This is a genomic window from Agrobacterium vitis (assembly GCF_014926405.1).
Lineage (GTDB): Bacteria > Pseudomonadota > Alphaproteobacteria > Rhizobiales > Rhizobiaceae > Allorhizobium > Allorhizobium vitis_H.
Window position 1 is genome coordinate 2,695,659 of the sequence record NZ_JACXXJ020000005.1, and the last position, 57,671, is coordinate 2,753,329.

Here is a 57,671-nt window from a genome sequence, read left to right on the forward strand (position 1 = left end):
CCGGAAACGTGAAGTGAGGAATGCCGACAGAAACATTAAAACGAGGCATAAATCCTCTGAGTAATGTGGCCACCCGATCCCACTCCAAAATACCGCACTATCAAAAGGAACCCCTTTCGGTAAAAGCAGTCGAAAGAATATGATCAAAATCTTCGATAAGTCTTGAACGGCTTACCTTCTTTATCCCATCTTTCCATCCGGTTTTTTATTTAATAAAAATCGAAAATTAAAATATAAATCCTCAAAATACATCCAAAAATTCATAATAATATTTTACACAATTCCAAATTGTAGAAGACGTCATAGATATTCTTCATCTTCACACGAAATCGTGACTTTTCTCGGTCGCAACTGACATTGCAAATGTCGGTAAAAGCAAACATTGTGACACTATGAGTTGATGGGGCACATCGTAAAACTCATTTCCAGACTTTATAATATACATGAAGGATGAATAGTTTTCATCCTTTTCTTCGCCTATATTTCTGTTCAATTATAAATGAGCGTTTTACGACACTCGTGGGAGGAGTATTGTGAATGTACACAGCACGCCGTTAGATTCCACTACAGAACAAGTCTCTTCTGATGAACACCGAATTGAACAATTCGGCGACGAGAATAGCTCGTTGTCAGATGATCGCGAAAATGACGCCGTTGAACTGATGTCGCCAATCAAAAACAGGCAGAACATTATTTGGATCGCGTCCTATCCAAAATCCGGAAATACCTGGGTTCGTGTTTTCGTCCATAATCTGCTGAGGGAGTTGCGCGGCGAAACCCAGGGCTCACAAGATATCAATGACCTGGGTCGCTATGCCATTTGGGAGCACAGCTATCCTCATTATACTCAAATCCTCGGCAAGGCGCCAACGCGTGCGACAACCGAAGAGATGGCCAAGGCGAGACCTGCGGCGCAGGCTTTGATTTCTAGGCAACAGCAGGGTCTTTCGCTGACCAAAACGCACCTCTGTTTTGGAACTGATTACGGTGCTCCAACCATCAATCTGGATGTCACTCTGGCTGCCATCTATATCGTCCGCAATCCACTGGATGTGGCTATTTCCTATGCGCATCACTGCTCCCGTTCCATAGACGCTATTATCGCGGACATGGCTCAGCCCGGTTTTCGAACACTTCCCACCGAAAAACACGTTGGTGAGATACTCGGGAGTTGGAGCCAGAATGTCGCCAGTTGGATGGGGGTCGCATCTCGGCCCGTTCATATAATGCGCTACGAAGACATGTTGGCCAATCCCCACCGCGTGTTTGGCGGGTTAGCTGTTTTTCTCGGGTTGCATCCGACTGAAAAGCAGCTTCGAGATGCTGTAGAGAAGTCTTCCTTTGCTGAATTGGCCAAGCAAGAAACCGAACAAGGATTTAAAGAAAAGCCACAGCATTCAGAGCGCTTCTTCAGGGAGGGCCGAGCCGGGCAATGGCGGGAGACTTTATCAACTGCGCAGGTTCGTAAGGTGCTAGTAGACCATGAGCCGATTATGCAGCGGATGAATTATCTGGCACCGAATGCCGGCATACAATCGAAAAGACTATGAAGAGATTCCTCAGTATATTTCGAAATTCATTGAAATTTCGTTGGCGGCAGAAAATTAATAAAGGGAACCACAATGTGTTCTGATATCTCTATTGAAAAATTGTCGCTTTTCAGAGGTCTTTCCATTTTTTATCCAAGCGATGAATTTATCAAAATATTTAGAGAAAAATGGAAATTGAAAACAGAATTTCTCTCGAATGATGAAAAAATAGTTTGGATCGGGTCTCCCGATTTTCGCTTTAGTTTGATTTCCTTTGGTCCTGGGGTGATCCATTTTTACTTTGCAACATGCGTAATATTGGCGCTATACCTAAATATATTTAAGGATATTAAAGAAATTTTAATTATTAATTTAGTATTTTTATTGATATTTTTCCTTTTAATTTCTACGATAATATCGATTGCACGAAGATTTTTTGGGGTAGTTTACTGCCTTACTGACAAAAGACTTTGTATTTTGTATTGTTATGGCATTAAAGATATATTTGGGTTTGAATTTAAAAATAGTATAAATATGAAGTTTGATGGATATGTATATTTTGATTTAAAAACGCTTACTGATGTAACTTGCACTAAATTAATAAATTACGACTTTGGTTCCGTATTTTTTGGGGGTTCTATACAAGAATTTCCGGCCGGAAAATTGAAAATAAGCAAAAACTCGATAGGAAAAATTAAAAACATTAGCTTTAGCGTAAATATAATACTTCAAAAATTTTATTTTGGTTATAGTACCATCACAAAATTGGTCGCAATACGTAAATTTTCGAAATTTATATCTATATTTGATGAGCTTCGGCAATTGAGGTCGCAGTCCGACGAAGAGATTTTACTAAGAACGGTTGAAGCCAACTGAAGATTTAATTGAAATCGTCCCAAGTGGAGATAAATGTGGCCAAAGTAGAAGTTTCCGACATAGTAGGCGCGGTTGAAGGCTTCGCAGAGGGCGAGGCTGTAGCTCACCACTCTTTCGCGGCTAGCGTTGCAAGTACGGTTATAAGTACTTCTTTCACAATAGCTGGCGCGGGTCTTGCGGCTGCGGAGACATTTGGGGTTGGAACCGTCATAGGAGCGACAGTTGGTGGTGCTGTCGGCGGTGCCGTGGGCAACTACGTGGCAAACCTAATTGATGGGGAACCCTCGACGGTAAAAAATACTGTGACCGCTTCGGCTGTAGGCGCTGTGGGAGGACTGGGAGGCGGTCTTTTGGGGATAGGCATCGGGTCTGCTGCCGCAGACTTGGCCGGCACTGAAACTTTCGAGGCAATGGGTACTGGATTCGGGTACGGCTCAGGCATTGGCACTGCCGGGACAACTGCACTCATTGACAGCCGCCCGGAGACAACTCCGTATCAAGGTTTAGGCACGGATCCCTATAATACCCCGGCTGAAATGGGCCCCGGCCCTGGTGTTCAGGTCAGCGGTGCAAGTGATCCTTTCTCGTTTTCCGGCTGGGTGGATGGGACACCGGCGGTGGGTCAAACGAATGCTTTTGGCGCAACGTCCCCTAATGCAGGTATGTCGGGCGGGGTGGGATATGGTGCCGGTCTAGGTAGCTCTAACATTTATGGTGGAGGCTCCTCGGCAGCTGGAAACTCTGGAACTTCATCCTACGGTAATTATGGCGGCGGATCCTATACAGGCGGATCTTACGATGGAAGCACAGCTGGCAGCACCGGCGGTGAAACTGGTAGCACAGGCGGCGGTGGAACCGGCAGTACAGGCGGCGGCGGGACCGGCAGCACGGGCGGCGGCGGGACCGGTGGCACAGGTGGCGGCGGGACCGGCAGCACGGGCGGCGGCGGGACCGGTGGCACAGGTGGCGGCGGGACCGGTAGCACGGGCGGTGGCGGGACCGGTAGCTCAGGCGGTGGCGGGACTGGTAGCACAGGCGGTGGCGGGAGCGGTAGCACGGGCGGCGGCGGGACTGGTAGCACAGGCGGTGGCGGGACCGGTAGCTCAGGGGGCGGCTCGGGCAGTTCCGGAGGATCTGGCGGCGGTGGTTCCGGCGGCGGGTCGGGTGGTTCACCTATTGTGCTGGATCTGAACGGCAATGGCATCCAGATCACAGCATTGAATGCGTCGGACAAGTATTTCGACATGGCGGGCGATGGCAAACAGCACAAGACCGCTTGGGCTGGAGCGGGCGATGGCGTGCTGGTCCTAGACCTCAACGGGTCGGGCAAGATTACCCAGCAAGATCAGGTACAGTTCACAGCCTGGGACCCCACTGCGACGTCAGACATGCAGGCTCTCAGGGATGTCTTCGATACAAACCACAACGGGAAGCTCGACGCCGGGGATGCCGATTGGAACGACTTCAAGGTGATGGTCACCAATGCCGACGGTTCGACCACCTTGAAGACGCTGGCACAGCTCGGCATTACATCGATTGATCTTACGAGCAATCACCAGGACATAGTCATGCCAGACGGCTCGGCGATATCTGGCGAAACCACATTCACGAAGAGCGGTGGCTCGACGGGCACTGCTGCCGACGCGGTTTTCTCCTATGATCCTGATGGTTATCTGGTCAAGCAGACCCGGACAAAGAATGCTGACGGCACATCGACCCTTGACAGCAAATCCTTCAATGCAAATGGCACGCTGGCCAGCGAAACGCTGTCTACCTACGGTGCCGATGGGAATACGGTAACCCGGAAATTCGACGATAATGGCGACGGCGTTTTCAATCGCACCCAGACGGATACGAAAACCACCAATTCCGATGGGTCACTGACGGAAACCATCCGCAACTATGATAGCAGCGGCACCAGGTTGACGAGTGAGCTTCAGCTCATAACCGCATCCGATGGCAAGACGCGCACAATTTTGCGCGACACGAATGGATGGGGCTTCTTCGACGAGGTGGAAACCGTCACGTTCGGCTCGGATGGCTCTGAGACGACGACCGCCAGTGACATGAATGCCGATGGTTCGCTTCGGGACCGCACCATTGTCACCACCAGTGCCGATGGCCTGAGCAAGACAGCTCAACTGGAAAAGACTGGTAACGGGCAGATCGATTCCACCCAGACCGATGTTATCACTGTCGCCTCGGATGGGACGCGAACAGAAACCGTCATTCAGTACGCTGGTCCTGGCACGACGCAAACAAACACAATCGGGACGTCCACGACTGTCACCAGCGCCAATGGTGACAGCAAGACCACCAGCACAGATCTTGATGGCAACGGTTCTACCGATCTCGTTTCCACGAGTTCGATTGTCTTCAATGCTGATGGCAGCACAACGACGACCCAGAGCGAATTGAATGGCGACGGCACTCTTCGCGATCGCACGGAGACGGACCTCAGTGCCAATGGCATCAATAAGACCACCAAGGTCGATATCGATGGCGACGGTGTCTTCGATACGATCACGACAGAGACCGTTGTGCAGAATAGTGATGGGTCAGGGTCCGATACGACGGCAACAAGCAACGCCAACGGCAGCTTACGTCAGGAACAAGTGTCATCCTGGAGCGCCGATGGTAAGACGAAGACGGCAGAAACCGATCGGGATGGCGACGGTCATTTCGACCGGATTGATGTGACAACGATTGGGAGCGATGGCAGTTCGACCGAGACGGTCTCGAATTACAGTCCCAATGGATCGGTTCTCGTTTCGAAGACACTCACGGTCACGAGCGCTGATGGCCTGACCAAAACCAGCCAGATCGATATCAACGGAGACGGCAGCTTCGACTCAGCGCAATCGACTGCGACCGTGCATAACAGTGATGGTTCCTCGACAGTAACGGTTATCGCCAAAAGTGGTGCCAATGCTGTGGAAACGGGCAGAACGGTCACGACGACCAGCGCCAATGGCCATTCCGTTACCATACAAAAGTTTCTCGATGGTCAGTCAACAGCCGATTATGCAACAACGGATGTGAAGGCGACAAACGCCGATGGATCCTCCACGGAGACTGTGACGACGTTGATCGGCACAAGCCAGGTTCAGGTCAGTCGTACTGTCACCGTCGTCAGCGAGGACAAGCGGACGACGACGGTTTCGACCACCACCGACAACAACCAGTCACCGACGGCCGTGACTGAGACAGACATCCATGCCGATGGCTCCGAAACTCAGACGGCCTCGAATTACAGCCCTGACGGCTCTGTGCTTCTATCGCGTACTGTGACGACGACCAGTGCTGACGGCCTGAGCGTCACAACCACACGCGATGCCAATGGCGACGGTATTATCGATGCGACCTCCGTTTCGCAGACTGTGCTCGAAACCGACGGTTCTACGGTGACAACCGTAACCCGTGATTACGGCTCCGGCACGGCTGCCGCAAATGAGGTGGGTAAGACGCAGACCACAAGCAGTGCCAATGGTTTGTCGGTAATCACCCGAACCGATTATGATGGTAATGGTAGCTTCGACAGCGAAAACGTGGATTCAAAGACGCTCAATGCAGATGGCTCCTCGACAGAAACCCTTTCCACCTACAACGGAGATGGTTCGCGTCTTCTGACCCGCACACAAACTGTAACCAGCGCTAATGGCTTAAACGTTACCACCAGCAGTGACGTCGATGGAGATGGGACGTTTGATGCCATAACCACAGACGTAACCGTTCTCAACGCAGATGGTTCTAAAACGGAAACCAAGACTGTTTCCGACGCAAATCATACCCTGGTCTCAAAATCCGTTTCTACGACAAATTCTGCTGGGACCGCAGGTTCATCCAGCACGTATCTGAATGGCAGTTCCACTGCATATCAAAGCCAGACGCTCAGCGTTAATGCCGATGGCTCAAGCACATCTGTAACGTCGACCTACGACGCAAATGGCGTTGCCGCGTCTTCTTTCAGCAAAACCATCAGCGCCGATGGGCTAACTCAATCGAGCACGCTGACCGTTAGCGGTGATCAAACAGCCGGCCGCTCGACCTCGTCGGTCGAAATCCTGAATGCTGACGGCTCTAAAGCGCAGTCTTTTTCCGATTTCGGATCAGGAGGAGCACTTGTCGACAAAACGAGCGATCAGACCAGCGCCGACGGCCTTGCAACCGCCACTCAGTGGGACGACAACGGTGATGGCGTCGTCGATTACTCTCTATCCAAAACCACTGTCCTCAATGCGGATGGCTCCACGACTGTTACGAGCAGCAGCTACAATGGTGATGACTCGCTGCACAACCGGACGGTTACGGTCACAAGCGCCGATAAGAACAGCGTGACGACGACACGTGATGTCAACGGCGATGGCGCCGTAGATCAAACCGTTCAAAGTCTCAGGAATGGAAGCGGATCTACAACGGTCGCAGCGATGGATGGCACGGTTGAGACAGCCTCAGGCCGGGCATTCGGGTCGCAGGATGGCCGTTATGAAACAGATAGCGCGGACGGGCTGACAAGAACTGTGCTATACGATGCAAATGGCGATGGATTGGCGGAGACCGGTCAAGTCTCGACTACCACCGTCAATTCCGACGGCAGTCACATAACGACGATACTGGATGAAACGTTCTCAGGCGGTGATGCCAGTTCGGCAAATCCAAGCTACAACGCCACCATCAGCGATCGGACCCAGATAAACTCCAGCGCCAATGGCTTGGATAGCATGACAAAGTGGGATCTCGATGGTTCGGGAGATTATGCCGAGAGCAAAGCCGATGTGAAGAGCATTGGCAGTGATGGCTCGACAACCGAAACCATCAGCATGGTCCGCCAAGGGGCTCTGACCAGCCGGAAATCAACCACCGTCAGCGGCAATGGCCTGACCACCACGACCTCCTGGGATGCAACCGGCTCTGGAACCGCTGCGCAGCAATCCACCTCAAGCAAGGAGGTCGAAGCCGATGGCTCGACGGTGCTGACGACGAATTCCGTGGCTCTGCCCGGACTGGACCTGTCGGCATCCATCGTCACCACCCAGGCGGATGGTCTCAGTGTCATCACTGATATCGATGAGGATGGCGATGGTGTCTTTGAGAAGATCATGAACCGGACGGTAACGATGCTTGCGGACGGCTCAAGCTCTGTCGTGGTGTCCGACAGCAATTCCGCAGGCGCTCTTCTTGACAAGACGACGACCCAGACCAGCCTGAACGGGCGGCATATGGTCATCAGCACCGATGCCGATGGCAATGGTTCGGTCGATCAGGTGGTCTATAGCCTGCAGGCCGTAGACGGCGGCACACAGACGGTGAAGACCAACTACAATGCCGATGGTTCCACGGGCAGTCGGGTCGTCTCCACGACGACAGCCGATGGACTGGTGATGACGACCAGCCAGGATCTGGACGGCGACGGGCTGGCGGATCGGAAGATCGTCGACACCACGGCCAGCAATGCCGATGGCTCAAGCAGGCTGCTGGAGCAGACCTATGCAACGAGCGGCACGACGGCATCGGGTGCCACATCGGCGATCACGCCCGTGCTGATCAAGACCGTTCAGCGCAGCGAGAGCGCGGACGGAAGGACAACGGTCACCACGACCGACGTCAATGGTGATGGCAGTGTCGACAAGGTTGTGACGGACGTGACGCATGCCGACGGGTCGAAGACCACGACCACCACGGCCAATGCAGTGGCGCAACGCTATCAAAGCCATCTCGGCACTGTGCTCTGGCATTCCGCCTTTGCCGCTCAAGACGAGAAGGTCGCTGCCAGTAGCATACAGACCACGGACTCCACGGGCATGAGCAGCACTGTGTTGTCGGACTATGACGGCGATGGCATCAACGATCATCAGGAAAGCTGGACGAGGAACATCGACGGATCGCAGATTGCTACGATCAGCGACATGGATGCCGATGGCGGTATCGCTGCGCGCGGCCTGGAAACCATCACTGCCGATGGTCTGACGACGATCCTCTATGAGGATAGCAGCAATAGCGGCATGGTCGACCACATCGACAAGGCCGTCATGCGGGCGGATGGTAGCGAAGTCGAAACCATTAGCGATCTCAATGACGATGGTTCCGTGGCGGGATCGACCACCACCACCATCAGCGCCACCGGCCAGACCAGCACCAGCCGGTCCACGTTTCAGTCAGCGACCACGCAAACCGTGTCGGACGACAACAGCAGCCGCGGCTTTTCCGGAAGCGACGATGCCATCGACGTCGAAGGTCAGTCCAACCAGATCATCCTTGGCAATGGCATCAATCAGGTGGCCCTCGTCGGGGACGATAATACCGTTCATGAAACCGGAAATACGGTCGCCACCATTGCAGCCTATGGGGCCAATGAACGCCTGGAGGTCAGCGGGCGCAACAATATCGCCACGGTTTCCAATGCGTCCGTTGTCGTCGATAATGGTGGCGGGCTGATCCTTTCGGGAGGCAACGACAGCGTTGTCCTGCACGGCAACAGCCAGGTGCGGATCTGGAGCGGCGATAGCAATACGGTGGAAATCTCCGGCTACGGCACGGGACTCGACGCTTTCGGTACGACAATCTCCATCGACGATGGGGCAACAGTCCTCGTTAGCGGTGATGACGATCAGGTCGCTGCCCATAACGGTTCGGTTCTTGTTGATACCGACCGAACGGTGAGTGGCGATGAGCTCGATGTTATCGGCCAGGGGGTCAATGCGGCGATTTCCGGCTGGACCATTTCCGTGGGCGAGAATGCGTCCGGAACGGTGACGGGAGATGATAACGCCATCGCTCTCTATGGAAACGCCGTGTTCTCCATTGCCAGCGGCGCCGATAATACTGTCACAGCCTTCGGTACAAACAATACGGTGATGGCCTCGAATGCCAGCGTTGTCGTGGAAACCGACAGCAGCCTGACACTGACCGGTAATGGTTTGACGATCGATGAATATACCGATGCAAGCCTGACCCTTTCGGGCAGCGGCAGCACCATCTCCATCGACGGACGGGGCACGACCGCCACGGCCTCGAATGCGACGATCATCATGACGGGTTCGGCGGATGCCGTTGTCACCGGGGGTGGCGATACGCTGAATGTCTCTGGCAATAGCAACAATGCCACGCTTTCGGGCGGAACCGTTCATGTAGGGACGGCAACGCAAGCAGCCAGCCTATCCCTGGCGGGAGATGGCGATGACATCACGCTTGCCGGGAATGGTTCCTCGCTCGATGCCAGCGGTTCTGGCGGCAGGCTGGATATTCAGGGAGATGCGACAGTCGCCTCGATCTCGACGGCTACAATTCAGATCGATGGTGATTTTTCCACCATCTACGGTGAGAATAATACGATCACGATCAACCGCGCTGATGCGTCCGTCGCGGTGTGGGGCGATCACAACCGCATCAACGGCAATGCGAGCGGTGACACCGTGACCATTGTGGGGACGGATGAAACAGCCGCATTGTCCCATGCAAGCGTCACCATCAGCACGGACTCCACCGTCACGATGACGGGCGACGATCTGACCGTCGAGGCAGACATTCGGGCAAGTCTGACCGTTTCGGGCAACGACAACGTGATCTCAATCGGAGGGCGCGGCACCAGCATCACCACCTCGAATGCAACGCTGGTCATGAGCGGCTCTGCCGATGTCACGGTTACAGGAAGCGACGACGTTCTAAATGTGAGCGGCAGCAGCAACAATGCCGTTCTATCGGTCGGAACCATCAATATCGCCGAGGGCGCGGAGGTGATGGTCGACGGCAATAACAACAGCGTGGTTCTGAATTCCGGTAGCGATATGGACACCGCCGATGGCAGCGGGCTGCACGACACTGTCGAGGTCAAGGGCGCCGGTGCCTTGACAGCGGTGGATCAATCGAGCGTGACGCTAGATGCCGGAGCATCGCTCTCCCTGACCGGTGAGCAGGATACGATCAACATGGGCCAGGATACGGCGCTCGAAATCTTCGGGGCCAATGATAACTTCATCTTCCATGCAGGCTTCGGCCAGGATGTAATATCGGGTTATCAGGCCTCAGGCAGCAGCGCCGATATGATTGCTTTTGATCACACGACCTTCTCGGATTGGACAGATCTTCTCTCCAACGCACAGCAGTCCGGACAAGATGTGGTCATTACCTCTCACAACAATGACACACTGACGCTAACGAATACGTCCCTTTCAAACCTTCAGCAGAGCAAGTTCAGCTTCTCCTGAGCCGGAACTGATTCAAAACAAAGTGCTGGGCCGGATGTCCGTCAAATTGGATTTGACCGAAGCCGGCTCAGCAGTTCTTGGTGGGAGGCACCCTTGAACGTTGATGTTTTTCCGGAAGCCGTGGATTCCGGTCTGTCTGCTCTTTGCGGAATAGCCGCCTTCTTCAGGATCGCGGCGGATCCAAGGCATTTGCAAAAGGAACTCGCTCTGACAGGGCGGACTGCCGATGAAGACGATCTAGTACGCGCAGCTGCCATGATTGGTCTTAAAGCTCGCACCGTTACTGGGTTGACCGAAAAGCGCCTGAACACCGTTCCGGTCCCAACCATCGCCTGCATGAGCAATGGTGGCTTTCAGGTCTATGCGGGCAAGACGACGAGCGGTGGCTATCGTGTCGTTGACCCAATCACCAAGATCGCCCGCGAATTGACAATCGATGCTCTGATGGCCGAACTCGGACGGAAACTCGTCCTGGTCGGCCTGCGCGTCGGAGGACAAGGTACCGACCCCAGAAAATTCGGCCTGAGTTGGTTTCTGCCATCTATCTGGCGCTATCGCAAGCCGATCATCCACGTCCTGCTCGCTTCTTTCTTCGTTCAGATCTTCGCGCTGGTCTCGCCGCTCTTTTTTCAAGTCGTGGTAGACAAAGTTCTGACGCACAAGGGCTATTCGACACTCATTGTTCTGGTCGTTGGCCTGGTCATTGTGGGCCTATTCGATGTTGTGCTGAAGTATCTGCGCAGTTATGCCCTGTCGCACACCACCAATCGTATCGACATCGAACTCGGTCAGCGTCTCTTCCGCCATCTGTTACATCTGCCGCTCGGCTATTTCGAAACGCGGCCGGCCGGACATACCGTCGCAAGAGTGCGTGAGCTTGAAACCATCCGCAATTTCTTGACCGGGCAGGCTTTGTTCTCAGTCATCGACCTGTTCTTTACCATTGTCGCGATTGGCGTCTTGTCGGTTTACTCCGTTTGGCTGACGTTGATCGTCGTCGCTTCAATTCCCCTTTACGTGTTGATCGCCCTGCTCGTGCGTCCGGCACTGCGCAGCAAGATCAACGAAAAATTCAACCGAGGCGCCATAAGTCAGCAGTTCTTGGTTGAGGCTGTCGTCGGCATTCACACGGTCAAAGCCGGCGCTGTGGAGCCTGTTATGCAGGCGCAATGGGCCGAACGATTGGCGGCCTATGTTCGAACCAGCTTCGACGTGACGATGCTGAGTGCCGGCGGACAGAACGCAATTCAATATGTCAGTAAAATCTCAACCGCTCTTATCCTTTTGTTCGGCGCCAAGGCGGTTATCGATAATGATCTGACCGTGGGCGGTCTAATCGCCTTCAATATGATTGCGGGACAGGTCGCCCAGCCGATCCTGCGGCTGTCGCAAGTCTGGCAGGATTTTCAGCAGGTGCAGATCTCCATGGACAGGCTCGGGGATATCCTGAACTTTCCCACGGAATATGCGCCGAAAACAGCACTAACGCTTGCCAGGCCCCGAGGTGGCATCGACATCCATGACGTGACCTTCCGTTATCGTCCAGGTGGGCCAGAAATCCTAAAATCCGTCAGTCTCAGTGTCCGCCCAGGAGAAATCATAGGTATCGTCGGCTCGTCTGGCTCCGGAAAGTCCACACTGACAAAACTGGTTCAACGTCTTTATAGCCCTGAGCAGGGCCAAGTTCTTATGGATGGCACGGATATTTCCCAACTCGACCCCGCGTGGCTGAGGGGGCAGATTGGCGTTGTTCTACAGGAAAACCTGCTGTTCAACCGGACCATTCACGAAAATATCGCCTTTGCCAATCCGGCTCTGCCGCGCGCCACGGTGATTGCCATTGCCAACTTGGCAGGCGCCGATGAGTTCATCTCGAAGCTGCCACAGGGCTATGACACACAGATTGAGGAACGGGGAGCCAATCTATCTGGTGGGCAACGGCAGCGAATTGCAATTGCAAGAGCGCTCGCCACGAACCCACCGATCCTTATTTTCGATGAAGCCACCTCTGCGTTGGACTACGAAAGTGAGCGGGTGATTCAAAACAATATGAGCAAAATATCGCAAGGCAGAACAGTGCTGATCATCGCCCACCGGCTGGCGGCGGTGCGACCATGCCACCGCATCGTTGGGATGAGGGACGGCAAGATTGCCGAAGTAGGCAGTCATTCTGAGCTGCTCGCAAAACCTGAAGGAATCTATGCCAGGCTTTGGGCACTGCAAAACGATCCAGCAGGTGTGTCATGAATGTTTCGCTGAAGCGATCTCAAGGAGCAGTCACGCTGCTGCGCAGAACCGATAAACCAGTCAGGACGGACCAGGAATTTCTTGCACCGGCTCTCGAGATCTTGGAGACCCCGCCCTCGCCTGTGAGAATGGCGCTTATCGTGATCATCACTGCTTTGTTTGCGGTCGCCATCACTTGGGCAGCGGTTGGTAAAATCGATATTGTCGCAACGGCGCAAGGCAAAATCGAGCCAACGCTTAAGGTAAAGATCGTTCAACCTCTGGCCACCGGTAAAGTGTCCGACGTTCTGGTGCAAAATGGCGACCACGTCTCCAAGGACCAAGTTCTCGTGCGTCTAGATGACTCGTCGGCTGCATCTCAGTATGACGATTTGTCGGAGCAATTGGCCGCCAGCAAAGCCGAAGTCGCTCGACGTAGTGCCGCTATTGAGACTATTTCGTCACGAAATTGGCCGCTTGGCGGAACGACACATATCACTGTTGGTTGGCCCGACGGCATATCGGTTGCGTTGCAACACCGGGAACAAAGTGTCCTTGACAGCGACATGGAACAACTCGCCGCGCAACTATCCCTCATTGATAGTCAAATTGATCAGAAAACGATCGACTCCAATGCGTTCGCTGCAACGGTTGCCGCCCAAGAGAGCCTCGTGTCAACACTAAAGAAGCTGACATTTATGCGCGAGACGCTGTCTCAGAACAACGCCATGTCGACTGCGGATTGGCTGAACGCTTTGCAAGAAGAAGAGAAGGAACAGGTTTCCTTGCAAAGCGACATCAATGAAAAGCTTGATGCCGACGCAAACATCGCAGTCCTCAAGCGACAAGCCGTATCGACGACCCAATCGTTCATTGCCGATTATGCCCAGAAACTGGAGGCGGCGGACGAACAGGTCCAGGAACTGACACAACAGGTTCGTGAAGCCAAGGCCCAACTCGATGATATGACGTTGCGTAGCCCGGTCGATGGTACGATTGAAGCATCGACACTCACATCGATCGGGCAGGTGCTGACCAGCGGATCAGAGGTGTTGCGCGTTGTTCCCGAGGGAAGCCATCTCGATATTCAGGCATACATCACCAATGATGAGATCGGGTTCGTTCAGGTCGGACAAGCAGCTACCATCAAGGTCACTGCGTTCCCTTATACGCAGTACGGCACGATCAGTGGAACTGTCCTTCAGGTTGGCAAGGATGCCGTATCGGCCTCTCAAGCCCAAGCGGATCTCGCAGATTCCTCCTATACAATGACCACGACGGCATCAGGGAGCACGTCTCAATCCGCGGATACGCTTGTATTTCCCGTCATCGTCCAGTTGGACAAGAATTTCATCGGAACCGCAGAGCGCAGCGCCTACGTGTCGCCTGGCATGTCGGTGTCAGTCGACATCAATACAGGTGACAGGACTATTCTCGATTATCTTTTCGCGCCCCTTGTCGATGTCACAAGCTCGGCCCTGCATGAACGCTGATAGAAAGCCTTACAATGGGAAAGAAAATGCTTACGCTTATCCTGCTATTCAGCTGGATTTCGTTCATTGAAGTTTCACAAGCCACGGCCGGCGAGCGGATTGTCGTCCCGATCCACGCGTTAGAGCGTCACAACATCGTGCGCTATTGGATACCTGTAAAAATCGGAGCAAAAACAGTCGAGGCAATCTTGGACACCGGTTCGACTGGACTTCACGTCATCGGCGAAACGGTCTCTAATCAAGATTATTCCCCAACGGGCCAGCAGATGCGATATTCCTATTCAAACGGCCAGACGATACTTGGCGATGTCGCGACAGCCCAGGTATCTTTTGCGGATACCGCTGAGACGAAGACGATCCCGATTGACATTATCAGAGACCTCACGTGCAACCAGACCGTCAAGCGATGCCTGATGCCGCTCGATAAACGGCTTGAGGACCCAGGCCAACTTCTTGGCAAGGAAAACTATCAGGCAATTATCGGCGCAAGCATGCCCTCCCCCGCATTCAAGGTAGCCGCTCCAAATCCGCTGGTCAGCTTCGGGGACGCTTGGATTATCAGGTTGCCACGGTCTGGCGAGAACGAAGGTGAACTGATTATCAATCCGACATCAGATGAAGTCGCTGGATTCGTACGATTTCCTGCGGGACAGGGCCCCAACCAAGGCGGCGGACGGGATAATCCTATCCCAGGCTGCCTGACCATTGAAAGTTCGCGCAAACAGTATTGCGGACCGATCGTTCTCGACACTGGAAACCCGCAAATCTTGGTCATCGCCCCGGAACAGTTTCATGCCTGGCGCCCAGGCACCAAGGTAGCAATGTCTTTTGACGACGGCAGCAACCCTTCGCTGAAAGCCAGCTTCAGCGTTGGCAACGGTATGACAGACTCCACCCGACTAGCTGTTGGACCTTTCCCCAATTTCCATCAGCCACCCACCAGAGTTCTGGTCGGAGTGGAGGTCTACAAACACTTTTCCGTACTCTATGATTATAAAAATGGTCAGATTGGCTTAAAGCGTCTCTAAAGTGGCGTGCCTCTTATCAATACGCGGAGGCGGCTACTTGCCCACGCCAATAATGAGCTTCAAAAGATCAATTCTTCGCCGTAAACCGGAGGCAAGACCAAGAACTACCGCCTTAATAGTTATTTCCGCATCTCACTTCCCCATGCTGGATGACATTTCTTTTAATAGCAGTTCTGCTTGAGCGAGGACCATCTGCACCGCCTCCTGCTCCAACCAAATCTGGCGGATAGCCGAAACGGGCACTGTAAACTTATCGCCTTGAACGCACCATCTTGGCGTGAGGAATTAGTTCATGCGGCGTGAAGGCGCGCGATTTGGTGCCATGCTTGCATGGCAGCTGTTCGCAGTTCGCGATGGTGGACGGATGGAATATCGTGGCGGGGAATGTGAAAAAGGTTGGTGATCGGGTCATGGATGGAAACGAAACGCTGAAGATGTCGTGTTGACTTGAAGCGCTTCATGATCCTCTCCCGTCGTCGGACGGGCTGATGCGAGTTTTCTGCCCGATTGTTCAATCCTTTGTGAGAACGATGCTCAATGCCGTGCATGACCTCCCGCTTTGCTGCACCATAGGATCGTAGTTTGTCGGTAATCATCACACGCGGCGCACGGCCTTGGGCTTTCAGGAGCTTGCGCATCAAACGTTTGGCCGCTTTGGCATTGCGGCGGCTTTGCACCAACACGTCGAGAACAAAGCCGTCCTGATCAACGGCGCGCCAAAGCCAGTGTTTCTTGCCACCGATCGTGATGACAACCTCATCAAGATGCCATTTATCCCCGAGCCTGCCGGCAGATCGCTTCCGGATATCGTTGGCAAAGTGTCTGCCGAATTTCTCAGCCCAGAGCCGCACGGTTTGATGAGAGACGATGACGCCACGCGCTGCCAGCAGATCCTCGACCATCCGCAGGCTAAGCGGAAACCGGAAATAGAGCCAAACAAGCATGGGCAATCACATCGGCTGGAAATCGGTGGCGACGATAAAGTGGATCACGGCTACATCTGGTCATGCAGCCAGATTCCTCATTTTAATCGATGTCCGGTTAACGTTATGATGCCTCGCATTGGCATTCATGGCGATGACGTAGAAAGCGCGGTACTGGTCAGAGGTGAACCGGTAGAATTTGGCACCGGATTCTCATCCGCGCTGCATTGAGTGATTCAAGAAGGTCAGCAAAGCCTGCATCGTTTTCACCGCGACCATTTCGTGCGGTCCGTCACTGGACAACACCGTCACGTCGGCCAAAGCGTAAGTTGGGTAACGGTCATCTATCAATTGGCGGAGAGTACCTTCGGGATTAGGAGTTTGCAGAAGCGGTCGGTTGGAGCAGCGACGCAGACGACGGACCAAAATGTCAAAATCGGCCTTCAGCCATACTGAGACCGCATGTTCCGCGATCCGTGCGCGGGTATCCGAATTCATAAAGGCACCGCCGCCGATCGCCACTACTTTCGCCCCTTCGTGCAAGAGACGCGCCAGTACCCTTTGCTTGCCTTCACGAAAATAGGACTCGCCATGCTGGGCAAAAATTTCCGGTATCGTCATACGGTGCGCCGCTTCAATCTCGACGTCGGTGTCAGCAAAATCAAGCCCTAGCCGCGCCGCGAGTAGTCGGCCGACCGACGTCTTGCCCGAGCCCATCATGCCGATGAGCACAACGCAGCGCCCGTTGAGAGCGGCGAGGAGAGCCTTTTCCGGCTGAGAATTGAAAGACAAGTTTAAAATACTCCGTTACGAAATTCTAATAGTATATAAAATCTATTGATTTGATTTGTAAAAATTATATTCCCGTATAAAGGGAAACATGATCAAACGGAGGTCGCCGTGCGGCAAGGCTTGAGAAGTCTTGTGATGGGGCTGCCCGGTGCGGGTAAAACCACGTTCTCCCGAGAACTTGCACCTCGGCATCGTCAACTTAACGGAATGTGGAATTCGATGTGCGAATGACGGGCCATGACAGATCGTGATCCAGTTTATCGCCGCCATCGATTTCCAGCCGAGGTGATTGCCCATGCCGCTTGGCTCTATTTTTCCGGTTTCCGCTGAGCCTGCGTATGGTCGAGGATCTGCTGGCAGCGCGTGGGGTCATCGTCTCTCATCAAACCGTGAGGCTCTGGGCGGAGAAGTTCGGGGTTGCGTCGCAAATTTTCTGTTCACCTGATGGCGTCATAGGTGTCATCTGATTTCCAGATTACAGACCGAGCTTTGCGGGTATGATCAGTTTCAAAGGCATCGTAACGTTAATCGGACATCGATCAAAATATGGGATCTGGCTGCATGACCAGATCCAGCCATGATCCCCTTTATCGTCGCCACCGATTTCCCGCCGAGGTGATTGCCCATGCAGTTTGGCTGTATTTCCGGTTTCCGCTGAGCCTGCGGATGGTCGAGGATCTGCTGGCAGCGCGTGGCATCATCGTCTCTCATCAAACCGTGCGGCTCTGGGCGGAGAAATTCGGTAGACATTTTGCCAACGATATCCGCAAGCGATCTGCCGGCAGGCTCGGGGACAAATGGCATCTCGATGAGGTTGTCATCACCATCGGTGGAAGGAAACACTGGCTTTGGCGCGCCGTTGATCAGGATGGCTTTGTTCTCGACGTGCTGGTGCAAAGCCGCCGCAATACCAAGGCGGTAAAACGTTTGATGCGCAAGCTCCTGAAAGCCCAAGGCCGCGCCCCGCGTGTGATGATTACCGACAAGCTTCGGTCCTACGGTGCGGCAAAGCGGAAGGTCATGCCCGGCGTTGAGCATCGTTCTCACAAGGGATTGAACAATCGGGCGGAAAACTCGCATCAGCCCGTCCGACGACGCGAGAAGATCATGAAGCGCTTCAAGTCAGCACGACATCTTCAGCGTTTCGTTTCCATCCATGACCCCATCGCCAACCTCTTTAACGTTCCCCGACACGATATCCCATCCGCCCACCATCGCGAACTGCGAACCGAAGCCATGCAAGCATGGCACCAAATCGCGCGCCTTCACGCCGCATGAACTAATTCCTCATGCCCAGATGTTGCGTTCAAGGCGATAAGTTTACAGTGCCCTCCAAATCGCACCGCAGCAACACGAACAGTCATACCGTCACTCAACGCTGCTGCAATACGCATGCGCAAATCAAGAGAAAGTGGATGCACCATCATTGCTGGCCTCCAATCCAGCAATGAGTTTGAATCGTAAATTCAATCAAAAAGGAATCCGAATACAATTCAAATTAGCGCTGACAGACTGTAGGTCCGGCGTTTATAATTGTTCGGGCGTCAGGCAAGAACCCCTAGTCCGTGCTTTTGGACAACGGAGAGCAGCTTGAGCGCCATGCCGCTCGGTCGTTTGGCACCGGTTTCCCACTTCTCGACCGTGCTTTCGCTTGTGTTGAGGTAGCGGGCGAACACCGGTTGACTGACGTTGTTCGCCTCGCGGAGCTGCTTGATCTGAGCCGGCTCAATCTCGCTCAGCATGACCAGGTGACGCGCGTCGAAGTCGCGCATCGTCGCCTTGTCGAGCGCCCCGACCTTGTGCAGCATCGCCGCAGACGAATGGATCGCCTCAGAAATATCGCTCTTGAACCTACGTTTTGTCGCCATGACATATCTCCATCAGGTCTTTGTCCTCCAAAAGCTGGGCGACCTGCTTTTCGCTCAGTACCGCGTAGCTTTTGGCGAGGGCTCGGAAGTCCTCTAATTCATGGTCTTCGATATTGGCCCTGTCTTTCTTTGCAAACAGGTATTCGTAAATCCAATATCGACCGCCCTTCGCTAGAATTATGCTCCGGTGCATATTCTTATTCAGTCGTTTCTTGAAAACTCCGCCACCCAGATCATCAGCTTAGCCTTTGACGACTTCCTGAATCGTTTCGCATAGGTCTTTATCTTTGATGCGAGCTTTGCGTGCCGCCTTGGCAAACCAAGCGGTTTTGAAAGCCCGCACAGTTTCCTCGACATCGGCCATACCGCTATGTAGCACTGGGTGCTATTCAAATCAAGATGTCGGATGGTTCTTAAGCTTCTCGGCCGTTCGCCAGTTTACGGGGCCTACTGCCGAGAACTGGCACCTCAAGCGGCCGCCACGTTGAGTCGAATACTGTGGCAAAAACTGCTTTTAATGTAATTTATTTGTCGTATCGTAGCGGATTATGATGTTTCATTGATTGTGGCAGATTCGCTGCGTCGATCACTGAACGTACCTGTCCTGTGGTCCGGCCAAGTTAATGGCCAAGGTTTTCGATGTAGCCGGGACGTGTGATGACGATGGTGAGAGAAGCTGCAAATTTCCAGCCAGTAGGCTATCGATGGAGACTGAACGATGTTGTCACGTTAAGTTGCCCCGTTCGAGAAAGGCCGACGGCTCGAAATTTTAAGCGATGCAGGCAGCAATTTTCCATGCATCAAACGCTTCGAGGCGATGGTAGCGAATTGTTTGTGCGGCGCGGCGGCGGGAGGGAACAAAAAAGCAATTGCGGGTGGCTGAGTGCATGGCAACGAACCGTTGCAACGCTCCTGGCGATCGGTGGCCCTGCATGGTTCGTTCTCGTTTTCGAAACGGCAGATGGCTGTTCTCGGCCCGATTGTTGAGCCCCTTGTGCGACCAACGGTTAAGGCCGGGAGCCACATCCGCCTTTGCCGTACCGTAGGAGCGCAGCTTATCAGTGATGATCCGCTTGGGAACAAAGCCATAGCGCTTCATCGACGCCACGAGCAGGCGCTTGGCCGCCCTTTTGTCACGCCGCTTCTGTACTATTTCTTCGAGAACGGTGCCATGCTGATCGACTGCGCGCCAGAGCCAGAACTTCTCTCCAGCGCACTTCACAACAACCTCGTCCAGATGCCAAACATCGCCGGGGCGGGCCTGCCGTCTGAGCAAGTTGCGGGCGATATGGGGTCCGAACTTGGCGATCCAACGGCGGATCGGCTCATATGAAAGATCTATCCCACGCTCGAGTAGCATTTCCTCAACTTCACGAAGGCTCAGGTTGAACCGCATGTAAAGCCAAACCGCGTGAGAAACGATCTGCGGCGCAAAACGGTGACGCTTGAAACTGATATCGGGTGTCTGCATCGCCGAAATTTACGCCAACCCAAAACGTAGGCAACTGCAAGCCAGTTAACGTGACAACACCCTGCCAGGCCATGCGGCCCCTGGCCTCGATTTCGGTGATATGATGGTCTCGCGCCGATGGATCAAGCGTCGATTGCGGGCTAGCAACGGCAGTCTTGGGAGGAGGAATAATGACCTCGATAACCTCACCAAGGCGTGTCGATAGAAGGTGGCGGGTTGGCGATCCGTCATAGGCAGCATCAGCGATAAACCTGGCAACCGGGCTGCCAATCTGGTCAAGAAGACCAGCCAAGGCTGTGGGATCACCGACATCATCTGTGGTCAGTTCGGAGCAGATGATCTCGCCACTGACAAGATCAAGCCCAATGTGGAGCTTTCGCCATCTTCTGCATTTGCCTTTGATTTTGTACTTGTTTTCCAGCCATTCGCCCTCACCGAAAATCTTCAGTCCGGTGCTGTCCACCACCAGATGAACCGGCCCCGATGGCCTGGTTGTGGGCATTCTTGAGGGCAATACTAGCCCCTTGCCTCGGCGTGACAAGGTGGAGAAATCTGGCACGGCAATGTCAACGCCCATCAGTTTCACGATACTGCGCATCATGTCTTGGGTTTGACGTAAAGGCTGATCGTAAACCACATGTAAGCTCAGGCACATCGTAATCGCCAGATCTGAATATTTCGGCTGGCCGCCTCGAGATGTCCGGCGCGGCGCTGACCATTGAGATTGCGCATCAACGCTTATCCAGACCGTCAAATCACCGCGCTGACGAAGGCTTTCATTATAAACCGCCCAGTTTGTAACCTTAAACTTCTGCTTGGGTATCTTGTGCCGACGGTCTTCATTGTGCTTATGCGGCATCAGAAATATCCTGAGACCCAAAATGGTCGCCTGATATCAGTAACCTAGGAACTGATGTAACAACGCCGAGATGGGGGATCGAGAACTTCTTTGCCAAGCTCAAACAGTGGCGGCGCATCGTCACGCGATATGACAAACTCGCCGCCAACTTTCTCGGGTTCATTAAGCTCGCCAGCATAATGCTATTGATTAAATGATTAATTTGTCACTACAGCCTAGATTCTTTTGTTTTCGTTTGTCTGATCAGAAAAACCGGGCTCCACTTTTCCCTGACAAACTCTAAATAATAAAGCTTCGAATGACGCTCCCATTTTTCGGACTGACGCTATCAATGAGATCAGATTAAAAAAAGGATGTCGTCATCAAGCCAAGACTTATTCAGCAGCAGCCACGTGCGGCAGGGCTGGGCGCAGCGAGTGTGGTGGGCCTTCCACCTCCGCTGTGCGAACAACCGAGTCGATTTGAGAAACGCGGGTGGAAAAGGCCTGAAGGTTTGGCCAGACACTCAGATCAAATCCAAGCCGACGAGCCCAGGTTGTCATCACATACAGGTATGCATCCGGCGCGGATAGGTTGTCTCCAAGCAGGAAGCGGCGTCCCTCAAGCCACTGATCAACATAGGCAAGGCGTGGTGAGACAAACACCCGTGTATCGGCCTGTCCTTCCTCTGTCTTGGAAAGGAAGTTCGCGGCAACGCCGCCGTGGCGCTCACGGGTAATAAAATTCTTGTGAATTTCAGCTGCAATGAAATTCAGCCATTCCATCTGCCTTTCGCGCTGTCTTTCACCGGGCCGCGCCAGCAAACCCTTTTCGGGAACCTGGTCGGCGATGTGGGTGAGAATGACATTGCCCTCTGTCAGAATATCACCATCGTCCAAGCGCATGGCGGGAACGTAGGATTTTGGATTGATCAGGTTGTAATCTCCTCCTGACCATTGCTTTGTCATGAGATCCACCCTTTCTGCTTTAAAGGGCAATCCAGATTCGTGAAGCAGGATATGGGCAGCCATTGAACTGGCACCGGCGGCATAAAACAAGGTCAACATAGTGATCACTCCAATCGCGGTCTGGTCATATCAATTCTGTTCTATTTTTGCCTCTGCAGGCGGTTTTAGAAATTGAGTGAATCGGCAAGCGAAACGTGCAAGAATGCACCAATGTTGGATTGGCAAGACCTTCGATATTTCCTCGCTGTCGCGCAGCACGGTTCTCTGACGGCCGCTGCCCGGGTGTTGGGTGTTGACCATGCCACGGCTGGCAGACGCATCGCGCATCTTGAAGCAACCACGGGGCTGAAGCTGATTGACCGTTTGCCACGTGCGACGCGTCTGACCGTGCATGGTCAATCTCTGGCTGAGGCCGCTAAGGCGATGGAGCGCGGCGCAGAGGGGGTTCATCGCCATTTGCGCGGCAAAAGCACGGGTCTGTCGGGAAGTGTGGTGGTCAGTGCGCTGCCAGTGATCAGCGCCTTTGTGATCGCACCCAGCCTGTCACAGCTGCGATTAAACCATCCCGATCTTCAAGTCGTCCTCTTGGCAAGCTCATCGGTTGCCTCCCTCGAAAAGGGGGAGGCTGATTTGTCTCTCGGCTTTGTCAGGCCACGGGCTGAAGGCCGTATCGTGCGCGAGATGGGACTTTTGCCGCTCGCTCTTTATGCGGCAAGCTCTCTTGCTGATATGGCCATCGAGAACCAAAGTTTTATTGGCTTTGAACAGAGCTTTGGCCATATTGAGCAGCAACGTTGGCTTGAAGACGTTGCCGGGTCGCGGCCTTTTGCGCTGCGAACAAACGACGTCGTGACGCAGCATCAGGCAGCCCGTGCGGGTCTGGGCCTGGCACTTCTGCCATGTTTGTTGGGAGATGCAGATGAGGGACTTGTCAGAGTGGCGGTGGGTCGAGCAACACCCTCTCGCCAGCTCTGGTTGTCCGTGCACGCAGATATCCGAAAATCACCGGCGGTGCGTGCCGTAATGGATCATTTGATCGAAACTTTCAAATAGAGTTTGTCAGGGAAGAGTGGAATCCGGTTTTCCCGAAAAGACAAACGAAAACAAGACTAGAGCATGTCGCGCAAAAGTGTGCAGCGGTTTTGCGGTAACGACATGCGTAAAAACAAAAACTTAAAGCGTGTTGCTTGAGGTTGATAAGCCGCAACACGCTTTAGCTAGAGTCTGTCTGGTTCAATCAGAACCTGACAGACTCTAGAAGTGGAAGAGGCCCCGTGTAAAAACCGTGCGGGGCTAATTTGGTTTCTGTACCACGAACTCCTGGGAAATTTTCTCGATAAGTCGTTCCAGGATTGGGCGCCCTTTGGGTTGTGGGCAGACGAACTCGACCTGAAATGTGGAGAAATGCCCGCTGAGTGGATGGATAAGGACCTGTTTCTCATGCGCGGAGCCCAGCACTGCTGACAGTGGTACGAGCGCAATCCCCATACCGCGCACCACGCTGGACATCAGGATGCTGAAAGATCCGCATTCTGAAATACGGGCTGGCTGGAAGCCCCCCTCCATGAAAAGCATGGCGAGATGCCGAGTACAGGCGCTTTCCTTTTTGCAGACGAGAAAAATCTCGTTGGCGATCTGGTTGACGAGATCAATCCGCGGATAGTTTAACGATGAAATCAACACCATTGCCTCTCCATAAAGCGGGATACGTATGCACTCAGGCGGGGCAAACCCGGCGCCGACAATGGCGGCATGAATGCGCCCTTCGCGAAGACTTTCCACAAGTGAAAGAGCACCATCTACATAAACATCCACACCCATGCCGTCGAAGCCGGACAGCAATCTGACCAGCGAGTCGATGCAATCGGGCGAAATTGTTTCGATCGTTCCAAGCCGAACAATTTCGCCTGTATTTGGTGACATCACTTCGCCTTTGGCTTCCTGGGCAAGAGCCAGAATTCGCGTGGCGTAATCATAGAGTATCTGGCCTCTTGCTGTCGTTCGTACGCCGCCTCTGTCCCTGCTCAACAATTCGACGCCAAGCTCTGTCTCCAATTGCTTGATACGCAGTGAGACACTCGATTGAACACGCCCAAGCTGGAAGGCGGCTTGAGTGATACTGCCGGTTTGTACTGCAAAAACAAAAGCCTTCAACTCTAAAAGATCCATAGTTGGTTCTCCATAATCGAGCTTAGTGGTCAGCGACGACAGCACAGTCCTTGCACAAAGGACACTGTGCGCCAATCAAGGCATAAAGGCTCACCTGAACTCAGTGCAAAGCGTCGGCAAACCTGCTGCTGCAATACTTGAGAGCCAGGATCAATGAAGCCATCGGTGCTGCCGATGATGCCATCGGAATTAATCATTAGCGCAACATCGCAGTGCAGCATAGACTGTATTTCAATCAAAACGCGATTTTCACGATCACGAAATTGATAGTTATTGCCACGTTAATTTTATTTTAATTTTTAAATAAAAATAAAATTATAAAATAATACAATAAATCAAAATATAAAAAATGGAGAGAGCGATGATCACAGAATATTTCGATACATCCATTACCATAGATGCGCTTGACATATCAAAAGTTGATAAATTATTGACGAGATTTGAATCTGAACTTCATAGCGATAGAAGTTCATCGCCGATTGCCGCTTATGCAAGAACGTTACGCGGACTTCGAAAGGAGGTTCAGTCTGTTCAGACCAACAAGGACGAAATTGAGTTTGGACATACCTTTAAAGAGAGATTGTTGTCTTTGGCCAAGGAGCTGCAGCTGCCAGATGATCATTTCTCTATCGACGTTTCCGGTGAGCCACTTTTGGTGCGCGAAGAGCGCGGTGAGCACCTGATCTCACCGACGCATTTCGAGAATGGCGCTTACTTCAGCCATCCGCATGCCGATCACCAACTCGATTGGCGGGCGGATGAATTGCCTCGCATAAAAATTGGCCAATATGTTCGATTTGGTCGCAATGCCTCGGTGAATGCCGGTGGGGACGTGACCATCGGGAATGGAGCCTGGTTGTCGCCTGGCAGCCAGTTGCTGCGTCAGGATCATGACCCGTATGGCCGTCCGTCCGTTGGCTCAAGAACCGTTGCCATGACCAAGCTGCCGCCGATTACGCTGGAAGAATATGCCTGGGTTGGGCGCGAAACACTGATTGGCTGGGGAGCAGATTATCTTGGCAAAGCCAGCGTCTGCGCCACGCGCGCCTTTGTCAACACATGGGTAGGCGATTATTCTATCACTGGTGACCGTGGGCGCATCATCCAATATATGCCTTTCAAGGCGTATGCACTTGAGTACAGTGACACGTCATTGCGCGATGTTTTGCGTATCACGGATTGGTCAGCCATCAACACGGCCTGGCTCGAAACATATCGCTCTTCACCAGCAGATGCTCAGACTGTGGCAGAACTTCCCGCCGATATTCTGCGCAAAGGCGCAAGCGTTCTGGTGATCGCTCCGAGCGGGCTCAATGTTGTCTCGGCTTTCAAACACCAGAAAATCGATATTATTGATGGCAGCCGTAAAATGAGCCCTTATATTCTGCAATGGGCGCAGGATAACGGTAAATATGACGTGAGGTTCAGGGCTGACCTTAATACCAGGACACTGCCATTCCCAACAGGTGGCGACGTGCATTATCGCCGGACGATTGGCTATGACACGGTTGTTTGCTGCCTTGGCATCGATGAATTGTCCGTCGGCTTCCTGAATGAAATCAAGCGGGTGCTTCGGACATCCGGCAAGTTGATTGCTCCGACCTCTTTGGTGGATCATATTTCTCAAGCCGGCGCCGATGAGCATGGTTTTTCTCTGACGCCCGATAGCGATCTGACCTTGGCGGGTGAGGCCTATACGATTTTTGCCAGAACTAAATCGTAAAATCGCCTTGTCTCACGACGTGCTGCCGGTTGGCCGTCATCTCGGCAGGCTCTCTCGTATTCGCTGAAAATATTTAACGAACCAGTCTCAGCGTGTCAGACATGGCACGCTCAGGCTGCCGTTCAGTTGGGGAAAAACCATGGCAACGCTGAGTGATTTTAATAGGGACGGTAAACGATATGTGGCCCTGAATGGCGTGGGCGATGATCAAGACCAGAGCATTCTGTTTGATCATGTCAGCAGCTATGATCTGATCCGTAGCTTTGTCGATGCGAATTGTAACTGGAGCCGTGTGCTCGAAAGTCGAAAAAACCAGTGGAAGCCATCGATTTTGCCTGAGGCCGATGGACTGGTTTACAATCCGCCCGGAAAGCCAGAGGACATCCGAAATTGTACCGTCAGTGCCTTTGGCAATACCCATAAAACCATCAATAATTCACTATCCTCTCAAAAAGACGTGGACTGGTTCTACAAGGGAAATGGAACAACAGTGATTGGCACAGACCATCCGCTGATCTCCAACCTTAACTCGTATGGGTGTGGAATCGAAATTGAATATGCAGCCGTCTTCATGATCAACGCAGCGGGCGATCCGATTTATATCGGCTACACGATCGCCAATGATTTCTCCGACGCCGAGATGCGGCGGCGAATGCCCAGCCTGGCCAATCTTTCCAAGCTCGCGGCCACCTCTTTCGGGCGTTTTTTGTTTCTTGCCCCGATCCCGACAAAGACCGAGATTGCCTGCACCATTTTGCGTGATGGCAAGCCTGCATGGCGTGTCAATGGCCAACTCGGTTCTGAGGCCATGAAATACAGCTTCTCCTATCTGAATGAGCTGCTTTTTCAAAATCAGAGCATTAAAGGGGATGCCTATACCATTCACTACATGCTTTTGGGAGCATCGATCAGCAGCAACAAGGCTGAGTTTGATATGAAACATTCCGATATCATCCTCGTCCATGATGAGGACAATAATGTCATTTTGAGAAATGAATATATCGATGAAGCGATCGTTTGCGCCTGCTGTTGAGCCGCATCCTCCTTCTGTTTGGCTGTTTTTTGCAAACATATATGAAGTGGGTGCGAATCGGGACGCGTACCCGGTCCGCACAAAGCACCAGATCCAGTTAGCCGAGGCAATGCTCCAGCCAGGCACTCACGTCATGCAATTCGGCTTCTGTAATGGTGTGGCCGATAGGATAAGTATGAGACGTGATTGTATATCCTAAGGCCTCCATTCGGGTTTGAGCTGTTTTGATTTGTCGCAAAGGTGTGACCTTGTCGATCGCCCCATGCCCCAAAAAGACGGGCGTTGCGAGCGATGCCTGCGAATGTTCGTCGCCAAGGCTTGCGCTAAGAGGTAGCCAACCAGATAGGGCGGCGATACCCGCCAGCCGATGTCTGAAGCGCAGTCCTGTCAGCAAGGAGAGAGCACCGCCTTGAGAAAAGCCTGCAATCACAATCCGTTCCGGGGCAATACCGCTTTTGATTTCTGCTTCGATCAGCGCTTTAAAATACTCGGCTGCGGTCCGCAAACCGGCTTCGTCCTCGCGTGCGACAAAATCCTGATCAAGAAGGTCAAACCAGGCCGACATGGTTTGCCCTTGGCAGATCGAGACTGGTTGCTTGGGCGCATTGGGCAAGACAAACCGGACAGGCCCAACACGTCCGAGATTGAGGCGTTGGATGACAGGTAAGAAGGTGTTCCCGTCCGTTCCAAGGCCATGAATAAAGAGAATGGTAGCGTTCGGCACTTGGCCTGTTTCCACTATAATAGGCGCTACAGGCCGCAAGAGCGATGCCGTCATTTCAAGATTTCCTCATCGAGACCGCTGAGACGTGATCATGCCACATATTCAGCCGGAGGTTGACTAGTACGATGGTATGAGTATTATCGTATTAAATGTTTGACAAGGAGGTTCATCGTGCAACTTGAAATTTGGTCCGACTACGCATGCCCTTATTGCTACATTGGCAAGCGCTTCCTTGATCAAGCGCTGGCTGAGTTCGAACATGCCAAAGATGTCCAAATCACGTTCAAAGCATTCGAACTTGACCCAACCGCAAGCCCGGTTGTGGTCAATACCACCCAGCAGCGCATCGAATATAAATACCGCAAGAGCCCAGAGGCGGCACGCGATATGATCCAGCAGATCATGATGCTGGGCAAGCGTGTCGGGCTGGACATGCGCTATGACACGGTTCGCTATACCAATACATTCGACGCCCACCGACTGGCAAAATTCGCTGAGAGCAAAGGGCTTGCCGATACCATGTCGGAGCGGTTGTTTCTTGCTTATTTCGTCGAGAACCGTGAACTTGCCAATCATGCCGTGCTGGCGGAAATCGCCGTTGAACTTGGCCTTGATTATGATGAAACCAAGGCCATGCTTCAGTCCGATGTTTTTGCCGAGCAATCGCGTGCAGATGAAGCGCAGGCCCATGGCATGGGTATTCACGGTGTGCCCTTTTTTGTCTTTGATGAAGGGCTTGGGCTTTCTGGCGCACAACCAAAGGCCAGCCTACTCCAGGCTTTGAAAACAACCTGGAGCAAAGCCCACTCTGCCGAGACAGACCGTGCACCGGTTTGTGGAGAAGAAGGGTGCTCGGTTCCTTTGGCGGGTTGAAAATAACAGCGGTCAAGTCCAACGCTGTTTTTACCGCATTGGACTCAGAAGTTGGAACCACTTTTCCCTGACAAACTCTAGGATATGTGGACTCTTAGGAGTCCCAAACATCTAGATATGCGATTCAAGACTGTCTTTTGGAGGCCGTCATGGGTGTTCTGGAGCGTTTGATTCTTCGAGACAACCAATGGGATCGGATTTCCCGACACATCATCGGTGATGCTCGCACCCGCGGCTCGTCCGGGCGGGATAATCGCATGTTCGTGGAAGCGGTACTTTGGATCGCATGCACAGGCTCACCCTGGCGTGACCTACCGGAGGTCTTCGGCGATTGGAACAGTGTCTTTCGGCGCTTCAGCCGCTGGAGCCAAAAGCGCGTCTGGTGGCGGGTTTTCGAAGCGATGTCCGATGACCGTGATTTCGAGTACCTGATCATCGATAGCACCATCATCCGCGCTCACCAGCACGCATCTGGCGCAAAAAAGGGGCTGAAGATCGGCCCTTGGCCGTTCTCGCGGCGGCCTAAGCACCAAAATTCATATGGCTGTGCGTGGTCATGGATGCCCCGTGCGCTTCATTCTCACAGCAGGCCAGAAAGGTGATGCACCACAGGCCGACGCTCTGGTTGAAGAGCTTCCCGCCGAGGTCGTCATGGCGGATACCGCCTACGACAGTGACCGACTGCGCAAAACTATCGCCGAGAAGGGAGCTAAAGCCGTCATTCCAAACACCCCCGCTCGCGCAAAGAAATATCCACTCGACAAGCAACTCTACGCGCAGCGCCATCTGGTCGAGTGTTGCTTTTCAAAGCTCAAACAATTTCGGCGTATTGCCACCAGATACCAGAAAACGGCCCGGAACTATCGAGCCATGGTCGCTCTCGCAGCGACAATATTGTGGCTTAAATAACTGTTCACAATTCCTAGGGTCTGTCTGGTTCAATCGGAGCATGACAGACCCCAGCACCAGGCTTTTATTTCGTAATTCCATAAACCTCAAAAATTTTAAACAACAAGTCATAAATACAAGGTTTTGTAGAACGATCTCTTCAACAAAAATAATGCTCGGCCCGGTGGTCAATCCTAATCTCTACGCCGGACCCTTTTCGCGCGCCATTGTTGGACATGGTTCGTTTTGGAGCGGTGAAAGAATGGCATCCAACAGTCCGGGAAAGCGTGCGTTAAGATCGTCTCGTCGCAGCGATAGACGATATTCCCTGCCAATATGCTGCTGCCATACAACACCGCTTTCGCGCAAAATGCGAAAATGATGCGTCATCGTTGATTTGCTGATTTGGGGAAGAATACCACAACACGGGTGCTCACCAACTTCAGCAATCACCTTAATCGCAGCCAGACGCACCGGGCTGCCAAGTGCTGTGAGAACGCTGTCCAGGCGAATCTCTTCTCTTTTTGGATGGTAAGTCTTCATAATCGACATAATACGAGAACAATCGTATCATGTCGAGATGTGCATATTGTAAATAGGGCATCGTAACGTTAACCGGACATCGATCAAAATGAGGAATCTGGCTGCATGACCAGATGTAGCCGTGATCCTCTTTATCGTCGCCACCGATTTCCAGCGGAAGTGATTGCCCATGCAGTTTGGCTGTATTTCCGGTTTCCGCTGAGCCTGCGGATGGTCGAGGATCTGCTGGCAGTGCGTGGCATCATCGTCTCTCATCAAACCGTTGCAGTTCTGGGCTGAGAAATTCGGCAGACACTTTGCCAATGATATCCGCAAGCGATCTGCCGGCAGGCTCGGGGACAAATGGCATCTCGATGAGGTTGTCATCATCATCGGTGGAAGGAAACACTGGCTTTGGCGCGCCGTTGATCAGGATGGCTTTGTTCTCGACGTGCTGGTGCAAAGCCGCCGCAATGCCAAGGCGGCAAAACGTTTGATGCGCAAGCTCCTGAAAGCCCAAGGCCGTGCGCCGCGTGTGATGATTAACGACAAACTACGATCCTATGGTGCAGCAAAGCGGGAGGTCATGCCCGGCATTGAGCATCGTTCTCACAAAGGATTGAACAATCGGGCAGAAAACTCGGCATCAGCCCGTCCGACGACGCGAGAAGATCATGAAGCGCTTCAAGTCAGCACGACATCTTCAGCGTTTCGTTTCCATCCATGACCCCATCGCCAACCTCTTTAACGTTCCGACACGATATCCCATCCGCCCACCATCGCGAACTGCGAACCGAAGCCATGCAAGCATGGCACCAAATCGCACGCCTTCACGCCGCATGAACTAATTCCTCACGCCAAGATGGTGCGTTCAAGGCGATAAGTTTACAGTGCCGTCGCAAAATATCCGCTGCACGTGCTGAACAGCGCAAGTGACACACCCTGACACGAGTGACACAATTATTCTGTAAGTTATTGATTTTACTGGAGCGGGTGAAGGGAATCGAACCCTCGTATTCAGCTTGGGAAGCTGCTGCTCTACCATTGAGCTACACCCGCCTGATGCCCGAGAGTTCCTACACTTGGGCGTTGATGTCAAGCATGAAAGCGCAGATCAGGCTGCGCGAAAATGCTTGGAGAGCTTCAGTCCCTGGGCCTGGTAATTGGAGCCGAGGCCTGTGCCGTAGAGACCCTGGGGATGTTCAAGCATATGTTCATAGACCAGGCGGCCGATGATCTGGCCGTGTTCGAGAATATAGGGTACTTCGTGGCTGCGCACTTCCAGCACAGCGCGGCTGCCAGTGCCGCCGGCCCCGGCATGGCCGAAGCCCGGATCGAAAAAGCCAGCATAATGAACGCGGAACTCCCCGACCAGCGGATCGTAAGGGGTCATTTCCGCCGCATAGAGCGGCGGTACATGGACGGCCTCGCGTGAGACGAGAATGTAGAACTCGTCGGGATCGAGGATTAATTCGTCCCGGCCACGGCTGTAGAGCGGTTCCCAGAAGTCCAGCACATCATGGGCAGCCTTGCGGTCGACGTCGATCACCGCCGTATGATGCTTGCCGCGATAGCCGACCAGCCCGTCCGGTCCTGTCCCCTTCAGGTCGATGGACAGCGCGATGCCGCCACCCGAGACATTGGGCGTCTCGCTGGCCACCAGCGTCTCAGCCTTGTGCAGATCCAGAAGTTCCCCATCGTTCAGCAGGGCGTGGCCGATCCGGAAGCGGATCTGCGACAGGCGAGAGCCGCGCCGCACGATGATGGGAAACGTCCGCGGACTGATTTCCAGATAAAGCTGGCCCTTGTAGCCTGCCGGAATCTTGTCGAATTCCTGCGCGTAATCGACCATCACCCGCGTAAAGATGTCGAGGCGGCCGGTCGAGCTTTTCGGATTGGTGGAGGCCGATAGATCCGCCGGCAAATCCAGGCTCTCCATCAGCGGCACGATATAGACACAGCCGGTTTCAAGGACAGCGCCATGCTCCAGATCGATCTCATGCAGGGTCAACCGTTGCAGCTTGTCCGCCACCGTGCTGTTGGGGCCCGGCATAAAGCTGGCGCGCACCCTGAGCGCTTTGGAGCCCAACCTCAGATCAAGACTCGCCGGCTGGATCTGGTCGTGATCGAGCATGGTTTCGCTCAAAAGCGAGGCCGAGCCGAACAATTCGCCTATGGCGCGATCCGCCAATATGCCCGCATTCCGTGTCATTATGTCTTCCTTGCAGCGCCGACGCCGAACAAAGCGCGCAACATGCCGCAGCCCCGTCAAACACCGGCATATAGTATATGACAAAACCAAACTCCGGGAATTGACGCAAGCAAAAGAACGGCGTAAGCAAATCTTATCCCGTGGTGATTTGGCCGGTCGGCTTGCAGCCACGTTAAACAATTGGCTAAAAAGATCGGACACGTGCAAACCGGTCCGTATTTCGCGACCGGTTTTTTTGTGTTCGAAAGGCTTATACAGCATGGCAAACAACTGGCGCCCAGCAACCAAACTCGTTCATGGCGGCACGCTGCGTTCACCTTATGGCGAAACATCCGAAGCCATCTATCTCACCCAGGGCTTCGTCTACGACAGCTCGGAAGCGGCAGAAGCCCGTTTCAAGGGCGAGACCGAAGGCTATATTTACGCCCGCTACGGCAGCCCGACCAATGACATGTTCGAAAAGCGCATGTGCCTGCTGGAAGGTGCCGAAGAGGGCCGCGCCATGGCTTCCGGCATGGCCGCCGTCGCGGCCTCCATTCTCTGCCAGGTTCAGGCTGGCGATCATATTGTCGCTGCCCGCGCCCTGTTCGGCTCCTGCCGCTGGGTGATCGAGACCTTGGCACCCAAATATGGCGTGGATTTCACCCTGGTCGATGGCCGCGACCTGAAAAATTGGGAAGACGCCATCCGCCCGAATACCAAGGTGTTTTTCCTGGAAAGCCCCACCAATCCTACCCTGGAAGTGGTGGATATTGCTGGCGTCGCCAAGCTCGCCAACCAGGTCGGCGCGACCGTTGTGGTTGACAATGTCTTCGCCACCCCGCTCTTTCAAAACCCGCTGGAACTTGGTGCCCATGTCGTTGTCTATTCGGCAACCAAGCATATCGACGGCCAGGGCCGATGCCTGGGCGGTATCGTGCTATCGTCCAAGCAATGGATCGAGGAAAAGCTCCAGGATTACTTCCGCCATACCGGTCCGGCCATGTCCCCCTTCAATGCCTGGACCCTATTGAAAGGCGTCGAAACCCTGCCGCTGCGCGTCAAGCAGCAGACGGAAAATGCCGGTCGTATCGCCGATTTTCTGGCTGACAACAGCAAGATTGCCCGCGTCATCTATCCAGGCCGCGCCGACCATCCGCAGGCCGACATCGTCGCCAAGCAGATGAAGGGCGGCTCCACGCTGGTTGCTTTCGAAATGAAGGGCGGCAAGGCGGCGGCTTTTGCCCTGCAGAATGCTCTGCAAGTGGTAAAGATCTCCAACAATCTCGGTGACGCCAAGAGCCTGATCACTCACCCAGCCACCACCACCCACAAGAACCTGACGGACGAAGCCCGTGCGACGCTTGGCATGTCTGGCGGCACATTGCGCCTGTCCTGCGGCATTGAAGACGCCGAAGACCTGGTAGAGGACTTCGCTCAGGCGCTGGCTGCCGTCTCCGCCTGATGGCCGCACATGCCAAGGACGGAAAGGCTTGAGGCGTTCTCAAGCCGTAAAATTTCAGGTGGCGTGACGCGCCCCCTGAACCGCATGAAGATGCAGCAGATATAAAGTGCAACAGCGTCCTTTGTAGATTTTATAAAATGGGTCGCGCTGTAGCCCCATCTGAAACACCCATATCCTTCATGGAGAAACCTGATATAGTGGCGCCAGCCTTTGCTGAAGTTTGCCGCTACAGGTTTTTAAAATTCTAAAAAATTTTCCAATACCCTTATTTTTTACTGGAAATTAAGTCTGTTAATGGTCTTTATTAACGCAGGATTATTTCCCTGCAACGACACTGCCACAAACCTTAACCTTATCGGCCTTTGCTAATGTATGCTTACCAAAGCGTCAAGAAGTCTCCTTTCATGTATCGCGCGCTGACACGGGATATAGAGGTCACAGTCGAGCCATTTTACCTGGCGGAACAGTCCGACCCGGAAGACAGTCGCTATGTCTGGGGCTACAGGGTCGTCATTGTCAATCAGTCGAATGTGGCCGTGCGGCTGATCAATCGTTACTGGCATATTACGGATCAGAATGGCCAGGTGGACGAGGTTAGCGGTCCGGGCGTGATCGGCGAACAGCCACGCCTGGCACCGGGCGAAAGTTTTGAATATTCGTCAGGCTGTCCATTGGACACGCCATCCGGCATCATGTTCGGCCGCTACGAAATGGAAACCGACGATGCCGAAACATTCGATGTCGCCATTCCCGCCTTTTCTCTGGACACCCCGGATCTGCGTCGCGTCCTGAACTGATCCGCCACCTTCTCCCAGTCACAGGCCCCGGTCATAAGTCTTCTCGTCACGGGCATGGCTTTTACCGCATTTTTTTGATTTCCTTGAAAACCGGGATGGTTTATGGGGAGATTCATGACGACAAAGCCGATTATCATTTTGCCTGACCCGCTGCTGCGCGAGGTCTCCCAACCCATTGAGCGGATCGATGCCGACCTTGAGCGGTTGATCGATGACATGCTCGAGACCATGTATGATGCGCCCGGCATCGGCCTCGCTGCCGTTCAGATTGCCGTGCCTCGTCGCCTTCTGGTCATCGATGTCTCGAAGGAAGGTGAAGACAAGCAACCGCTGGTCTTTATCAACCCGGAAATCATTGGCAGTTCGCAGGCCCGCTCCACCTATGAGGAAGGCTGCCTTTCCATTCCCGATTACTATGCGGAGGTGGAGCGCCCGGCAGCTGTCACGGTGAAATCACTGGATCGCCACGGCAAGGAACAGTTGATCGAGGCCGATGGCCTGCTTGCTACTTGTCTGCAACACGAAATCGACCATCTGAACGGCACGCTGTTCATCGACCATATTTCGCGGCTGAAACGTGAAATGGTGATCAAGAAATTCTCCAAGGCGGCGAAGTCAAAGGTGACGGTCTAGGGTCAGCGGGGCTCACCCTGAAACTGGCAGGGTGCAGGCCCTGTTGTTCTGGCTCGTGTTTTGGGAAATCCGGTTCCACGTCCTCCCCGATAACCTCTAGAAGATCGGTCTTGATCCATGGCTCTTCGTATGATTTTCATGGGCACTCCGGAATTTTCAGTGCCGATCCTGAATGCGCTCCACGACGCGGGCCACCAGATCGTTGCGGTCTATAGCCAGCCGCCGCGCCCGGCCGGGCGCCGGGGGCTGGATCTGACCAAATCGCCCGTCCATCAGCAGGCCGAAAAGCTCGGACTGCCGGTTCTGACGCCGCTAAATTTCAAGGCGCAGGACGATCGCGATGCCTTCGCCGCCCATCAGGCCGATGTCGCCGTGGTCGTGGCCTACGGCCTGCTGCTGCCGGAAGCCATCCTGACCGGCACGCGGCTGGGCTGTTATAATGGCCACGCCTCACTGCTGCCCCGCTGGCGGGGTGCAGCGCCGATCCAGCGCGCCATCATGGCTGGAGATACGCAAACAGGAATGATGGTGATGAAGATGGACAAGGGACTGGACACAGGCCCGGTGGCCCTGACACGCCACCTGACCATTACCCCCGACATGACCGCCGGTGAACTACATGACGCCCTAAGCCAGATCGGTGCCGAGGCGATGGTTGAGGCCATGACAAAGCTGGAAGCAGGCGACTTGCCGCTGACAGCCCAGCCAGAAGACGGTGTCGTCTACGCCGCCAAGATCGACAAGGCCGAAACCCGCATCGACTTTTCAAAGCCAGCCATGCAGGTTCACAACGGCATTCGCGGCCTGTCGCCCTTTCCGGGCGCCTGGTTCGAGGCGGACATCAACGGCAAGCCGGAACGTATCAAGGTTCTGGGCAGCCAGATGGCAGAGGTCACGGACACCGCAAACGTGCCGGGCACCGTGCTGGACGACGCCCTGACCATCGCCTGTGGCCTGGGCGCGGTCCGTCTTGTCCGGCTGCAAAAGGCCGGTGGCAAGCCGCTGGATGCAGCGGAATTCCTGCGCGGCACGCCCATAGGTGCAGGCACTGTATTTGCCTCGGCAAAGGCCGGAACCTGATGCCACGCTACAAGCTGACCGTGGAATATGACGGCACACCCTATGTCGGCTGGCAACGGCAGGACAATGGTCCCTCCGTGCAGGGCGCGCTCGAAGCGGCAGTGCTTGGCCTGACGGGGGAAACGGTTGCAATCCGGGGTGCGGGCCGCACCGATTCCGGCGTTCATGCCAGTGGCCAAGTGGCGCATGTCGATCTTTCGCGTCAATGGTTGCCATACAAGCTGCGCAACGCGCTGAACGCGCATCTGGCACAGGCTGGCGAAGCAGTCTCGATTCTGGCTGCCGAAGCTATCCCTGATGCCTTCGATGCGCGGTTTTCAGCCCTGAAGCGGCATTATCTCTACCGGATCCTATCACGCCCGTCCCGGCTGGCGCTGGATGCCAATCGTGCTTGGTGGGTATCGAAACCACTGGACCACGAGGCCATGCATGCCGCGGCGCAAATGCTGGTCGGCAATCACGATTTTACCACCTTCCGCTCGGTTCATTGTCAGGCCATCAGCCCGGTGCGCACGCTGGACCGGCTGGATGTCAGCCGCAACGGCGATCTCATCGAGATCCGCGCCTCCGCCCAGAGTTTTCTGCACAACCAGATTAGATCTTTTGCTGGCACCTTGAAAATGGCGGGAGAAGGCAAGATGACGCCGGAGGATGTTCGCGCCGCCCTGGAGGCCCGCGACCGCAAGGCCTGCGGCCCGGTGGCACCGCCGCAGGGCCTGTATTTTTTGCAGGTAGACTATCCGACCGATGGCAATTGGCGGCCCTATTCGAAAACCTGACCTATGATCTTGTATCGGGAAAACCGATATTAATAGCTGGTTGCCCTCAATGCAGACCACGGGCGCTCTCGCACCAGTTGGACCATCACATTCACATAATCCGCCGGTTTGGCGATAATCCGGTCGGCGGGAATGCCGCAGGCCACGATTTCCTGAAGCGGCGAACCCGACACGACCCGGTAGGGAATGCCGGAGCGACATAGTCTTTCCACCACCGGCGTTATCTTTCCGTCCAACACCTGGAAGTCCAGGATGGCGGCGGTGATCCTGTTGGCTTCGAGACAGATAAGCGCATCGCTGACCGTTTCCGTGGTCACGACATTGGCCCCCGCATGGGCAACGCAATCGGCCGCATCCATCGAAATGAATGCATCGTCTTCCACAATCAGGATCGTTTCAGGCTCTGGCTTCATGACATTGTCTCCTTGTCTGAGCCGCTAACGCGCCAAAGCGGTCTTTGTTCAACTTTGGGCCAAAAAGAGTAAGTCATGCTTAACAAATAATTAAAATACGAAAAACTTAACGACAGTTAAAACAGTTGCATCATTAAACTCCCCTTTTACTATTTCGACCAAAATAGATCAGTTGAATTCTATCGTATCAGACTTTGCGCCCCATCGATCCAGACGGGTGTACCACTGATATGGCGAGCCGCATCGGAAGCCAGAAAGCCGATCAGATCGGCCACTTCCTGGGCGGTACCCGGCGTACCATGGGTCAGCGGAATGGCTTGGCGCGGCGATGGCTGCGGGATGTCGAGCCTTTCAGTGGCCCGCTTGTTTGTATTGTCATCAATTGCCGTTTCAATCGCACCTGGGCAAACCGCATTGATGCGAATGCGATCGGGCCCCAGTTCCACCGCCAATTGCTGCACCATGGCCAATTGTCCAGCCTTGGTGGCACTATAAGCTGTGGCGCCAGGAGAGGTGAAGGTGCGCGTGCCGTTGATAGAAGAGACAACGACAATACTGCCACCGCCATTGCGGCGCAGATGCGGCACTGTCAGATGCACCGTCAAATAGGTGCCACGCAGATTGATGGCCATCGTCTGGTCCCATTCCTGCGGCTGCAATTCATCGATTGGTGCCCAAACACCATTGACCCCGGCATTGGCCACCACGATGTCGAGCCGGCTACCCCATGCGATCAATGTTTCGACCCCTGCCCGCATGGAAGAGCTGTCAGCGACATCTGCGACAAGCACAATGGCCTCGCCATTCGCGTGTTGGATGTCTTCGGCAACCCGTTCCAACTCATGTTTGGTGCGCCCCAGCAGCCCGACGGCGCAGCCATCCTGGGCAAGTCGCAGGGCAGCTGCTCGCCCAATGCCGGAACCCGCGCCGGTGACCAGCGCCACACGTTTACTGTCGTCCAGTTTATTCTGATGCATGCAACCCTCTGTGTCATTGCGCGGCAATTAGCAGCCTCATTCACTGACCGCACCGGCAAGCCGACAGGCGTCACCGAAATGACCAATGGAAATGACGAACAGATAAAGCCGGTAAATGTTCCTGGAGGCGGTAAGGAACAAAGCCATGGCGAGGGAATTACTGTTGCACCGCAGCGACAAGCCCTGAGAGCGACCATGGACATCCAAACGACCAACTTCAAAATTCTTCCCGGCGAGTGGCAACGGCTGGGTGCCCGCTACACTGGCGAAGGGGTTAATTTTGCCCTGTTTTCCGCCCACGCCGATCGCGTCGAGCTGTGCCTCTACGATCCCAGCGGCAGCATTGAGATCGCCCGGATGGATCTGCCTGATTACACCAATGAAATCTGGCATGGGTTTGTACCCGGCCTGAAACCGGGTGCGCTCTATGGCTTTCGTGTTCATGGACCGTTCGAACCTGAAAACGGCCATCGCTTCAATCATAACAAGCTGCTGCTCGATCCTTATGCCCGCGAACTGGTGGGCGATATCCGGTGGTCGCCCGAAGTGTTCGGCTATCATTTCGATGATGCGGACAAGGACCTGTCCTTCAACGATCTCGACAGCGCGGCTTTCATGCCCAAATGCCGGGTCGTGGATCCCAATCAGATCGATTGGGGCAATGATCGCCGTCCTCAGGTCTCCTGGGCCGATACGATTGTCTATGAAACCCATGTCAAGGGCTTCACACAGCTCAATCCCGCCATTCCGCAGGAACTGCGCGGCACGTTCGAAGGCCTCGGTCACAAGGCAGCGGTTGATTATATCAAGAGCCTTGGCATTACCTCTGTCGAACTGCTGCCCATCCACGCCTTCCCGGATGACGGCCCGTTGCTGGACAAGGGCCTGAAGAATTACTGGGGTTATAATACCATCGGCTTTTTTGCCCCTGCGCACCGTTATTACGGCGCAAACGGCATCCAGGGCTTCCGCGACATGGTTCGCGCTTTCCATGATGGCGGCATCGAGGTCATTCTCGACGTGGTCTACAATCACACGGCGGAAGGCAATGAACTTGGCTCGACCTTGTCCTTCAAGGGGATCGACAACTTTTCCTACTACCGCACCCTGCCGGACAATCACCGCTATTACATCAATGATACCGGCACCGGCAACACAGTGAACACCTCCCATCCGCGGGTTCTCCAGATGGTGATGGACTCGCTGCGCTACTGGGCCGATGACATGCATGTCGACGGTTTCCGCTTCGATCTCGGCACCATTCTGGGCCGCGAGCCCGAGGGCTTCGATGAGCGCGGCGGATTTTTCGACGCGGTTACCCAGGACCCGACCCTTGCCGGCGTCAAGCTGATCGGCGAGCCGTGGGACATCGGTCCAGGGGGTTATCAGGTTGGCGGCTTTCCACCGGGCTGGGCGGAGTGGAATGACAAATACCGTGACAGCTGCCGCGAGTATTGGCTGAACGGTGACAATTGCGCTCCAGATTTCGCGGCGCGTCTGCTGGGCTCCGGCGATCTTTACGACCAGCGCGGCCGTCGCCCCTGGGCCAGCGTCAATTTCATCACCGCCCATGATGGCTTCACGCTGAACGACCTCGTCTCCTACGATGGCAAGCATAACGAAGACAATGGCGAGGATAATAACGACGGTCACAACGACAATCGCAGCCATAATTATGGTCACGAGGGTCCGACGGATGACGAAGGCACCAATGCGGTGCGCGAGCGCCAGAAGCGCAATTTCCTGGCCACTCTGCTGTTTTCCCACGGCACGCCGATGCTGCTGGCCGGTGACGAATTCGGTCGTTCGCAGATGGGCAATAACAACGGCTATTGCCAGGATAGCGAAATCAGCTGGCTGCATTGGGAAAATCTGCCCGACAGCGCCGATGCCCTGCGTGATTTCACGAAGCGGGTCATCTCGCTGCGCAAGGAGCAGCCTTTGCTGCGGCGGGAAAATTGGCGCGATGGCATGATGATTGATTGGTACAGTGTCAGCGGCGGTCGTCAGACCTCGGAAAACTGGGAAAACAGCAATGCGCTGATCACACGCCTTCATCGTGAAGACCTCCAGGCCGAAGAGGGCATCTGGTCGGATATCATGATGCTGTTCAACCCACTCGATGAAGACACCACCTTCACCATTCCCAAGGAAAGCGGCGGAGAACGGGTGCTCGAACTGATCACCGGCGATCCGGAGCGTCAGGGCGAGAAGGTCAAGCAAGGCGAAACATTCAAACTGCTGCCGCGCAGCATGGCGCTTTTGCGGACGATTCAAACCTGATCTGCGATAGCGCATCACAACTGAAATGATAAAGGCCCGGGTTTTCCCGGGCCTTTATATTTATGGAGTGGTGCCACACGCCACGTATGGAGATCCGCGTCAATGGATCGTGCGCTCGACAATCTCCAGGTCGACGGAAACCTTAAAAACACCGGGAACCGAAAGAGCGACTTCAACGGCTCGGTCAACCTCGCTCTCGGAATAGACAAGGCCTCGCAAACAAATTTCATTGCCGATCGATATCACCTCGATATCAGAGGCATCGATACCGTCGGAACCGGCAAGCTGAGAGGCCACTGCCGTTTCCAACTCCGCCAGAGGCGGATTCTCCTCAACGATACCAGGGGTCTCCCCGAAAGTTTTAGCCGGTTTGAAGACCATGACACTTTTCTCCTTGTTTGCGTGAAGTCTCATAAGAGCTAACGCATCACCGGGAGGTTGGTTCAATGCGAAACTGATCGCCATGTGGTTGTTGTCGAAGGCGCCTCTGCGTGAGCATCTTCGATGCCCTGGAACAAAATGATTCCAAATTATTTTCGCTGGGGATTAATTGACGTTTACGTCAAAGTTATTATAACGTTGGACTTGCATTCCTGGAGCTCAACGCTCCATATTTGGAGTGCGTGGTCGGGCGCACTGTCATCACCTTGAGGAGGGAGGGGCAGGAAGTCGAAAAAGGGAGTGAGGAATGAATACTCTGTCCAGGCCTGAAAGCAATTTTGCGTCGCGCCGAATCTGGCTTGCATCCTATCCTGCCTCGGTGCCTGCGGAACTGCCGCCCCTTGATCACGAATCGCTGCCTGAACTGTTCGATGAAAACTGCGTGACCTATGCCTCCCGCAAGGCCTTCACCAGCATGGGCCGCTCCATGACCTTCCAGGAGCTTGGCGAGCAGGCGACGAAAATTGCCGCCTGGCTGCAAGCGGAAGGGTTCAGCAAAGGCGACCGGATCGCCGTGATGATGCCCAATGTCTTGCAAAACCCGGTTATTGTGTTTGGCATCCTCAAGGCTGGAATGATCGTCGTCAATGTCAATCCGCTCTATACTCCGCGCGAACTGGCGCATCAGCTGAAGGATTCCGGCGCGGTTGCCATTTTCGTGCTGGAGAATTTTGCCCACACGGTCCAGGCGGTGATGGACAAGGTGTCGCTACGCCGCGTGGTCGTTACCAGCATGGGCGACATGCTTGGCCTGAAGGGCCATCTGGTGAACTTCATCGTTCGCAAGGTGAAGAAGCTCGTGCCGGCCTGGTCGATTGCCAATTCCCGAAGTTTTGCATCGGTGCTGGCAGCAGGTGGGAAAGCCCGATTGCGGCCTGAAACCCTTTCCCGCAACGATATCGCCTTTCTGCAATATACAGGCGGTACGACAGGCGTGTCCAAGGGGGCGGTGCTGACCCACGGCAACCTGATCGCCAATACCATGCAGATGTCGCTGTGGTTGGGGTCTGCTTTCGACACCCGCCCAAGACCGGAAACGCTGACCTTCATCTGCGCTTTGCCGCTCTATCATATCTTTGCGCTGACCGTGAACGCCCTGATGGGCATTGCCTGCGGCGGCCACAATATCCTGATCGCCAATCCACGTGACATTCCAGGCTTTGCCAAGGAATTGTCCCGGTATGATTTCAATGTCATCATCGGCTTGAATACACTGTTCAATGCTCTGATGAACAATGAGGCCTTCCGCAAGCTGGACTTTTCCCATCTGCAACTGACCTTTGCCGGTGGCATGTCGGTGCAGCGGCCGATTGCCGAACGGTGGCACCAGATTACCGGTTGCCCGATCACCGAGGGTTACGGCCTGTCTGAAACATCGCCGGTGGCAACCGCCAATCGCATGAACGACAAGGACTTCAGCGGCTGCATCGGCATGCCGATTTCCTCCACCGATGTCGACATCCGTGATGAACAGGGCGAAAGCCTGGCTTTAGGAGAGGTCGGGGAAATCTGCATTCGCGGACCGCAGGTGATGGCCGGCTACTGGCAACGACCGGAAGAAACGGCGCGGGCGATGAGTGAGGACGGGTTTTTCCGCACCGGCGACATGGGCTTCATGGACGCGCGCGGCTATACCAAGATTGTCGACCGCAAGAAGGATATGATCCTGGTCTCCGGCTTCAATGTCTACCCCAACGAGATCGAGGAAGTCGCGGTCATGCATCCGGGCGTGCTGGAGGCCGCGGCTATCGGTGTGCCGGACCCGCATTCCGGTGAAGCCGTCAAACTGTTTGTGGTGCGCAAAGACCCAAGCTTGACGGAGCAGCAGGTCAAGGACCATTGCGCCACAAACCTGACCAATTACAAGCGTCCCCGCCATGTGGCCTTTCTTGAAGAGTTGCCGAAATCCAACGTCGGCAAGATTCTGCGCAAGGATCTGAGACCTTAAAGACACCGGGCAGACAGGGACGAGATGGGGCATTCTGCCCCGCTCGTCAGTCTTCTCTGCCTTGCGAGAAAGAGAGCGTAATCCCCCCTCAGTTCTATTGGATTATTTTTCTCCTTAAAACATTCCGGTTTTGGGAATTATGCAGTAGGTTCCCGTCCGTGATTGGATTGGAGTATGCGAATGCACGCTATCGTCGAACAGCTGAAGTCCACCGTCGCGGCCACCGCCGCCACTGATATTCGCGGCGCTTTTGCAAGCGATCCCAACCGTTTCGAGCGGTTTTCCAGTCGCTTTGAAGACCTGCTGATGGATTATTCCAAATGCGCCGTCAATGACGAGATCATGGCCCTGCTGGAAAAGCTCTGCACGCAAGGTGGCGTGGCTGAAAAGCGCGAAGCGATGTTTAACGGTGAGGCCATCAACTTTACCGAAGGCCGCGCCGTCTTGCATACGGCACTGCGCAACCGCGCCAACACGCCTGTCGTGGTCGATGGCAAGAATGTCATGCCCGATGTCAATGCCGTGTTGCACGCCATGTCGGCTTTCGCGGAAGGCCTGCGGCAGGGTACGATCACCGGCTCGACCGGCCTCCAGATCACCGACGTGGTCAATATCGGCATTGGTGGGTCCGATCTCGGCCCCGCCATGGCAACGCTGGCGCTGGCACCGTTTCACGACGGCCCGCGCCTGCATTTCGTCTCCAATGTCGATGGCGCCCATATCGCCGATACGCTGAAACTGCTGGAGCCGGAAACCACGCTGTTCATCGTCGCCTCCAAGACCTTCACCACCATCGAGACCATGACCAATGCCGCAACGGCGCGGGCCTTCATTGCCTCGGCGCTGGGCGAAAATGCCGTTGGCGATCACTTTGCCGCCGTCTCGACGGCGCTCGACAAGGTCGCGGCCTTCGGCATCGGTTCCGACCGGGTCTTTGGCTTCTGGGATTGGGTCGGCGGACGCTATTCCATCTGGTCGGCCATCGGCCTGCCGTTGATGATTGCTGTCGGCGCCGATAATTTCGTGGAATTCCTGGCCGGCGCCCATGCCATGGATATGCATTTCCGCACCGCGCCTTTCCGCGAAAACCTGCCAATGCTGCTGGGCGCCATCGGCTATCACCACCGCAATGTGCTGGATTACCCAACCCGCGCCATCCTGCCCTACGACCAGCGTCTATCGCGCTTCCCGGCCTATCTGCAACAGCTCGACATGGAATCGAACGGCAAGGGCGTGACCATCGATGGCAGCCCGGTCAAGGGTAATTCTGGACCGGTGGTCTGGGGCGAACCCGGCACCAATGGCCAGCACGCCTTCTACCAGCTGATCCATCAGGGAACGAGCGTGATCCCAGCCGAGTTTATGATTGCCGCCAAGGGGTTCGAGCCGGAGCTGCGCCATCAGCACGATTTGCTGATTGCCAATTGCCTGGCCCAATCGGCAGCCCTGATGAAGGGCCGCACGCTGGATGAGGCCAAGGGCCAACTGTTGAAATCCGGCGTGGACCAGGCCAAGGCCGATCATATCGCCCCGCACCGGGTCTTTACCGGCAATCGCCCGTCGATCACCTTTGTCTATGAACAGTTGACCCCTTTCGCGCTCGGACGGCTGATCGCGCTTTACGAACACCGGGTGTTTGTCGAAGGCGTGCTGTTCGGCATCAATTCCTTCGATCAATGGGGCGTGGAACTGGGCAAAGAACTGGCAACCGGCCTGCTGCCGGTGGTGCAGGGCAAGGCCGGAACCGATGGGCAGGATGCGTCCACGGCAGGTCTGGTCGCTGCCTTGAACCATCTGACGTCCTGAGGCGGCCATGTGCGGGCGCAGGCTGGCGATCGTCACCGGAGCCGCGCGTGGCATTGGCGCTGCGGTTGCCAGACGGCTAGCCTGCGACGGCAGCATTGTCATCATCAGTGATGTCGATGGCACTGGCGCTCAAACCCTGGCTGAGGAGATTTGTGCTTCGGGCGGCAAGGCTCTGGCGCTTGCCGCCGACATTGCCGATCCCGAAACCTTTCCGCGCCTATTCGACAAGGCCGAGGCGGTGGCTGGCCGCACCGATATCCTGGTGAACAATGCCGGTATCATGGTGCGTCAGCCGATGGTCGATATCGACGATGCGATGTTCGAGCGTCAGATCGCCGTCAATCTGAAGGGAACCTTCTTTGGCATGCGCGAAGCGGCGCGGCGAATGCACGAGGACGGTCGGATCGTCAATATTTCCAGCAGCGTTGCGGCGATGCGAGCGGAAAACTACAGCATCTATGCCGCCACCAAAGCAGCCATCGAAACAATGACCAGCATCCTCGCCAAGGAATTGCGCGGACGCAACATCACCGTCAATGCCATCGCCCCTGGTGCAACGGCCACGGACCTGTTCCTGGACGGAAAGAGCCCGGCAGCCATTGAGGCCTTTGCCCGCTTGGCACCGCTTGAACGGATCGGAACGCCAGAGGAGATCGCCGCCGCCGTCGCCTTTCTTGTCGGCCCCGAGGGAGGCTGGGTCAATGGCCAGACGATCCACGCCAATGGCGGCGTGATCTAGCGTTTATCAGGCAAAAGCGCGATCCAGTTTCCCTGGCAGACTCTAAAGCCCGATTTCATGCGCAAAGGGCGGATTGGCGCCTGCCCGCGATACCGTCACCGCTGCGGCTTTGGAGCCGAGTGCCAAGGCCTTGGCGATCTGCTCTTGCGTCAATTTTGTCACTTGTTGCTTGGTCAGCAGGTTCTGCATTTTCAGCGAGGCGAGAACACCTGCATCGAATGTGTCGCCTGCACCGACCGTATCGACCACCGTTACCTTTTCGCTCGGCACTTCGACCTTATGATCAGCTGTATAGCCAACCGCGCCATCGGCACCGCGCGTGACGACAACCAGTTTGGCACCGTGATGCAGCCAGTGGCGGGCAAGCGTGTCTTCGTCGCCGTCCAGGCCGAACCAGGCGAGATCCTCATCGGAAAACTTGACGATGTCGGAAAGTGCTGCCATGCCGCGGATGCGGGCCATATGGGCAGCCTTATCCTTGATGAAGCCGGGGCGGATATTGGGATCAAGCGAGATAACCCGGGTCTTGTGTTCGCGGTTGAGCAGCGCTTCATAGGTCGAGCCGCAGGGTTCCGGGATCAGACTGATTGCGCCGAAATGCAGCGCTTCACAGTCTTCGCCCAAGGCTGGCAGGTCCGCCTCAGTGATCATCCGTCCAGCGGTGTTCTCATCGTAGAAGGCATAGGTGGCATGGCCATCGACCAGCTTGACGAAGGCAATGGTCGTCGGGCGCGACAAGGTGGCGCAATAGCTGAAATCGACATGGCTGGCCCGCAGGGTGTCACGCAGAATATCGCCCATCATGTCATCGGAAAGGCCGGTGAAGAAGCCGGAGGCAACGCCCAGGCGTCCAAGCGCAATGCCGGTGTTGAAGACCGCGCCGCCCGCATAGGGCGAAAAGCCCTTTTCACCCAACGTCGTTTCGCGTGGCAACATGTCAATCAGGGCTTCACCGCAACACAGGATCATTCTGGCCTCCCAAACCGGGCTTTCGGATAAACTTCAATCGATTTAAAGCAGAAAGCGAAGAAATGCCAGCCACCCTGGCGGATCTTCGCAAGGCAGCCTCAACCCAGCGTGCTGACCCCGCCATTGCGACCGGACCATTCGAGTGGGGCATCCAGGAAGGATTCCACTTCCGACAAGGTTTTGTCATCAAACAGTTTCTGGTCGCGGGCCACGGCCAGGACATTGCGCCAGGTGGCGATATAATGAAGTTTGACATTGCCGTTTTCGAAACGCTGATGGGCTTGCGGGAAGATTCCGTAGAAGAACAAAGCGATACCGTGATCAACCACACCGCCAGCGGCCCGCACGGCATCGATAAAGGTAAACATGCTGCCGCCTGCCGTCGTCAGGTCTTCGATAACAAGCACCCGGGCACCGTCAGGCATATGACCCTCGATCTGGGCGTTGCGGCCATGGCCCTTGGGCTGCTTGCGCACATAGATCATTGGCAGCGCCAGCCGATCGGCCAGCAGCGCGGCAAAGGGAATGCCCGCCGTCTCGCCACCGGCAATACAGTCGAATTGCTCGAAACCGGCATTGCGCAGCAGCGTGGCAACCGCAAAATCCATCACGGCAGAACGGACACGCGGATAGGACAGAAGCTTGCGGCAATCGATATAGACGGGGCTGCGCATGCCGGAAGCCAGCTTGTAAGGCTCAGCGGCATTGAAATGCACCGCCTTGATTTCCCAGAGCATTTTCGCCAGCAATTCCGCCATGACGGCCGGATCGGAAAAGGAAGTCTGGGTCATCGGTGCTCCTGTCTTCTGCGCAAATGGGTCAGCCGGGCTGACCGCAGTCGCTCCGGCAATCACATGGCGAGGCTGCGGCGGAGTAGACATGTCCTTGCCTTTACCCGCGCGGCTTTAACGCATCCATGCCCATAGCAGGAAGCTGGAAGGCAGGCCAGAGGATATATCCGGGGATAAGCGCGCGCCATTTACAATCGAACCGCCCTTTGTTTTCGGCGGTCTTTTGTCGTTTCGGGAAACCGGTTCTGCTTTTCCTGGACATCCTTTAGGCGCTGTCGGCTTCCACTGACAGGCCACTCTCCCAGTTTGCCACTGCCGTTTCTACCCGGTTGCGACCGAGCCGTTTGGCATTGTAAAGCGCATTGTCCGCCAGGTTGAGGATCTCATCGAAGGTCAGGCCGGATGCTGTGCCATAGGCAATGCCGACACTGGTCGTTGCGACGAAACTGTCCCCCTCCACCACGACTTCGCGATCCTGAAGCTGGCGCCGGATCCGCTCTCCGATCCACTCGGCCCGTCCTGGTGCAGCATTTTCCAGCACAGCGGCAAATTCTTCGCCTCCGAGGCGGGTAACGCTGGAAAGACCAATGGCTGCTTTCAGTTCCGCAGCCATATTACGGATCACCTCATCACCCACAGCATGACCGTAGCGGTCATTGATCGTTTTGAAACGGTCGATATCGAAGACCAGCATCGCCATATCCTCGTGGAAGGTTTTGGTACCATGTGCACTGAACAGCGCCCGGCGATTGCAAAGGCCTGTCAACGCATCGGTCATTGCCTCTAGCCGGTGCCGGGCAGTGATCCGGGTCTGATGCAGGGTCAGAGACAAGGCGCCGATACCACTCATGCCAGCAATGCAGACCGCCATATTGATATCTTCCACCCATCCGCTCGGTGCAACTTCCAGCTGCCACTGACCACGCTGGACCAAAGCCAGGGCGCAGGCGAGGAAAGAGAGGCTGGTGGCGCCATAAAGCACGGCCATGCCGGAAAGCACGCCGGGCGATTCCGCCCGTCCAAGCCAGTATTGATGGGCAATTGCCAACATCACGATGGCGGTACTGGTGTTGAACAGCATAAAGCCAATGCCGCCATATCCCGACAGGAAGGCCGCACTCAGCGCGATGACAGCAACGCAGGAGACACCGATCAGCGTCTTGAAGGGTATAATCCCTGTGCGAAACTGCCTGGCGGCGGCATAAAGGATGAAGAAACCGGTGATGATCGAGGACATGGCCAGCGCGCCCAGACCTCGTGAAGGGGTCGAAGTGAAAAGGCCATAGGCCAGAATTCCGACCATGGTGAGGGCAAGTCCGATAACCCAGCTGAGCAGAAAGGAGTTTTCCCGCCGCGCCATCCATGTTCCCAGAAAGGTGAAAAGAAGACACAGGGTGGAAACGCCCAGGGCGAGAAGTAAAGAACTAAAATCCACCATCATGTCTACCCTGAAACGCGTGAGTATGGGGGCGATAAGGTGGAACCCGGCGCCCCCAAGAAAAAATGAAATACCCCAGATCGCGTTTCTGCCCGGACCGAGTCCAGGAATAGGTCTCTATGCCAATATTCGCCTTAAAAAGCTTCGCGGAGGATAAATTTCAGTTTTCCTTACTCCATCATGACCGTCAACTTGATGGATGATCCGCATCGGGTCAAGCCTGTATTGCGGCCTCGACGTCCCAATGGATTGGAAACATCGGGTCGAAAACGGTGACGGGTCCAGCACCCGTTTCGATCTTTGCCGGAAAGGCGACCGGTGCGTCACGTCTGACCAGGGTTATCATCTCGTCGTTTGGCTTAAGCCCATACCAGGCCGGACCGTTGAGCGAGACAAAGGCTTCCAACCGCTCCAGGGCCTCGTCCTCTTCAAACACATGGGCAAGGCAGCTCATCGTGTTGATGGATGTATAAATGCCCGCGCAGCCGCAACCGCATTCCTTCAAAGGATCGCCATGCGGGGCTGAATCCGTGCCGAGGAAAAACCGGCTGTCACCTGAGGTCGCAGCGCGGCGCAAGGCAAGGCGATGGCTTTCGCGCTTGGCAACCGGCAGGCAATAATAATGCGGCCTGATGCCACCAACCAGAATGGCATTGCGGTTGATGATCAGATGATGGGTGGTAATCGAGCCAGCCAGATTGCTGCCAGCGCTGAGGATATAATCGATCCCATCGGATGTGGTGACATGCTCCATCGTCACCTTCAGCTCTGGCAGACGGCGGCGCAGCGGATCGAGCACTGTGTCGATGAACACCGCCTCACGATCGAAAATATCCACCTCCGGCGTCGTCACCTCACCATGGACACAGAGCGGCAATCCGATTTTCGCCATCCGCTCCAGAACGGGCATCGCCTTGTCGAGATCGCGCACCCCGCCATGGGAATTGGTGGTGGCACCGGCTGGATAGAGCTTCACCGCGGTGATCAGTCCGGTTGTCTTGCCCTCCTCAACATCATCAGGGCTGGTCTGCTCCGTCAGGTAAAGGGTCATCAGTGGCTCGAAGTGATCGCCCTTCGGCACGGCAGCCAGAATGCGCTGCCGATAAGCCTCTGCATCCGCTGTCGTCACCACCGGCGGCACCAGGTTCGGCATGATGATGGCGCGGGCGAAGTGCCGGCTGGTATCGCCGATCACACCTTCCAGCATGGCGCCGTCGCGGAGATGCAGGTGCCAGTCATCGGGGCGGCGAATGGTAAGCGAGCGCATGGCGGATCTCCGGCGAGTATCAGGCTGAGCGGCGCTGCATACTGCTCGCGCCTTATATCCATGCTGGAAATACCATGTTCAGCGTTGGAGGCAAGCGCGGCAATGCCGTCAGGCGATTTTGTCCAACGGCAGGGCAGCGGCCTTTCTGGCTGCTTCCTCGGCCTGTTCACGCCGGTCGGCCTCAATAATCTCATGGATTGCCGGTAGCGCCCGTTCAAATGCGGCAACGCAGGCCGGGTCGAACTGACTTCCAGCCCGCGCCAACACATGCTCCACAGTCCGTTCATAGGACCAGGCAGGCTTATAGGGGCGCTCAGTGGTCAGGGCGTCGAAATTGTCGGCAATACAAACGATCCGGCCGGACAGGGGAATGGCATCGCCTGCCAGGCGGTTGGGATAGCCTTGCCCATCCCAGCGCTCATGGTGGCTGGCGGCGATTTCAGCGGCAAGCTGAAGCAGCGAGGAATGAGACTGGGCGAGAATGTCACTGCCGATTTGGGCGTGGGATTGCATCTGGCGATATTCGGATTCGGTCAGCCGGCCCTGCTTGAGCAAGACCGTGTCGGGCATGGCGACCTTGCCGATGTCATGCATCGGCGCTGCCAGCTTCAGATCGGTGCAGAACTGCTCCGGCAATCCCATTTCACGGGCGATGGCCTGTGCATAGGCGGCGACCCGCAAGGTATGGCGCGACGTATCCGGGTCCTTGTAGCCGGCTGCCAGCGTCAGGCGTTCAATGATTTCCTGTTCGCGCTGCCGCAACTCGCCCACGGCCCTGTCCACTTCGCGTCGCAGCCATTCGGCCTGGTCCGCCAGCTGACGACGGGCAATCGACAGGCTGACGATATTGTGGATGCGGGCCTGGAATTCGATCGGGTTAACCGGCTTGGTCAGGAAGTCGATAGCCCCGGCATTCAACGCGGCCATCCGCGTTGTCATATCCTTGTCGGCGGTGATGAACACGACCGGCACCTGGGCATATTTCTCGAACCTTACGATCTCTGTGTAAAGCTCGACGCCATTATACACCGGCATCTGGTAATCGATGATGGCAACATCGAAATCCAGCTCCGGCAGCGCGGAGAGCACCTCTTCCGGGGTTGAAAAGGCCACGGGCTCGCAATGGTCGATTTTCTTGACCAGGCGGGTCAGCAGTTTCAAATTGGTATTGTTATCATCAACCAGCAATATGCGCATTATAGCCTCCGCGACCGTCAGGCCACCTGTTTCAATTGTCTGCGGGGTTCAATGCGCCCCGTAGGTTTCCCCAAGCGCTCCCTCAGGGGTTGGAATGGTTCCGCCGTTTCAGGCTCCTACCAGTTTGAGCTTCATCAAATCCACCTCTTGCGTCAACCTGTGAACGGCATCCGGCGTTGGCTGCTGCACTCTTAACGCATGGGCAAAGCCTGCAATATCGTTCAAACCAACATTGACGGCAGCCCCCTTGATCGTGTGGAGCACGCGATCGATTTCGCGGGGATTGCGCTGGGCCATGGCATTGTGCAGTTCGCCAAGCAGCTGGGCCGCGTCGTCAAAAAACGATTCAATCAGTTCCTGGTAGATCTCTTCGCCCAGAGCCTCGACCAGTTCGTCATGGCGGGCCTCGTCAAGCCCGTTAATCTCGTCAAGATGCTGTTGAAGCGTCAGTGGGCTATGGTCCAACACACTGTCTTGCTGAGGCTTGGTCTCAACCGGCTCCTCACCCGAGACCTGTTCGCGGTCCACCGGTGCAAAACTGAGAATGAGGTCGCGCAGGCGGTTCATGGTCACGGGTTTGGATTCAAATCCCACCATGCCGGCAGCGCGGCACCGACGGCGATCGTCGTCAGAAGCATTTGCGGTCATGGCAACAATCGGCGTCAAGGCGGAAGCCCCGCCGCGCTCGATGATATGACGGGTTGCCTCGATACCGTCCATGACCGGCATTTGCATATCCATCAGGATCATGTCGAAGACTTCCCGCTCGGTGCGGGCGACCGCCTGGGCACCATCGCCAGCCACAACCACATCCTGGCCGAGTTTCGACAGGAAACGGCTGGCAACCTGCTGGTTGACCCGGTTATCCTCCACCAGAAGGATCTTCAGACGGGGCAAATCCGCGCTGCTGTGGCGGGCATTCTGGCGGACATCGTCCTTTCCGGCTGCCATGACCGGCAGTTCGAACCAGAAGATGCTGCCGACCCCAACCGTGCTGCTCATGCCCAGTTCGCCGCCAAGCTTCTCGACAATCTGCTTGCAGATTGTCAGCCCAAGCCCGGTACCACCATATTTGCGGCTGATGCTGGCATCGACCTGCGAAAATGGCTTGAACAATTTGGCAAGCCCAGTCTCGTCGATGCCGATGCCGGTATCTTCCACCTCAAACCGCAACATCAAAGCGCTGCCGCGATAGAATTCGCGCAGCCTTAGTGTCACCACGCCGTTCTGGGTGAATTTGATGGCATTGCTGAGCAGATTGAGCAGAACCTGGCGCAGGCGAGTGGGATCGGTGCGCACGTAGAGCGCATCGAGAGACACCGGAATATCCAGCACCAGCTGGTTGTCCTGATCGTCGGAGCGGCCCTGCATGATGCTGATGGTATTTTCAGCCAGGCTGGAAATATCGACGGCGCGTTCTTCCAGCTCCAGCTTGCCATGCTCGATCTTGGAGTAATCCAGGATCTCGTTGATCACTTCCAGCAGCGCTTCGCCAGACGAGCGGATGGTCTTGACGCTTTGCAGGGCATCAGACGGCAGCTGCGAATATTCCAGCAATTCGGCCATGCCCAGGATGGCATTGAGCGGTGTGCGGATTTCATGGCCCATGGTGGCCATGAACTGGGATTTGGCCCGATTGCCGGAATCGGCGGCCTCGTAAGCATCCGACAGTTCCCTGGTCATGGTTTCCAGGCGGCGGCTGGTCTCGCGGACCGACTTGAGCTGGCGGTGTAACGTGACGACGAGAAAGATTACCGACGCCATCAACAGACCGAGCATAATGGCCGAGGTCTTTTCCATCTCGAACATGGCGCTGCGGATGGTGGAGCGTTGGTTGCCAACGTAGGAATTGGTGTAGATCAACAGGTCGTTGGTTTGCGCGCACAAGACATCCAGGTCCCGCTTCACCTCTTCAATCTGTTGAGTGTCCGGTACGACGCCAGTTTGAAATCCATCCAAAACCGGTTCTATTTTCCGGATGATGTCGCCGATGCTTTGCAAATGGCCTGATATCGTCGTGTCACTGTTGAAATAGCTACCGAATTTGGAATCATTGACCAGGTTTATCCGGGACAGGAGGATATCGTAGCGCATAGACACTTGCGCGATTGCCTTCTCGTCGCTGGCACCCTGGTTGCTGGCTTCCACCAGGACATAATCGAGGGCGCGCGCTTCCCGGTCCAATTGGTAGATCGACCAGACTGCGTTTTCCCGGATATCGTCAAACAGCAGGCGGTAGCGATCCGATACGTCCTTGAACAGCAGAAGAAATGTCAGCAGCAAGACACCCGACAGGATCAACAGGATCAAGGTCGTCTTTGGCTGCGTTTGACGTTTTTGCGCCGTGGCGGGAGCGAGCAGCATCACCGAACCTCGAGCGATTTGATCTGCCAAACGGAGCGCGCGAAATAGGTTTCCGTATAGAGACTGCTGTCCTCGTCGAAGGGATAGATCACCATCATCGGGCCCTTGTCGCGCACCGGCATGGTTTCGCCGTCCGTGCGTGTGGCAAGGATAATGTTGAGCCCGGTTACATCCTCTGGCGGAATGACTGCCGAATAGTCATTGAGCGCTCGTACCGTGACAGCTCCCCGCCCGGCACCGGCGGCATCCAGAACAGCGCGCAGCAAGGGGCCGGAATAGGTGGCCGGCTTTTTCGTCCATGGGGTCTCAAGCGTCACGGTCCGTCCTGGCAAGGCGTCCAGCATGGCGAGATCGAAAATGGCCTTGTCGCCGCTATTGGAGTGGGAAAGCTTGCCTTCGACAGTCAGGATGACGGCACCCTTGGGCTTGTCGAGCGCCTCGGCGCGCGGTACCAAGGCAAAAAGCAAGGCGATGGCGAGGACATATCCTTTCATCGGACCACAGCGCCCCGCGCTTCACCCGCAACGCTGCCGCCACGGTAATTGGCGATCAATTGGCGGAAGGTCAGGGCTTCAACCGGCTTGGTCAAAAAGTCGGTAATGCCGACCTGACGGGCGGCCTGGCGCAGTCCCGGTTCATTGTCGGCGGTGACCATAATGATCGGCACCTGGTCATAACGGCCGAGCTGGCGGAGCGTGGTGACAAATTGCAAACCGCTCATACCCGGCAGGATCTGATCGACGATCAACAGATCGAATAGCGTTTGGTGACACAGAACCAGCGCCTCATTGGCATCGGCCTGCACGATGATTTCATCATCGGCGACCTTGCGTGCCAGATGTTTCAGGATCATCGCGTTGGTGGCATTGTCTTCAACGATCAGAATGCTCATGGTTTCCTCCGTTGAGGGTTTTCGCTGGGACAGCAGACCTGATGACAACACATCCGCAACGGTCGGGCGGACTGTCGCATTCGGGCAGCATCATGTCAGGATTGCATTTTCCATGCTGGACCTTGCGGGGAGCAGTCTGCATCATGCAGAACCAAGTCAGCGCTCCAAGTCTCAGCGATTACCCTTGCTTGTAGCAGGGGCACACTGAAATTGACTAAAGCAATAAGCTAAAATTTTAGTTTTTCTTGTTTTAGGGCAATTGGCGAGATCCATGAGGGACCGTCGCCTTGAATTTCGACCTAAACCATTGGGAAAAATAACAATTCATGCAAAATCGAATTGCGACAGGCGCCGCAATAACTCATGGGGCTGACGGATGACAATCGCATTACGGTTGCGTTCAATCACCCCATCCTGCACCAGACGCGACATCTCGCGTGAGACGGTTTCGCGGCGTGCGCCAACATGTTCGGCTAAAGCCGCGTGAATGATCACCGGAGAGATCGTACGCTGCTGAGGCTTGTCCTCAGAGGGTTTCGACAATCGTAGCAAGGTTGTGTAAAGGCGGTGCCGCACATCGAGATAGGAAAACTCGCATATTCTGGCATGCAGGACGTGCATGCGCTGAACCAATACGGACAGAAGGCTCAGACAGACGGTGTGTTTTTGAGCGATAATGTCATTGAAGACGTCCACTGGCATTCGAACCAGCGTCGCATCGGTGGTGGCCATCAGACAGAGATTATAGCCTTCAGCGCGTATCGCATCCATTTCTGCCATAGTGCCGCCGGGGCCGATCATATCCAGAAATAACTCCTTTCCGGCTGAAACACGCAGCGTCGCACGCAGAGCGCCGGACAGGACGACGAGCACAATTTCGGGCCTGATGCCATAATCGAGGACAATCGTGCCACCCGAAACGCTCTCAACGGTGCAGAGTTGCGACCATGCCCTATCTTCTTCCGGTGTCAGGCTGGTGAAAATATCCGCCTTGGCCAGAAACATGCCCGTATCTGTCATGTCCGTATCTGCCATGCCAGTATCAGCAGTATCTTCCGATGTCATTGCGTCCCCTTGCCGAAAGCACCATGCGCTTTGCCAATCGTCCGAAATTCGCTTTGCCACGGTGTGGCATCGTGTCCAAAACCGGTTGCTGCTGCTCTGCCGAAAACCCTAGATTTAAAAAGCTTGCCTTAGGAAAATTGCAACCCGGCTTTCCTGAAAAGACAAACGAAAACAAAAGAAATGGCACGATAGCCAGTTCCGTATGAAACTGACAGACTGTAGTACGGTGTAATCAACACAATTGACAACCTTAAGAATAGATGGGTTTGTGACGATCCCTCACGTTTTAAGATTACCGATGTCGGGAGGCCCCCAGCTGGGCGCCATCACAGCTCTTAAATCTTGATGGTTTCAGCCGCAGCACCCCAGACATCCGTCAACACAAACCCACCCCCCAGTGGATCAAAGGCATCCAGGGCAACCTGGTGGATGCCATAGGTAAAGCCGCGTCCGGTAATGGTGGGAATGACGGCGGGGCGACCGGCAACGGTGGTCAGGCCTTGCAGACCGACCGTGAACTGCGAACCGATGATCGAGCGCGACAGAAAGCTGTCACCCGGCTTGACCCGACCACGCGCATGCAATGTGGCGAGATTGGCCGAATTTCCTGTGCCACAAGGCGAACGGTCCACTCTGCCCGGCCACATAGTGGTGCAGGTCCGCACAGCACCGTCTGGGTCCTCATCGCGAAACATCACATAAGCGACGCCGGAGATGGCCGGAATATCCGGATGGACGACCTGTATGCGCTGATTAATTTCGCCCTTCAACAGCATACCCGCCTCCACCAGACGGCGGGCATTGCCCGGTTCGATGGTCAGTCCGAGTTGGCGGACATCCACCAGTGCATAAAAAACCCCGCCATAGGCGAGATCGAAGCGAATCTCGCCCCAACTCTCCGTGGCAATCTGCGCGTCCAGTTCGTGAACGAAGGATGGCACCATGGTCAAGGTGACGCTGTCGCAATGCCCCTCTTTGCATTGAGCCACAGCCTTGACCAGCCCGGCGGCGGTTTCCAGCATCACCACCGTTTCCGGTTCCTGCATCTCGATCATGCCGCTTTCAAGCAGGGCCGTGGTGACGCAGATCGAGTTGGAACCGGAGCTGGCATGGGCCTGATCCGGCTGAAGGATGATGAAGGCGGCATCCGCTCGGCTGTCCTTGGCTGGTAGAAGCAGATTGACCGAGCCAATTGGCGCTCCGCGTGGCTCCAACACCAGAAAATGCCGCAGTTCCCGGCCTTTCGGGTCCGTATTCAGCCAATGCAACTGATCCGCCACCGTATCGCCGGGAATTTTCGGAACCCCACCAATCGCCACTTTGCCGATTTCGCCTTCGCAATGCACATCGAACAATTGCATCATCCGCTTCCATCTCATCGCGGCATCCTCCGGTTCGTGGCTGATCAATTCCTCAAGCAAAAGGCGATCTACTGCATAATTCCTGAAACCGAAATCGATTCAAGGTGGTAATTATAGCGCAGAGATCACCGTGGCACTGTGTCACCGACGGAGGTAACCGTCGAGCCAGCGCTTTCGCCCAGCTTTTTCAGCTGGTCACCATAGTTTCGGCGGGTCCGGGGGTCGAAGATCATGATCGGCGCGCTGATTGCGGTGCTGGCGGCCTGACCGATCGTGTTGGTGGCGCCGATGGTGACGGCACCGAGGGCTTCGCCGACACCCACCTGCGAATCCGTGACGGTCTGTCCGGCAATCAGCCGTCCGCCGATCAGCCGCACCACTTCCGGGCTTTCGGCGAACTTGCCGTGGTTCAGCCTATCGCCAGTTTTCAGCTTGGTCAGGTCGAGAACGGTGATGCCAGCCTTTTCGAGCACGCTTCGATACGGTTCATTGGCCGGATTGATCTGCCCCAACCGGTCGACATTGCCGGAAATACGCCGGGAAATACTCAGCGCCCGGTCATCCTGAGAAACGAACAGGGTGAAATGCGGTGGCTTTGGCCCTAATGCCTGAAACTGCTTGCCGAAC

General features: G+C 55.1%; 46 protein-coding genes, 1 tRNA gene, 5 pseudogenes and 1 riboswitch (1 of these 53 only partly in view). Of the genes and pseudogenes, 25 read left to right on the top strand and 27 right to left on the bottom strand.

The window, feature by feature from the left end; all coding sequences use genetic code 11:
* Positions 1-533 precede the first annotated feature (533 nt).
* The 7 genes from IEI95_RS23835 to IEI95_RS23865 all read left to right on the top strand — a co-directional run bounded on the left by IEI95_RS23835 (position 534) and on the right by IEI95_RS23865 (position 15,356).
* Positions 534-1,550 carry a sulfotransferase domain-containing protein gene (locus IEI95_RS23835; protein ID WP_194417100.1) on the top strand — a complete coding sequence of 339 codons (1,017 nt, stop codon included), beginning with the start codon at positions 534-536 and terminating at the stop codon, positions 1,548-1,550.
* A 72-nt stretch (positions 1,551-1,622) separates the two neighbouring features.
* Positions 1,623-2,405 (top strand): hypothetical protein, encoded by a 783-nt coding sequence (locus tag IEI95_RS23840; RefSeq protein ID WP_194417101.1) that lies wholly within the window; start codon positions 1,623-1,625, stop codon positions 2,403-2,405.
* Positions 2,406-3,203: 798 nt separating this feature from the next.
* Positions 3,204-3,596, top strand: a complete 393-nt coding sequence (locus tag IEI95_RS23845) for a hypothetical protein (RefSeq protein WP_194417102.1) — start codon at positions 3,204-3,206, stop codon at positions 3,594-3,596.
* A complete protein-coding gene (locus IEI95_RS23850) occupies positions 3,584-10,609 on the top strand; it encodes an SPM autocatalytic domain-containing protein (RefSeq protein ID WP_194417103.1) in 7,026 nt (2,341 codons plus the stop codon). Before IEI95_RS23845 ends, IEI95_RS23850 begins: the two co-directional genes overlap by 13 nt.
* A gap of 93 nt (positions 10,610-10,702) precedes the next feature.
* Complete coding sequence (locus IEI95_RS23855; RefSeq protein WP_194417104.1) at positions 10,703-12,856, top strand: type I secretion system permease/ATPase; 2,154 nt, start codon at positions 10,703-10,705, stop codon at positions 12,854-12,856.
* A complete protein-coding gene (locus IEI95_RS23860) occupies positions 12,853-14,328 on the top strand; it encodes an HlyD family type I secretion periplasmic adaptor subunit (protein WP_194417105.1) in 1,476 nt (491 codons plus the stop codon). The genes IEI95_RS23855 and IEI95_RS23860 overlap by 4 nt, the downstream gene beginning before the upstream one ends.
* Before the next feature lie 26 nt (positions 14,329-14,354).
* Entirely contained in the window at positions 14,355-15,356 is a 1,002-nt protein-coding gene (locus IEI95_RS23865) for a pepsin/retropepsin-like aspartic protease family protein (protein WP_194417106.1), read from the top strand.
* A gap of 290 nt (positions 15,357-15,646) precedes the next feature.
* On the opposite strand, the pseudogene IEI95_RS23870 reads toward IEI95_RS23865, so the two are convergent.
* Positions 15,647-16,364 (bottom strand): annotated as a pseudogene (locus tag IEI95_RS23870) (IS6 family transposase).
* 128 nt (positions 16,365-16,492) lie between these two features.
* Positions 16,493-17,071 carry a shikimate kinase gene (locus IEI95_RS23875; RefSeq protein WP_194417107.1) on the bottom strand — a complete coding sequence of 193 codons (579 nt, stop codon included), beginning with the start codon at positions 17,069-17,071 and terminating at the stop codon, positions 16,493-16,495.
* A gap of 237 nt (positions 17,072-17,308) precedes the next feature.
* On the opposite strand from IEI95_RS23875, the pseudogene IEI95_RS23880 reads away from it, so the two are divergent.
* Positions 17,309-17,490: pseudogene (locus tag IEI95_RS23880) on the top strand (IS6 family transposase); the annotation flags it as partial.
* A gap of 142 nt (positions 17,491-17,632) precedes the next feature.
* A complete protein-coding gene (locus IEI95_RS23885; RefSeq protein WP_194417108.1) occupies positions 17,633-18,349 on the top strand; it encodes an IS6 family transposase in 717 nt (238 codons plus the stop codon).
* Here the strand turns inward: IEI95_RS23885 and IEI95_RS23890 are convergent.
* From IEI95_RS23890 to IEI95_RS23910, 5 genes and pseudogenes are all read right to left on the bottom strand, one after another.
* Entirely contained in the window at positions 18,337-18,498 is a 162-nt protein-coding gene (locus IEI95_RS23890; protein ID WP_194417109.1) for a hypothetical protein, read from the bottom strand. The two genes, IEI95_RS23885 and IEI95_RS23890, sit on opposite strands and share 13 nt — an antisense overlap.
* A gap of 117 nt (positions 18,499-18,615) precedes the next feature.
* Entirely contained in the window at positions 18,616-18,939 is a 324-nt protein-coding gene (relB, locus tag IEI95_RS23895) for a type II toxin-antitoxin system RelB family anti-toxin transcriptional regulator (RefSeq protein WP_194417110.1), read from the bottom strand.
* Positions 18,923-19,303 (bottom strand): annotated as a pseudogene (locus IEI95_RS23900) (type II toxin-antitoxin system RelE/ParE family toxin). The gene relB and the pseudogene IEI95_RS23900 overlap by 17 nt, the downstream one beginning before the upstream one ends.
* Positions 19,304-19,708: 405 nt before the next feature.
* Positions 19,709-20,410 carry an IS6 family transposase gene (locus IEI95_RS23905; protein WP_194417111.1) on the bottom strand — a complete coding sequence of 234 codons (702 nt, stop codon included), beginning with the start codon at positions 20,408-20,410 and terminating at the stop codon, positions 19,709-19,711.
* Positions 20,310-21,269, bottom strand: coding sequence for an IS5 family transposase (locus IEI95_RS23910; protein ID WP_234934262.1), 960 nt, complete (start codon positions 21,267-21,269; stop codon positions 20,310-20,312). The genes IEI95_RS23905 and IEI95_RS23910 overlap by 101 nt, the downstream gene beginning before the upstream one ends.
* 68 nt (positions 21,270-21,337) lie before the next feature.
* On the opposite strand from IEI95_RS23910, the pseudogene IEI95_RS23915 reads away from it, so the two are divergent.
* A pseudogene (locus IEI95_RS23915) lies at positions 21,338-21,466 on the top strand (transposase); the annotation flags it as partial.
* 177 nt (positions 21,467-21,643) lie between these two features.
* Here the strand turns inward: IEI95_RS23915 and IEI95_RS23920 are convergent.
* Positions 21,644-22,315 (bottom strand): glutathione binding-like protein, encoded by a 672-nt coding sequence (locus IEI95_RS23920; protein WP_156620457.1) that lies wholly within the window; start codon positions 22,313-22,315, stop codon positions 21,644-21,646.
* Positions 22,316-22,387: 72 nt separating this feature from the next.
* Between IEI95_RS23920 and IEI95_RS23925 the strand changes: the two genes are divergently transcribed.
* Complete coding sequence (locus IEI95_RS23925) at positions 22,388-23,269, top strand: LysR family transcriptional regulator (RefSeq protein ID WP_234934263.1); 882 nt, start codon at positions 22,388-22,390, stop codon at positions 23,267-23,269.
* A 240-nt stretch (positions 23,270-23,509) separates the two neighbouring features.
* Here the strand turns inward: IEI95_RS23925 and IEI95_RS23930 are convergent, their stop codons facing one another.
* Positions 23,510-24,385: a LysR family transcriptional regulator gene (locus IEI95_RS23930; protein WP_194417112.1), complete on the bottom strand. Its 876-nt coding sequence runs from the start codon at positions 24,383-24,385 to the stop codon at positions 23,510-23,512.
* A 361-nt stretch (positions 24,386-24,746) separates the two neighbouring features.
* Here IEI95_RS23930 and IEI95_RS23935 point away from each other — a divergent pair, with 361 nt between their 5' ends.
* Positions 24,747-26,108: a hypothetical protein gene (locus IEI95_RS23935; RefSeq protein ID WP_194417113.1), complete on the top strand. Its 1,362-nt coding sequence runs from the start codon at positions 24,747-24,749 to the stop codon at positions 26,106-26,108.
* A 139-nt stretch (positions 26,109-26,247) separates the two neighbouring features.
* Entirely contained in the window at positions 26,248-27,141 is an 894-nt protein-coding gene (locus tag IEI95_RS23940) for a hypothetical protein (protein ID WP_194417114.1), read from the top strand.
* Positions 27,142-27,238: 97 nt separating this feature from the next.
* Here the strand turns inward: IEI95_RS23940 and IEI95_RS23945 are convergent, their stop codons facing one another.
* On the bottom strand, positions 27,239-27,919 hold the full coding sequence (locus IEI95_RS23945; protein WP_194417115.1) for an alpha/beta hydrolase: 681 nt from the start codon (positions 27,917-27,919) through the stop codon (positions 27,239-27,241).
* A gap of 117 nt (positions 27,920-28,036) precedes the next feature.
* Between IEI95_RS23945 and IEI95_RS23950 the strand changes: the two genes are divergently transcribed.
* Both IEI95_RS23950 and IEI95_RS23955 read left to right on the top strand, forming a co-directional pair.
* Positions 28,037-28,738 carry a DsbA family oxidoreductase gene (locus IEI95_RS23950; RefSeq protein WP_194417116.1) on the top strand — a complete coding sequence of 234 codons (702 nt, stop codon included), beginning with the start codon at positions 28,037-28,039 and terminating at the stop codon, positions 28,736-28,738.
* 149 nt (positions 28,739-28,887) lie between these two features.
* Positions 28,888-29,647, top strand: a protein-coding gene (locus tag IEI95_RS23955) for an IS5 family transposase (RefSeq protein WP_194417117.1) whose coding sequence is annotated in 2 segments (ribosomal slippage) — positions 28,888-29,234 and positions 29,233-29,647 — 762 coding nt in all. Because the reading frame shifts where the segments join, the coding sequence is not laid out codon by codon here.
* A gap of 180 nt (positions 29,648-29,827) precedes the next feature.
* Here IEI95_RS23955 and IEI95_RS23960 read toward each other — a convergent pair.
* Complete coding sequence (locus IEI95_RS23960; RefSeq protein ID WP_015914818.1) at positions 29,828-30,178, bottom strand: ArsR/SmtB family transcription factor; 351 nt, start codon at positions 30,176-30,178, stop codon at positions 29,828-29,830.
* Between the two features lie 96 nt (positions 30,179-30,274).
* Here IEI95_RS23960 and IEI95_RS23965 point away from each other — a divergent pair.
* Positions 30,275-30,991: pseudogene (locus tag IEI95_RS23965) on the top strand (IS6 family transposase).
* 142 nt (positions 30,992-31,133) lie between these two features.
* Here the strand turns inward: IEI95_RS23965 and IEI95_RS23970 are convergent.
* Together IEI95_RS23970 and IEI95_RS23975 are read right to left on the bottom strand one after the other, a co-directional pair.
* Positions 31,134-31,207, bottom strand: a tRNA-Gly gene (locus IEI95_RS23970).
* Between the two features lie 55 nt (positions 31,208-31,262).
* Positions 31,263-32,360: a 2'-deoxycytidine 5'-triphosphate deaminase gene (locus IEI95_RS23975; RefSeq protein WP_156531379.1), complete on the bottom strand. Its 1,098-nt coding sequence runs from the start codon at positions 32,358-32,360 to the stop codon at positions 31,263-31,265.
* Positions 32,361-32,490: 130 nt separating this feature from the next.
* Positions 32,491-32,569, top strand: a riboswitch (SAM riboswitch).
* 50 nt (positions 32,570-32,619) lie between these two features.
* On the opposite strand from IEI95_RS23975, the gene IEI95_RS23980 reads away from it, so the two are divergent.
* The 5 genes from IEI95_RS23980 (at position 32,620) to truA (ending at position 37,093) form a co-directional block, all read left to right on the top strand.
* Complete coding sequence (locus IEI95_RS23980) at positions 32,620-33,804, top strand: O-succinylhomoserine sulfhydrylase (RefSeq protein ID WP_156531378.1); 1,185 nt, start codon at positions 32,620-32,622, stop codon at positions 33,802-33,804.
* A gap of 404 nt (positions 33,805-34,208) precedes the next feature.
* The gene (gene apaG / locus IEI95_RS23985) at positions 34,209-34,601 is read left to right on the top strand and encodes a Co2+/Mg2+ efflux facilitator ApaG/CorD (protein WP_015914814.1); all 393 of its coding nucleotides are present in this window, start codon (positions 34,209-34,211) and stop codon (positions 34,599-34,601) included.
* Between the two features lie 114 nt (positions 34,602-34,715).
* Positions 34,716-35,234 (top strand): peptide deformylase, encoded by a 519-nt coding sequence (gene def, locus IEI95_RS23990; RefSeq protein ID WP_071202671.1) that lies wholly within the window; start codon positions 34,716-34,718, stop codon positions 35,232-35,234.
* Positions 35,235-35,351: 117 nt separating this feature from the next.
* Positions 35,352-36,314 carry a methionyl-tRNA formyltransferase gene (fmt, locus tag IEI95_RS23995; protein WP_156531377.1) on the top strand — a complete coding sequence of 321 codons (963 nt, stop codon included), beginning with the start codon at positions 35,352-35,354 and terminating at the stop codon, positions 36,312-36,314.
* The gene (truA, locus tag IEI95_RS24000; RefSeq protein ID WP_156531376.1) at positions 36,314-37,093 is read left to right on the top strand and encodes a tRNA pseudouridine(38-40) synthase TruA; all 780 of its coding nucleotides are present in this window, start codon (positions 36,314-36,316) and stop codon (positions 37,091-37,093) included. The genes fmt and truA overlap by 1 nt, the downstream gene beginning before the upstream one ends.
* Before the next feature lie 29 nt (positions 37,094-37,122).
* Here the strand turns inward: truA and IEI95_RS24005 are convergent, their stop codons facing one another.
* Positions 37,123-37,506, bottom strand: a complete 384-nt coding sequence (locus IEI95_RS24005) for a response regulator (protein ID WP_015914810.1) — start codon at positions 37,504-37,506, stop codon at positions 37,123-37,125.
* 179 nt (positions 37,507-37,685) lie between these two features.
* Positions 37,686-38,483, bottom strand: a complete 798-nt coding sequence (locus IEI95_RS24010) for an SDR family oxidoreductase (protein WP_156531375.1) — start codon at positions 38,481-38,483, stop codon at positions 37,686-37,688.
* Positions 38,484-38,678: 195 nt separating this feature from the next.
* On the opposite strand from IEI95_RS24010, the gene glgX reads away from it, so the two are divergent.
* Positions 38,679-40,766: a glycogen debranching protein GlgX gene (gene glgX / locus IEI95_RS24015; protein WP_156537818.1), complete on the top strand. Its 2,088-nt coding sequence runs from the start codon at positions 38,679-38,681 to the stop codon at positions 40,764-40,766.
* Positions 40,767-40,865: 99 nt separating this feature from the next.
* On the opposite strand, the gene IEI95_RS24020 is transcribed toward glgX, so the two are convergent.
* Positions 40,866-41,231, bottom strand: a complete 366-nt coding sequence (locus IEI95_RS24020) for a BON domain-containing protein (protein WP_234890858.1) — start codon at positions 41,229-41,231, stop codon at positions 40,866-40,868.
* A 223-nt stretch (positions 41,232-41,454) separates the two neighbouring features.
* Between IEI95_RS24020 and IEI95_RS24025 the strand changes: the two genes are divergently transcribed.
* The 3 genes from IEI95_RS24025 to IEI95_RS24035 all read left to right on the top strand — a co-directional run bounded on the left by IEI95_RS24025 (position 41,455) and on the right by IEI95_RS24035 (position 45,700).
* Positions 41,455-43,155: a long-chain fatty acid--CoA ligase gene (locus tag IEI95_RS24025; RefSeq protein WP_087727155.1), complete on the top strand. Its 1,701-nt coding sequence runs from the start codon at positions 41,455-41,457 to the stop codon at positions 43,153-43,155.
* Positions 43,156-43,335: 180 nt separating this feature from the next.
* Positions 43,336-44,961 carry a glucose-6-phosphate isomerase gene (pgi, locus tag IEI95_RS24030; protein ID WP_156531372.1) on the top strand — a complete coding sequence of 542 codons (1,626 nt, stop codon included), beginning with the start codon at positions 43,336-43,338 and terminating at the stop codon, positions 44,959-44,961.
* Between the two features lie 7 nt (positions 44,962-44,968).
* Positions 44,969-45,700, top strand: a complete 732-nt coding sequence (locus IEI95_RS24035; RefSeq protein WP_156531371.1) for an SDR family oxidoreductase — start codon at positions 44,969-44,971, stop codon at positions 45,698-45,700.
* 42 nt (positions 45,701-45,742) lie between these two features.
* On the opposite strand, the gene IEI95_RS24040 is transcribed toward IEI95_RS24035, so the two are convergent.
* The 11 genes from IEI95_RS24040 to IEI95_RS24090 form a co-directional block, all read right to left on the bottom strand.
* On the bottom strand, positions 45,743-46,669 hold the full coding sequence (locus tag IEI95_RS24040) for a carbohydrate kinase family protein (protein ID WP_156531370.1): 927 nt from the start codon (positions 46,667-46,669) through the stop codon (positions 45,743-45,745).
* Between the two features lie 98 nt (positions 46,670-46,767).
* Complete coding sequence (locus tag IEI95_RS24045; RefSeq protein WP_015914802.1) at positions 46,768-47,460, bottom strand: orotate phosphoribosyltransferase; 693 nt, start codon at positions 47,458-47,460, stop codon at positions 46,768-46,770.
* A 265-nt stretch (positions 47,461-47,725) separates the two neighbouring features.
* Positions 47,726-48,898 (bottom strand): GGDEF domain-containing protein, encoded by a 1,173-nt coding sequence (locus IEI95_RS24050; protein WP_194417118.1) that lies wholly within the window; start codon positions 48,896-48,898, stop codon positions 47,726-47,728.
* Between the two features lie 214 nt (positions 48,899-49,112).
* Positions 49,113-50,165, bottom strand: coding sequence for a dihydroorotase (pyrC, locus tag IEI95_RS24055; RefSeq protein ID WP_156531368.1), 1,053 nt, complete (start codon positions 50,163-50,165; stop codon positions 49,113-49,115).
* A gap of 108 nt (positions 50,166-50,273) precedes the next feature.
* Positions 50,274-51,362 carry a response regulator gene (locus IEI95_RS24060; RefSeq protein ID WP_041696137.1) on the bottom strand — a complete coding sequence of 363 codons (1,089 nt, stop codon included), beginning with the start codon at positions 51,360-51,362 and terminating at the stop codon, positions 50,274-50,276.
* A gap of 108 nt (positions 51,363-51,470) precedes the next feature.
* Positions 51,471-53,726, bottom strand: a complete 2,256-nt coding sequence (locus tag IEI95_RS24065; protein ID WP_156531367.1) for an ATP-binding protein — start codon at positions 53,724-53,726, stop codon at positions 51,471-51,473.
* Positions 53,726-54,220 (bottom strand): hypothetical protein, encoded by a 495-nt coding sequence (locus tag IEI95_RS24070; protein ID WP_156531366.1) that lies wholly within the window; start codon positions 54,218-54,220, stop codon positions 53,726-53,728. The genes IEI95_RS24065 and IEI95_RS24070 overlap by 1 nt, the downstream gene beginning before the upstream one ends.
* Positions 54,217-54,618, bottom strand: a complete 402-nt coding sequence (locus IEI95_RS24075) for a response regulator (protein ID WP_156537822.1) — start codon at positions 54,616-54,618, stop codon at positions 54,217-54,219. The genes IEI95_RS24070 and IEI95_RS24075 overlap by 4 nt, the downstream gene beginning before the upstream one ends.
* Before the next feature lie 324 nt (positions 54,619-54,942).
* Positions 54,943-55,683, bottom strand: a complete 741-nt coding sequence (locus tag IEI95_RS24080; protein WP_156531365.1) for a Crp/Fnr family transcriptional regulator — start codon at positions 55,681-55,683, stop codon at positions 54,943-54,945.
* Positions 55,684-56,018: 335 nt separating this feature from the next.
* Positions 56,019-57,062 carry a proline racemase family protein gene (locus IEI95_RS24085; protein ID WP_156537824.1) on the bottom strand — a complete coding sequence of 348 codons (1,044 nt, stop codon included), beginning with the start codon at positions 57,060-57,062 and terminating at the stop codon, positions 56,019-56,021.
* A gap of 107 nt (positions 57,063-57,169) precedes the next feature.
* A protein-coding gene (locus IEI95_RS24090) for an alpha/beta hydrolase (protein WP_194417359.1) crosses the window boundary here: on the bottom strand, positions 57,170-57,671 show its 3' end. It continues 749 nt past the right edge of the window; the window shows 502 of its 1,251 coding nt (coding positions 750-1,251); the start codon falls outside the window, past its right edge; it ends in the stop codon at positions 57,170-57,172.

What these genes read in the sequence shown, in the direction of transcription:
- IEI95_RS23960 (WP_015914818.1), bottom strand. Translation starts at nt 30,178, where the DNA reads ATGTCGATTATGAAGACTTACCATCCAAAAAGAGAAGAGATTCGCCTG.
- IEI95_RS24035 (WP_156531371.1), top strand. Translation starts at nt 44,969, where the DNA reads ATGTGCGGGCGCAGGCTGGCGATCGTCACCGGAGCCGCGCGTGGCATT.
- IEI95_RS23940 (WP_194417114.1), top strand. Translation starts at nt 26,248, where the DNA reads ATGGCAACGCTGAGTGATTTTAATAGGGACGGTAAACGATATGTGGCC.
- IEI95_RS23890 (WP_194417109.1), bottom strand. Translation starts at nt 18,498, where the DNA reads ATGATGGTGCATCCACTTTCTCTTGATTTGCGCATGCGTATTGCAGCA.
- IEI95_RS23935 (WP_194417113.1), top strand. Translation starts at nt 24,747, where the DNA reads ATGATCACAGAATATTTCGATACATCCATTACCATAGATGCGCTTGAC.
- IEI95_RS24080 (WP_156531365.1), bottom strand. Translation starts at nt 55,683, where the DNA reads ATGACATCGGAAGATACTGCTGATACTGGCATGGCAGATACGGACATG.
- IEI95_RS24020 (WP_234890858.1), bottom strand. Translation starts at nt 41,231, where the DNA reads ATGGCGATCAGTTTCGCATTGAACCAACCTCCCGGTGATGCGTTAGCT.
- IEI95_RS23980 (WP_156531378.1), top strand. Translation starts at nt 32,620, where the DNA reads ATGGCAAACAACTGGCGCCCAGCAACCAAACTCGTTCATGGCGGCACG.
- pgi (WP_156531372.1), top strand. Translation starts at nt 43,336, where the DNA reads ATGCACGCTATCGTCGAACAGCTGAAGTCCACCGTCGCGGCCACCGCC.
- IEI95_RS23975 (WP_156531379.1), bottom strand. Translation starts at nt 32,360, where the DNA reads ATGACACGGAATGCGGGCATATTGGCGGATCGCGCCATAGGCGAATTG.
- IEI95_RS24060 (WP_041696137.1), bottom strand. Translation starts at nt 51,362, where the DNA reads ATGCGCATATTGCTGGTTGATGATAACAATACCAATTTGAAACTGCTG.
- IEI95_RS23885 (WP_194417108.1), top strand. Translation starts at nt 17,633, where the DNA reads ATGACCAGATCCAGCCATGATCCCCTTTATCGTCGCCACCGATTTCCC.
- IEI95_RS24045 (WP_015914802.1), bottom strand. Translation starts at nt 47,460, where the DNA reads ATGACCCAGACTTCCTTTTCCGATCCGGCCGTCATGGCGGAATTGCTG.
- IEI95_RS24085 (WP_156537824.1), bottom strand. Translation starts at nt 57,062, where the DNA reads ATGAGATGGAAGCGGATGATGCAATTGTTCGATGTGCATTGCGAAGGC.
- fmt (WP_156531377.1), top strand. Translation starts at nt 35,352, where the DNA reads ATGGCTCTTCGTATGATTTTCATGGGCACTCCGGAATTTTCAGTGCCG.
- pyrC (WP_156531368.1), bottom strand. Translation starts at nt 50,165, where the DNA reads ATGCGCTCGCTTACCATTCGCCGCCCCGATGACTGGCACCTGCATCTC.
- truA (WP_156531376.1), top strand. Translation starts at nt 36,314, where the DNA reads ATGCCACGCTACAAGCTGACCGTGGAATATGACGGCACACCCTATGTC.
- IEI95_RS24070 (WP_156531366.1), bottom strand. Translation starts at nt 54,220, where the DNA reads ATGAAAGGATATGTCCTCGCCATCGCCTTGCTTTTTGCCTTGGTACCG.
- IEI95_RS24010 (WP_156531375.1), bottom strand. Translation starts at nt 38,483, where the DNA reads ATGCATCAGAATAAACTGGACGACAGTAAACGTGTGGCGCTGGTCACC.
- def (WP_071202671.1), top strand. Translation starts at nt 34,716, where the DNA reads ATGACGACAAAGCCGATTATCATTTTGCCTGACCCGCTGCTGCGCGAG.
- IEI95_RS23840 (WP_194417101.1), top strand. Translation starts at nt 1,623, where the DNA reads ATGTGTTCTGATATCTCTATTGAAAAATTGTCGCTTTTCAGAGGTCTT.
- IEI95_RS24065 (WP_156531367.1), bottom strand. Translation starts at nt 53,726, where the DNA reads ATGCTGCTCGCTCCCGCCACGGCGCAAAAACGTCAAACGCAGCCAAAG.
- glgX (WP_156537818.1), top strand. Translation starts at nt 38,679, where the DNA reads ATGGACATCCAAACGACCAACTTCAAAATTCTTCCCGGCGAGTGGCAA.
- relB (WP_194417110.1), bottom strand. Translation starts at nt 18,939, where the DNA reads ATGGCGACAAAACGTAGGTTCAAGAGCGATATTTCTGAGGCGATCCAT.
- apaG (WP_015914814.1), top strand. Translation starts at nt 34,209, where the DNA reads ATGTATCGCGCGCTGACACGGGATATAGAGGTCACAGTCGAGCCATTT.
- IEI95_RS23945 (WP_194417115.1), bottom strand. Translation starts at nt 27,919, where the DNA reads ATGACGGCATCGCTCTTGCGGCCTGTAGCGCCTATTATAGTGGAAACA.
- IEI95_RS24050 (WP_194417118.1), bottom strand. Translation starts at nt 48,898, where the DNA reads ATGGTGGATTTTAGTTCTTTACTTCTCGCCCTGGGCGTTTCCACCCTG.
- IEI95_RS23860 (WP_194417105.1), top strand. Translation starts at nt 12,853, where the DNA reads ATGAATGTTTCGCTGAAGCGATCTCAAGGAGCAGTCACGCTGCTGCGC.
- IEI95_RS24075 (WP_156537822.1), bottom strand. Translation starts at nt 54,618, where the DNA reads ATGAGCATTCTGATCGTTGAAGACAATGCCACCAACGCGATGATCCTG.
- IEI95_RS23845 (WP_194417102.1), top strand. Translation starts at nt 3,204, where the DNA reads ATGGAAGCACAGCTGGCAGCACCGGCGGTGAAACTGGTAGCACAGGCG.
- IEI95_RS23865 (WP_194417106.1), top strand. Translation starts at nt 14,355, where the DNA reads ATGCTTACGCTTATCCTGCTATTCAGCTGGATTTCGTTCATTGAAGTT.
- IEI95_RS23910 (WP_234934262.1), bottom strand. Translation starts at nt 21,269, where the DNA reads ATGCCGCATAAGCACAATGAAGACCGTCGGCACAAGATACCCAAGCAG.
- IEI95_RS23930 (WP_194417112.1), bottom strand. Translation starts at nt 24,385, where the DNA reads ATGGATCTTTTAGAGTTGAAGGCTTTTGTTTTTGCAGTACAAACCGGC.
- IEI95_RS23905 (WP_194417111.1), bottom strand. Translation starts at nt 20,410, where the DNA reads ATGCAGACACCCGATATCAGTTTCAAGCGTCACCGTTTTGCGCCGCAG.
- IEI95_RS24040 (WP_156531370.1), bottom strand. Translation starts at nt 46,669, where the DNA reads ATGATCCTGTGTTGCGGTGAAGCCCTGATTGACATGTTGCCACGCGAA.
- IEI95_RS23920 (WP_156620457.1), bottom strand. Translation starts at nt 22,315, where the DNA reads ATGTTGACCTTGTTTTATGCCGCCGGTGCCAGTTCAATGGCTGCCCAT.
- IEI95_RS24005 (WP_015914810.1), bottom strand. Translation starts at nt 37,506, where the DNA reads ATGAAGCCAGAGCCTGAAACGATCCTGATTGTGGAAGACGATGCATTC.
- IEI95_RS24025 (WP_087727155.1), top strand. Translation starts at nt 41,455, where the DNA reads ATGAATACTCTGTCCAGGCCTGAAAGCAATTTTGCGTCGCGCCGAATC.